This is a genomic window from Symbioplanes lichenis (assembly GCF_030709675.1).
Taxonomy (GTDB): Bacteria; Actinomycetota; Actinomycetes; order Mycobacteriales; family Micromonosporaceae; genus Actinoplanes; species Actinoplanes lichenis.
Window position 1 is genome coordinate 169963 of the sequence record NZ_JAUZQD010000010.1, and the last position, 56811, is coordinate 226773.

Genomic DNA, 56811 nt, shown 5'->3' on the forward strand with positions numbered 1-56811 from the left:
TCGCACGTGGTGCGGCGCAACACCATCCACGACTGCGGCCAGAACGGCATCGTGGGCCATCTCGGCTGCGTCTTCTCGACCATCGAGGACAACCACATCCACCACATCGCGGTGAAACGCGAGTTCTACGGGTACGAGATCGGCGGCATCAAATTGCACGCCGCGATCGACGTGACGATCCGGCACAACCGCATCCACGACTGCTCGCTCGGGACCTGGCTCGACTGGGAGACACAGGGCACCCGGATCACCCGCAACGTCTACCACGACAACAACCGGGATCTCTTCGTCGAGGTCAGCCACGGCCCGTACCTCGTGGACCACAACGTCCTCGGCTCGCGCGCGTCCTTCGAGTCGTTCAGCCAGGGCGGCGCCTTCATCGGCAACCTGGTCGCCGGCTCGGTGTGGCTGGTGCCGGTGATGGACCGGGCCACGCCCTACCACCGCCCGCACAGCACCCAGGTCGCCGGCTACGCCGTGATCCGCGGCGGCGACGACCGCTGGATCGGCAACGTCTTCCTGGGCGGGTCGCTGGCGGAGGCGTACGACAAGGACCGCCGGCAGCCGGGCACGACCGAGGCCGGGTACGGCCTGGCGGGCTACGACGCCCACCCGGCGTCCTTCGAGGAGTACCTGTCCCGCCTCGCCGCCCAGCCCCCGGGCGACCACCAGCGCTTCGCCGACGTCCTGCAGCCGGTCTGGGCCCGCGACAACGTGTACGTCGCCGGGGCCCACCCCTTCGCCGGCGAGCCGGACCCCCACATCCTCGACGCCGGCACCGTCTCGATCCTGACCGAGGGCGACCAGGTCCACCTGGTCGCCGACCTCCCCAGCGCCTTCGACAACGCCCGCGTCGGCCTGGTCGGCGGCCGTGACCTGCCCCGCGTCCGCTTCGCCGACGCCGACTTCGAGGAGCCCGACGGCACCCCGGCCGTGATCACCACCGACCTGACCGGCGCCGCACGCTCCGCCACCGAGCCGGCCGCCCCGGGCCCGATCGCCGCCCTGTCCTCCGGTTCCACCCGCACCCGCATCTGGTGAACGGCGTTTAAGGTAGATTGCATCTACGTAGATGCAATCTACCTAACGGAGGACCCGTGTTCATCGGCCGCCGGTCCGAGCTGTCGTTGCTGACCAAGCGAATCGATCATGTGACGAGAACCGGCTCGGGTCTCGCTGTGGCCCTCCGCGGTCGACGTCAGGTCGGCAAGTCTCGTCTGGTGCAGGAGCTGTGCGACCGTTCCGGCCTGCCCTACCTGTATTTCACTGCCGTCAAGGGCGCCTCGATCAGCGAATCGACGACCCAGTTCCTCGCCGCGTTGACAGAGTCGGACCTGCCGAACGACCGCGCCTTGCTGCCGGCCGTCCCGCCGGCCGGGGGGTGGGGCGACATGCTGCGCCTTCTCGCCGGTGTGCTGCCGGACCGGCCCAGCGTCGTCGTGCTCGACGAGGTGCCGTGGCTGACCGAGCAGGACGACACGTTCGACGGGCACCTGCAGGTCGTCTGGGACCGGCTGTTGTCACACCGGCCGGTTCTGCTGCTCCTGCTCGGCAGCGACCTGCACATGATGCAGCGCCTCACCGCCTACGATCGGCCCTTCTACGGCCGGGCCGACACTCTCGTCCTCGGCCCGCTGAATCTCGCCGAGAGCGCCGCGGCGACCGGCCTCACCGGCTCCGATGCCGTCGACGCCCACCTCATCACCGGCGGGCTGCCGGGCGTCTTGTTGCGCTGGCCCACCGGCACTCCGGCGGAGACACACGTGCGCGACGAGTGCGCTGACCCCTCGTCGCCCTTGTTCGTGGTGCCGGAGCAGTCCCTGGCGTCCGAGTTCCCAAACCCGGACGTCGCCCGGCGCGTCGTCGAAGCGGTCGGCGGCGATGCCCGGGCGTTCACCACGATCGCCAGTGCGGCCGGCGGCCGGGACGGCCAGGTCAGCTCGGGCACCCTGTCCCCGCTGTTGCGGCAGCTCACCGACGATAAGCAGGTGCTGGCCTCCGACCAGCCGCTGTCGATCAGCAGCGGCAAGCCGGCCCTGTACCGCGTCGCCGACAGCAACCTGCGGCTCTACCTCGCCATCCTGCGAGACGTGCACAACCTGACGCGGCGCGGGCGGCCCGACGCCGGTTTCTCGCTGTTCCGGAACAGGTGGATCAGTTGGCGCGGTCGAGCGGTCGAGCCTCTGGTTCGCGCCTCGCTCGAGGAGGCCGCGATAGCCGGCAGCCTGCCGTGGCCGGAGACGCAGGTCGTCGGCGGCTGGTGGAACAGGCAGTTCAATCCCGAGATCAATCTCGTCGGCGCCGACCGGGCGCCCGTGGCGACGCGCATCCTCTTCTGCGGCTCGCTCAAGTGGCTCGGGACGCCCTTCGACGCGCATGATCTGCAGCGGCTGCGGGAGGGGGCCCGGCAGGTTCCGGGGTTCGACCCTGCCGGCACCGGGCTCGTCGTGGTGTCGCGGTCGGGCGCGGACCTGCCGCCTGGCGCGGTGGACGCGGTCTGGGGGCCGGACGATCTCGTGGGGGTCTGGCCGGGGTGATCGTTGCGGGTTGTGGATACGGTATGGCTTTTTCGGTATAGACAAACGTGCATGTCAGGGGCCTAGTCTCGGCGGAACGGGCGCTCACCGGGCGTCCGACGGACGAGAGGATCCCCATGGCGATTCGACGACCCCGCCTCGGTGCGGCCCTGGCCGCCGGCCTCGCCGCGGCCACCGCCGCCGCCCTCACCTCGACCCCCGCGATTGCCGCTCCCACCGGTCAGATCCTGCTGGCCGGGACCGCGTCGGCCGTTCCCGGAAGCTACATCGTCGTCCTCAAGGACACCGCGGTGACCAAGGCCGCCGGTGCCGGTAAGGCAGCCGGCCAGGACAAGCTCGCCGCGAAGTACGACGGCAGCGTCGCGCGGACCTTCGGCTCGGTGCTCAACGGCTTCGAGGCGAAGCTGAGCGAGTCGGCGGCCAAGCGCCTCGCGGCCGACCCCTCCGTCGCGTACGTGGAACAGAACCAGACCGTCTCGCTCAGCGTGACCCAGTCCGGGGCGACCTGGGGGCTGGACCGGATCGACCAGGCGAACCTGCCGCTGAGCACCACCTACACCTACACGCAGACGGCGTCCAACGTGACGGCGTACATCATCGACACCGGCATTAAGTACACGCACAACGACTTCGGCGGCCGGGCCCGCTTCGGCTACGACGCGGTCGGGACCGGCGGCGTGGACTGCAACGGGCACGGGACGCACGTGGCGGGCACGGTCGGCGGGACCACGTACGGGGTCGCGAAGCAGGTCAAGCTCGTCGGGGTGCGGGTGCTGAACTGCTCCGGGTCGGGCACCAACGCCGGGGTCATCGCGGGCGTCAACTGGGTGACCACGAACGCCGTGAAGCCCGCCGTCGCCAACATGAGCCTCGGCGGCGGGGCCAGCACCGCCCTGGACAACGCGGTCGCGAACTCGATCAGCTCCGGGGTCACGTACGCCCTGGCGGCCGGCAACTCGACCGCGAACGCGTGCAACTCCTCGCCCGCCCGGGTCGCCTCGGCGATCACGGTCGGCGCGACGACCAGCACCGACGCCCGGGCGTCGTACTCGAACTACGGCACCTGCCTGGACATCTTCGCGCCGGGCTCGTCCATCACATCCGACTGGTACAGCAGCAACACCGCGACCAACACGATCAGCGGCACGTCGATGGCCTCACCGCACGTGGCGGGGGCGGCGGCGCTGGTGCTGTCGGCCAACCCGTCCTACACGCCGGCTCAGGTCCGGGACAACCTGGTGAACCGGGCGACGGCGAACAAGGTGACCAACCCGGGAACCGGTTCCCCCAACCGGCTGCTGTTCGTAGGCTGACCCATGTGGACGAACGTCGATCGGGCGCGGTCGAGGAGAGCCTCCTCCGGCAGGGCCGCAAGTACGCCCTCGGGCTGCGCCTGATCGTCGTCGGACTGTCCAGCACGGCGGCGGTGCTCTTCGGGGCGGCGCCGCCGGTCGCTCTGGCGCTCACCGGCTGGAACCTGCTCTACGCCTGGAAGGGCACCGGCCGGTGGGCGCCCGCCGACGTGGCGGTCATGGTCGCCGTCGGCCTCACCCAGCCCTGGACCGTCGAGTCGGACCCGCGCGGCGGCGGCACCTGGGTGCTCATCGCCGTGGCGATCACCCTCGTAACGTATCCGTGGCTGCTTCCGGGAATCGGTTTCATCGCCGCCGTCACGGTGGTCGTCGGCGCGCACTACGCCGGCACGATCCTCGCCGACCCGGGCGGCTGGCTGGTCAACGAGACCGTCGAAGCCTGGACGGCGGCGGAGGCGGGGCTGTCGTGGGCGCTCTACCGCTTTGTGCGCCGCAGCGCGCTGACAGCCGATGGAATCGTTTCCCGCGGTGCGCAGTTGCGCCGGACCGCGGCCATCGCCGCCGCCCGCCGCGCCGACGAGCGCGAGTATCTCGCCGCCCTGCACGACACCGCGTCCGTGACGCTGCTGATGATCGGCAACGGCGTCCTGACCAAGCGCGAGCCGTGGCTCGCCGAGCAGGCGCGCCGGGACCTGCGCGAGATCGGCCGCCCCGACGCCGACGGCGAACTCGACCTGATCGCACTCCTGCGCGACATCGCCACGCACACGCCGCTGCGGATCTCGTGGCACGCGCCGGACGAGCTGCTGCTTCCGGCCGTCGACGCGGTCGCGCTCAGCCGCGGCACGCGTGAGGCCCTGACCAATGTCGTGCGGCACGCGGGGGTCGGTCACGCCGACATCTCGGTACGCCGCGACGGCGCGACCGTGACCGTGGAGATCTGCGACGAGGGCCGGGGCTTCGACCCCGCACAGACCCCACCCCGCCGGTACGGAGTCACCCGCTCGATCCAGGACCGCATGACCCGCCGGGGCGGCGAGGCGCACGTGGTGAGCAGCCCCGGAAACGGCACCACCGTCACGCTGATCGCCCGGCTCGCCGTCCCGGAGGTGCGCGGTGACGAGGGCGTCATCGCCGCCAGTTTCCAGCGGGGGCTGCACTGGGCGGTGGTCGTCACCGTGCTGGCCGTGCTGGTGCTGCTCGACCTGCCACACCTGCTGGCGGCTCCGGAGGCGTACACGTCGCTTCCGGCGCAATATGCCGTCTGGGGCGGACTGGTCGCCGTCACCCTGATCGCCGCGTGGGCCCGGAGAATGCCGCGCTGGCCCTTGGTAGTAGCGGTTGCGGTTTGTTCCAGCGTCGCCACCGCCACCGTGCGCCCCGAGTTCCGGCTCGGCCCGGCGCACTGGTCGGAGGGCGACGCCGGCTGGCCGATCGTGCTCATTCTGCTCGACAGTCCCGTGGTGATCCTCGCCGCCGTCCTCGCCGGCCAGTACCTGCTGACGTTCGCCCAGGCCGCCGTGGACGGGCAGGCGGCGCTGAGCGTGGCGGGCGTGGTCAACGCGACGTGGGCGGTGCTGTTCTTCCAGCTCGGCATCGCGATGGTCGCCGCTGTGCTGCGGGGCCTGGCCGTGTCGTCGGGCCGGGTGCTGCGGGAGGCGGAGCGGGTGCGGACCGCCGAGGAGGTCGGCCGGCAGCTGCACCGGGACCGGGAGCGCCGGTGGGCGGAGCTCGCGCCGGCGACCGTACCGTTGCTGGGAGGTCTCGCCGCCGGGGAGCTGGACCCGGCCGATCCGCGGGTGCGGGCCCGCTGCGCGGCCGAGGCGGCCCGGATGCGCCGGCTGCTCGGGGAGGACGCGACGGTCACCGATCCGCTGGCGCGGGAGCTGCGTGCCTGCATCGAGCTGGCCGAGCGCAACGGGGTGCCGGTGTCCTTCGCCGAGTACGGCGCCCGCCCCGAACTCCCGCCCCCGGCCCGCCGCCGCCTGACCGAGCCGGCCATCGCCGCGCTGGCCACCGCCCGCGGCAAGGTGCGGCTCACGGTCGCCGGCACGCCGGACGCGGTCACGGTCAGCGTCGTCGCGCGGTGCTCAGCCCCGCCGGACCTGCCCGACGGCGACGGAGTGCGGCGCTCGACCGTGCTCGACGGCGACCGCTGGTGGATCCAGGCGGTCTGGCAGGGGGCGGCATGATCACCGTTGTCGTGGTGGACGATCATCCGGTCGTGCAGGCGGGCGTCCGTGCGTGGTGTGCCCTGGCCGATCCGCCGATCGAGGTGGTGGCGTGGGGGCCGGACGTGTCGGCCGCGTGGCTGGCGCCGGGGGCCACGGCCGACGTCGTGGTGCTCGACCTGCAGCTGGACGTGACGGGTCCCGCGTACGGGGATCTCAAAAGGCTGGTCGACGCGGGCCGGCAGGTCATCGTCTACAGCATGCGGGCCGACCGCGACACCGTGCTGACCTGCCTGGACATCGGGGCGTGCACCTATCTGACCAAGGCCGAGGGGGAGGACCACCTGGTCGCGGCGATCGCCGCCGCCGCGGCGGGGACGCCTTACACCCCGCCCGCGCTCTCCGGGGCCTTCGGCACCGACGACCGCCCGCACCGGCCCCGGCTGTCGCCGCGCGAGACCGAGGTGCTGCTGGAATGGTTCCACAGCGAGAGCAAGGAGATGGTCGCGCGCCGCCTGCACCTCACGGTGCATCGGGTGAATTCCTGTCTGGAACGGGTACGCGTGAAGTACGCGAACGTGGGCCGGGAAGCACCGACCAAGGCCGCCCTCGTCGCCCGGGCCCTCCAGGATGGACTGCTGACGACCGACGACTTGTAGATGGGGGTCGTTCGACCACCACCGGCCGGCGCCGCCGCTCGATACTTTCCGTACGTGGCTCTCTTCAAAGCGTTACGGCTGCTCGTGGCCGTCGCCGCGCTGATCGTGCTGGTGGTGACGCTGCACCGGCAGGACGACCGGATCGACCAGCTCCGGCGGCAGGCGACCGCCGACCGGCAGGCGCTCGAGCTCGCCGACGCGGCGGCCGGGCAGCGGGCGACCGCCCTCGACAAGCGGATCAAGACCCTCGAGACCGGGCTGGGCGCCCTGGACGAGCGCAGCCGGCAGGCCTTCGACCCGCAGGCGGTCGCCGCCTCCGCCCTGCCCAGCGTCTTCCAGGTCATCGCGGGCGACTTCACCGGCAGCGCCTTCGCCGTCGGCAAGCCCGCGGGCGGCCGGACCCGGGTCCTCACCGCCTATCACGTCATCGAGAGCGTCTGGACCACCGGGCGCAAGACCGTGCGGCTCGAACGCGACGCCAAGGGCTACACGGCCACGATCGCCGACGTGAGCCCGCGGCACGACCTCGCCCTGCTGACGATCCCCGGCCAGGTCACCGGGATCACCGCCGCCGCCCGGGCCCCGGCCTCCGGCGAGCAGATCCTCGTGGTCGGCGCCCCGCTCGGCCTGACCGACACCATCACGACCGGCGTGGTCAGCGCGGTCCGGGCCCGGGTCGGCGGCCCCGGCACGATGATCCAGATCGACGCGCCGGTCAACCCGGGCAACTCCGGCGGCCCGGTCGTCAACACCCGCAAGGAAGTCGTCGGCATCGCCGACGCCAAGGCGGAGGACGCGGAGGGCATCGGCCTCGCCGTCCCGATCCAGACCGCCTGCAAGGTCTTCGACGTCTGCTGAACACCTCTCGTCCGTGGAAAGGAAGAGCCGTGACCTACCCGCCGCAGGAGCAGTTCCCGTCGCCCCCGGCCCAGCCCACCGCGCCGCTCCCGGCGCCGCCGCCCTATCCGCCGGTGTCGGCCACTCCCTTCCCGGCGCCGCCCGAGCGCCGCCGCCCGGCCACCCTGGTCCTGGGCATCGCGGCCGCCCTGCTGCTCGTCTTCGGCGGCCTGATGCTCGGCCTCTACCTCAACGAGCACGGCAATCTGAACGACACCAAGGGCAACCTCCGCGACACCCGCGCCGACCTGACCGCCCAGGTCGAGGAACAAAAAGGAATCGTTTCCAGTACGCAGCAGAAGCTCGCCGACGCCGAGAAGAAGGCCGGCGACCTCACCACCCAGCTCGGCGCCACCAAGGCCGACCTCGCCGAGACCAAGGGCCAGCGCGACGTCCTCGTCCCGTGCATGCGCCGCATCCAGGACGCCTTCGACGCCGCGTCCAACGGCGACGGGGGAGGCGTCGACCGGGCCCTGCGCGGCGCCCGCACCGCCTGCGACAAGGCCGAGATCAAGGTCGACTCCTGATCGCGGAATGGCACCATACCCCCGAGACCAGTACGGATCACCGGCCCGGACACCGGCCCGCCCAGCGGCGCGGTCGTGGTCGCCGCCGCGGACGCGACCGCCCTGCTGGCCGTCTCGGCCGTCACCGTCGGCAGCGCGCTGACGCCGGCCGGAAGGACACTGCGACCATGGCGCGATGAGTCAGTACTTCGATGATGCGACGACCGGGCAGACACTGTGGAACCCGGCGACCCGGGTGGCCCAGCTGTTCTTCCGGATGACCGAGGCGCTGGTGCCGACCGCCGGCCGCCCGTGCGGGGTGGTGGACCTGCACATCGACGAGTACGCGGTCGATCCCGCCGCCTTCACCGCATTCGTCGACGAATTGGTGACGCAGTATCTCGCCGCGACTCACCCGATTCTCAAGGCGATGCTGAGGCCACAGCGGGAGGACGAAAGGGCGACGCGCCGAAAGCGCCCGTCAACCGGCGAAGCGGGAGCGTCAGCGGGCGGCGCGGTTGAGGTCGATCAGCTCGTTGAGGCTGTCGAGCGTGCGCGTGAGCCCGGCGATGTGGGCCACCAGCTTGTCGCGCTCCTCGACCAGGTGGGCGAAGGCGGCGTCGGAGGTGGCGCCGCTCGGGGACTCGAGGCACGGGAGGACTTCGAGGATCTTCTGGCTGGACAGGCCCGCGGCATAGAGACGCTGCAGGTACGCCACCCGGTCCACACCCTCCTCGGCATAGTGCCGGTGGCCGCCGGGGCTGCGGGTGCTTGCCAGCAGCCCCTGCTCCTCGTAGTACCGCAGCGAACGCACGCTCACTCCTGTCCGCGCCGCCAGGTCGCCGATCCGCATGTCGCCCCCGTCACAAAGCCTTGAATCTCACATGGATGTCAGAATCTAGCGTACTTCCATGACCTACGAGACACTGCACGTCGACGTCGAGCAGGGCGTCGCGACCGTGACCATCGACCACCCGCCGCTCAACCTGCTCGACGGCAAGCTCATTCCCGACCTCCTGAGCTTCGTGGCGCAGGTGAAGGACGACGACACCGTGCGGGTGATCGTCTTCCAGAGCGCCGATCCCGAGTTCTTCATCGCCCACGGCGACATGGGTTTCCTCACCGATCCGGGCCTGCTGACGGCGGACGGCGAATTGGTCGGCGGCACCAACCCCGTCCAGACCGTCAACGAACTTATCCGTACGCTGCCGCAGGTCACCATCGGCAAGCTGGCCGGCTTCGCCCGGGGCGGCGGCAACGAGTTCCTCATGGCGCTGGACATGCGTTTCGCGGCGATCGGGCCGGCGGGGCAGGCGCAGCCGGAGACGCTGATGGGCATCTACCCGGGCGGCGGCGGGACGAAGCTCATGCCCGAGCTGATCGGCCGCGCCCGGGCCCTGGAGCTGATCCTCGGGGGCGAGCTCGTGGGCGCCGAGCTGGCCGAGCGCTACGGGCTGATCAACCGCGCGCTGCCCGCCGCCGAGCTCGACGACTTCGTCACCACGCTGTCCCGCCGCATCGCCGCCCTGGGTCCCGCGATCATCGGCATCGTCAAGACCGCCGTCGACGCCCGGGATCTCGCCGTCGAGAGCAGCCTGGTGACCCGGCTCAACTTCCCGGACGTGGCCGCCCTGGCGACGAAACTGCTCGGCGCGGGGGTGCAGACCCGCGAAGGTGAGCGCCGGCTGGAAACGATCCTCAATGAGGTGCATCAGAGGTAACGGACGCCGGTCAGCTTCTCGGAGGCGGCCCAGAGCCGGGCGGCGACGGCCGGATCGGCGGCCTCCTTGCTCAGCCGGGCCTTGGTGACGCGCCCCCGGGTTTCGCCGAGCCCGGCCGGGCCGAAGAACTGCCCCCCGCGTACGCCGGGATCGGTCGCGGCTTTGATCTGGGGCTTCGCGCCCTGCTCGACCGATTGCGTGGCGAGCAGGCCGAGCCAGGCGACGGGCTTGCCGAGCGGGCCGAGGTGCTCCCAGGCCCGCGGCGTCAGGTTGGTGCGGGTCAGGCCGGGGTGGGCGAGCGTGCTGATCACCGGCGACCCGGCGGCGCGCAGGCGGCGGTCCAGCTCGAGGCCGAAGAGGGTCGTGGCGAGCTTCGACCGGCCGTACGCCGCCGCGGCGCGATAGTCGTGCGTACTCATCAGGTCGTCGAAGTCGAGGTGGGCGCCCTTGTGCGTGATCGAGCTGAGGCTGACGACCCGGGCCGCCGGGGCGGCCGTCAGCGCGTCGAGCAGCAGGCCGGTCAGCGCGAAGGGCCCCAGCATGTTGGTGCCCAGGTGCAGCTCGAAGCCGTCGGCGGTGGTGCGGCGCGGGCCGAGCACGACCAGGCCGGCGTTGTTGACCAGCAGGTCGATGGCCGGATGGTCGGCGACCAGCTTCGCGGCGAAGGACCGCACCGAGGCGAGCGAGGCGAGGTCCAGCTCGCGCACCTCGCCGCCGATCCGGCGGGCCACCTCCTCGCCCGCGGGAACGTTACGGACGGCCAGCACCACGTGGGCGCCACGCCGGGCCAGCTCGGTGGCGGTGACCAGGCCGAGGCCCGAGTTCGCGCCGGTGACGACGGCCGTGCGGCCGGCAAGATCGGTCATTGACTACTCCTGGAATCGGTGGGAAACGCCGACGTTAGGGGCATCGCGGCCAGGTTCCCTGGTCCTGCGGGACCTACCCTGCGGGTCCGGCCGGGCGGCACACTGGGACCATGACCCATCCGTACGCCCGGGAGCTCGGCGACTTTCTGCGCGCTCGCCGGAATCGGTTGCAGCCCGCTGACGTCGGCCTGGAACCCGGTGGCAGACGCAAAGTCACCGGGCTGCGGCGCGAGGAGCTGGCGCTGCTGGCCGGCCTGAGCACCGACTACTACCAGCGGATGGAACAGGGCCGGGAGGTGCGCCCCTCCGACGACGTGCTCGACGCGCTGGCCGGGGCGCTCGGGCTCGACGACGAGGAGCGCCGGCACCTGTTCGCCCTCGCCCAGGCGGCCCGGCGGCCGGTGCCCGCCCCGGCCGGACGTACTCCGGAATCGGTTCCCGAGAGCACCCGCCGGCTGCTGCGGCTCATGGACACCCCGGCGGTCGTCCTCGGGCGGCACCTCGACCTGCTCGACTGGAACCCGATGGCCGAGGCGCTGCTCGGCGATCCGGGCCTGGTGACGCCCGACCGGCTCAACATGTTGCTGCTGCTCTTCGACGACACGCTGACCAACCAGCGCAGCTGCACCGACTGGGAGCGGCAGGCCCTCGAGTACATCGGCATGATGCGCGCCGCCGTCGCCACCGACCCGGCCCATCCGCGCGCCACCGCGATCGTGGGCGAGCTGAGCATTCGCAGCGCCGAGTTCCGCCGTTTGTGGGCCCGGCACGACGTCCGCGAATCGGTCCGGGGCGCCAAGACGTTCCGCGTTCCCGGCATCGGTGACATCGGGCTCGATTGGGACACCTATCCGTTGCCCGGCAACCCCGGCCCGGTCATGCTGGTCTACACCGCCGCGCCCGGCACTCCCGACGCGGACCGGCTGCGCCTGCTCGCCACGATGCACGCCACGCGGAAAGCGACGGAAAGGTGACGGACCTTGCCGGCGTCACCGTGCGCCGGCGGGGACGATCGCGCCTGGCCCGGGTGTAGCCAGGGCACATCGCAGGTGAACCGCCTGCACGCGGGCCCGGCCGCTGCCAGGCTGGACGCGTGACCGAACTGCTCGTCGTCATCGTCACCGGCCTCGTGGTGATCGCCGCGGCGACCGTGGCCGGGCCGCGCCTGGGCATCGCGGCGCCGCTCGTCCTGGTCGCGATCGGCGTCGGGGCGAGCTTCCTGCCGGTGTTCGCGGCCGCGCACATCGAGCCCGAGTGGATTCTCGAGGGCGTGCTGCCGCCGCTGCTCTACTCGTCGGCGGTGTCGATGCCGGCGATGAACTTCCGCCGCGAGTTCGGCGCCATCAGCGGCCTCTCGGTGCTGCTCGTCGTGGGCAGCGCGCTCGCGCTCGGGCTCTTCTTCATGTACGCGATCCCGGGGCTCGGCTTCGCGTACGGCGTCGCCCTCGGCGCGATCGTCAGCCCGACTGACGCCGTGGCGACCTCCATCGTCAAGCAGACGTCGGTCTCCCAGCGCGTCGTGGCGATGCTCGACGGCGAGAGCCTCCTCAACGACGCGACCGCGCTCGTCCTGCTCCGCACGGCGATCGTCGCCACGGCCGCGACGTTCTCGTTCTGGGCGGCGGCCGGCACGTTCGCGTGGTCGGTCGTCGTCGCCCTCGTCGTCGGCGGGCTCGTCGGGCGCCTCAACCTCGTGGTGCGCCGGCGGGTCACCGACCCCGCTGTGAACACTGTCATCTCGTTCGCGGTGCCGTTCCTGGCGTCCGTGCCCGCGACCCTGCTCGGCGGCTCCGGCCTGGTCGCCGCGGTCGTCGCGGGACTCGTGACCGGCATCCGCGCGCCCCGGGAGCTCTCCCCGCAGAACCGGCTGTCGGACACCCAGAACTGGCGTACGGCCGAACTGGTCCTCGAAGGCGCGGTCTTCCTCACGATGGGCCTGCAGATCAAGGGGATCATCGCCGACGTCGAGCAGGACCACGCCGGGGTGGGCACCGCCGTGCTCGTGGCGGCCGGCGCGCTCGTGCTGACGGTGCTGGTGCGGGCCGCGTACGTGACCCTGCTGCTCGCCGCCCTCGCCCGCCGCGCCCGGCACGGGGCCGGCATGCGGTCGATGCTCCAGGACATGCACGACAAACTGGGCACCTCCGAGGGCAAGCAGGAAGCGTTCAAGGAAGTCAACGCCCGGCGCCGGCGCGAGCCCTCCGAGCGCGACCTCGACATGTTCTCCCAGCGCGTCATCACCGGCCTCGCGAACATCGACTATTTCCTCCGCCAGCCCCTCGGCCCACGCGAGGGCATCGCCGTGGTGTGGGCCGGCATGCGCGGCGCGGTGACCGTGGCCGCCGCCCAGACCCTGCCCGAGGACACCCCGCAACGGCCGGTGCTCGTCCTCGTCGCCTTCGCGGTCGCCGCCCTGTCCCTGCTCGTCCAGGGCGGCACGATCGGCCCGCTGCTGCGCCGCATCGCGCCGCCGGCGGACCAGGCGGCGCTCGACGCCCACCGGACCGAGGAGCGGGACAGGCTCTTCACCCTCATGCGTACGAGCGTCGAGTCCGTGCCCGCCCCGCCGGAGAACGACTTCCTCGCCGCCAAGGAGCACCGCCTCGCCGTGCTGGCCGCGCAGCGGGAGGCTCTCCTCGACGCCCGTGACCACGGCACCTTCGACGCGGAGGTGCTAAGCAACGCCCTCGCCAACCTCGACGCGTCCCAGATCGACCTGGAACTCCGCGGGAAGCTCGTGTAGCCGGCCGTTCTCATGCCGCCACTCAGCTCACGCAGGTCGGCGTCAAACGATTCTCGTTGCGGCCGCCTTCCATGGCCGCGGGCGGGGCGGCGTCGCGGCCGTGGTCGCGGGCCGTAAATAGGCGGTGCTTCGGGCCGGGACTCGGTAGCGTGCCGCATCGATGGCGACTTTCGTGCACTTGACCACGGCGCGGGCGGCTCGGGGCATCGAGCGCTAGGGCATCGCCGCGCGCAGCCACGGGCGGGCCGGCGCGCGCGGGGTCTACTGCATGCCGGTGTTGCCGTCGTTCACGCTCACCCATCAGTGGACGCGTGAGCTGCGGCGCTGGAAGCCGGGCGTGCTGGTCGCCGTGCATCTGCGGCTGCCCGACGACGAGCCGGTGACCGTCGGCCACTACGGCGCCGCGCCCGAGCTGGTCACCGCCGCCGCAGCAGCCGGCCGGATCGCGGCCCTCGACGACCCGCGCGGTCACGAAGTTTTCGTGCCCCGCGCGGTCGCCGTCGCCGAGGTCCGCCGGGTTCGGGACATTCCGCAGGGCACCGGCTGGCGCTACGTCCCGGGCGCTCACGGCAGGCGGCCGTGCGGCTGTCCGGTCTGCGTGGTCCCGGGCGCCTACAAGGGCGCCGCCATACGCCGCCGCTACGCCGCGCTCTGAGCCGCCCGCCCGGCGGATTCAGCCGCAGCAGACCTGGTTGCGGCCGGCGCGTTTGGCGGCGTAGAGGCGTTCGTCGGCTCGGGCCAGGCCCTCCGCCACGCTGGTGCCCGGCCGGATCTCCGCCAGCCCCAGGCTGATGGTCACGTTCAGGCCGGGCTGCACGTTGTCCCAGGGGTAGCCGGCGATCTGCGCCCGGAGCAGCTCGCATTGCATGCGGGCCGTGGCCACGTCCACCGCGTTGAAGGCGATCAGGAATTCCTCGCCGCCGAAGCGGGCCACCAGGTCGGTATCGCGCAGATTCTCCTGCAGGACCGCGGCCATGCGGCGCAGGACCTCGTCGCCGATCAGGTGGCCGTGTTCGTCGTTGACCTTCTTGAAGTGGTCGACGTCGGCGACGGCGACGCAGAAGGGGTGGCCGGCGGCGGCGAGTTCGGGCAGGCGCTGGTCGACCGAGCGGCGGTTGGGCAAGCCGGTCAGGGCGTCCTCGGCGGCCTGGCGCTGCCAGAGCACATTGTCGGCGGCCAATTCGGCGTTGCGAGTACGTTCGAGTTCCGCTTCCAGCCGGGCGTTCTCCGCCTCGAGCCGCGCATTATCGAGCTCGAAATGGTGCACGGCCATCCGGGCCCGCGCGGCCGCCGTGTCGTTGTGGGCCTCCCGTTCCAGCTCGTGGAAGGACCGGTAATGCGCGAGCGCGGCGCCGAAGTCGCCCGTCTCCTCGTACGCCAGAGAAAGCTCGTGATGAATCTCCATGGCCATCGGCTTCTCGCCCGCGTCGAGCGCGCATCGCAACGCCTCGGTCAGGCCCACGATGGCGTCGGCGGACTGGCCCCGCATCAGGCGTACACGGGCCAAATGGCGCAAGGCGGCCAGCTCGAGCGATCGGTAGCCGCCCGTCACCGCGATCTGCCGCGACTGCTCGATGAGTTCGGCGGCGGCATCGAGGTCGCCGGAGAGCGCCCTCAGCATGCCCAGATTGTCCAGGCTGATCGACTGCCGGAACGGGTGGTCGGCGGCCCGCGCCAGCGACAGGGCCTCGATCACACAATCAAGAGCCTTCGCCAGCGTACGGTCGGCCGCCGCGAATTCCCCGAGCGAACGCAGACGCTGCACCTCGTACACGCCGTTGTCACCGACATTGTTGAGAATGCAGAAACGGGCCTCGGCGTCCATGCCCTCGGCCATCGTCAGCGCCCGCATCAGATAGTGGGTGCTCAGCTCGTGGTCGCCCATGCTCCCGTGGACGACGCCGGTGCGGTTGTGCACCCAGAAAAGCAGTCCGTTCTCGCCGAGCCGCTGCGCGATGTCCCGCCCCCGGGCCAGTGCCTCCAGGGCCTCCTGGTGCATGCCGAGGTCGTTGAGGGACATGGCCAGGACGGTCAGCACCTCACAGATCGCATACTCGTCGCCGCGGAACTCGAGAATGGCGACCGCCTCCCGGCACGCCGCGATGGCGTCCTCCTGGCGGCCGAGGCGGAGCAACTGATTCGCGTACGACCGGAGGGCCGCGGCCTGTCCCGCGCTGTCCCCGGTCGCGCCGGCGAGGGTGGCGGCCTCCTCCGCGATGGCGCAGCCGCCACGGTAGTCGCCGGCCAACCGGCGGTCCTCAGCGCGCAGGAGCAACGTGCCGACGGCCTCGCTCACGGCTACCTCCCCTCGCCCCGGTCAGGCCGCCCCCATCGGCGTACGGCGGCCTGGTCTGAGGTTTTGTAGGGTGTGATCCGTGCGCGACGGTCAGGTCGGCCCGGGCCTGGCCCTGGCGTTGGTGTCGGCGGCGACGTTCGGGACGTCCGGGTCGTTCGCCCGGTCGCTGATCGACGCGGGATGGTCGGCGGAGGCCGCCGTGACCGTCCGGGTCGGCATCGCCGCGGTCCTCCTCGCCGTGCCCGCCCTGCTCGCCCTGCGCGCCCGCCGGCCCCGGGCGAGCGCCGCGCGCGACACGAAAAAGCACGACCGTGCGACGAACGACGGGGAAAAGCACGACCGTGCTGCCAGCGATCCGGAGAAGCACGAGCCGGCCGCCGCCGGCACGAGAAGCAGGCGCGGCACGCTCGCGGCGATCGGGCTGTTCGGCCTGCTGGCGGTGGCCGGCGCGCAGGTCGCCTACTTCAACGCCGTGCGCTACCTGCCGGTCGGCGTGGCGCTGCTGCTGGAGTACTCGGGCATCATCCTCGTCGTGCTGTGGATGTGGGTGCGCCACGGCGACCGCCCCCGCCGGCTCACCCTCGCCGGATCGGCGGCCGCGGCGGCGGGCCTGGTCCTCGTGCTCGACCTCGCCGGGGGAGCGGACCTCGACCCGGCCGGCGTGGCGTGGGGCCTGGTCGCGGCGGTCGGCCTGGCGACGTACTTCGTGGTGTCCTCGCACGTCGGCCCGGAGCTGCCCGCGGTGACCCTGGCCTGCGGCGGCATGGCTTCCGGCGCCCTGATCCTGGTGCTGCTCGGCGCGGTCGGCATCCTGCCCCTGCACGCCTCGACCGGCCCGGTGTCCTTCGCCGGTCAGCAGGTCAGCTGGCTCGTCCCGGTGGCCGGGCTGGCCGTGCTGGCGGGCGCGGTCTCGTACGTCTCGGGCATCGGCGCCGCGCGAGCCCTCGGCGCGGCGCTGGCCTCCTTCGCGGGCCTGACCGAGGTGCTGTTCGCGGTCCTCTTCGCGTGGCTGCTGCTCGGCGAACTGCCGACGCTCCTGCAGGCCGTGGGCGGCGTGTTCGTCCTGGCCGGCATCGCCCTGGTCCGCCTCGACGAGCTCCGCCGCGGCGGTGCCCCGCACAGCGATCGCGTCCCGGATGGTGGCGAGCAGCTGCTGCGGCCTGAGTAGGCCGCGGTGACCGCATCGGCCAGGCGGCCGGTCTTCAGCGGCTCGGGGCGCAATTCGTTCACCGAGCGCCGGGTCTCGGTCAGGCTCTCGCGGATCGACCGATCTCCCGGGCGGGCGGTGGAATCGGTTTCTGCGTGAGTCAGTGGAGCGACTCCACCGATCGGTGGAGCGGCTGGGCTCGTGGCGCGGCTCGCCGGGCGCGTTGCGGGGGGCCCGGCGAGCCGTACCGGAAACGGTGTCAGTTGGTGAAGACGGCCGGTGAGCCGGTCGCCGTGCTGTCCAGGACCGGCGCGTAGCGGGCGGTGAAGAAGCCGCTGCCCGGGCACGTGACCGGGCCGGAGAACTTCGTGAAGGCCTGGTCGGCGAACGAGATCGAGTTGTCGGCGTTGGCGGAGACGCCGGTGATGGCGTTGCCGACGGCGCGGTAGACGCAGGTGACCGAGCCGAGGATCGTGCCCAGGCTCAGCGTGGTCTGCACCGGGGCCGCGTCCGTGCCGGAGACGGTCACCGTGCCGGAACCGCTTTCCACCGTGGTGGCGAACGGGGTGTTGTTGACCGTCACGCTGTTCACGCGGGTGACGCCGAGGATGTTCGAGGTGCACGCGGCGAACGTGTGCGCGGTGACCGACTCCGACGCGACGCCCGGCGCCTCCGGGTTGTCGGTGACGGTCGCGGTGAAGGCGGACTGGCTGCACTTGATGCCCGTGCTGCCGCCGGCCGCGGTGGCGAAGTCGGCGGTCGTCCCGGCGGCGACCGAGGCGGTCAGCACGTCACCCACGGCGACGGCGGTGCCGCCCGGGGCCTCGACGGTCAGAACGGTGGACGCCGCGGCGGGCTCGTCGGCGGCCCACGCGGGACTGCCGGCGAAAGCGGCCGCGGTCACGACAGAGATCACAACAATGCTTCGGTACGCGCGCATGACTCTCCCTGCGGGGAAGTGGACGGAATTAGCGCTCGATACCGACGCCGACGCTCGACTCGTCGGTTTATAGACCTTCTCCGGTCGTAACGTCAAGGCAAGAAATATGTAACACCTCAGGACTTGCAATCCTGGGGTCACGCCTCTTGACCCGCTTCCTACCGAGCGGTAACTTCGCCGCACCGACATTGACGCCCGGCTATGCCACATCCGCCACTCATGTCGACTCAGGAGCGACCGATGTCCCTTGACGAATCACCACCCCCGCCGCAGTCCGCACCCGCGCCGGATTCTCCGCCCGCGCCGGAGTCCTCGTCCGCGCCGGAGTCTTCACCCGCGCGGAGCGGGGTGCGCTGGAAGCGCTTCGGCGGAATGTTCGCCCTGACCACGGCGCTGACCGCCGGTCTCGTGGCCCTGACCGCCCAGGGCGTGCTGGCCGCGAACTTCTCGATCTCCGGCATGCCGTTCACCGTCACCGCCACGCATCTGCACGGCGACGGATTCGAGCAGTTCGCCGCGCTGGACACCATGATCGAGGACAGCCCGAACGCCGGCGACACCGGCGGCCAGGTCGTCGTCATCGTCTCGGCGATCGACAAGGCGAAACTGACCAAGCTGTGCCAGAGCGTGTCCCTCGGCGGCATGTTCCTGAAGATCACCGCCGGCGACGGTGCCACGCCCGTGAGCGCCGACAGCCTGGTCGTCGACTCCGATCTGATCGCGGGCGACACCGATTTCAAGAACATCGACATCGGCCAGGATGCCAGCACCTTCGACAAGGTCAACGACCGCCGCAACGGCGGCAAGGTCAAGGGCGGTGAGGGCGTCTTCGGCCAGCAGGCGGACACCGTCGACATCGACAACCTGCGGCAGAACAACTACGCCACCACGGCGGCCAAGTTCACGCTGCCGCACCTGCGCATGACCTTCACCGGCGACGGCTGCTGACCATGAGCGGGCGGACGTCCTCCTTCACCCGATGGCGGCGCGCCCGCCCGTTCTCCGGCGGCCTGCTCGTCACCCTGGCGGGCGCGGAGATCCTGGTCACCGTCAAGGCCCCGCTGCCGGTCGTCGTGCACGTCGGCATGCAGGGCCTGGCCGGCTACCTCGTCCCGCTGCTGCTCCTGCTCTGCGGCGTGCTCCTGCTCGTCAATCCGGAGCAGCGGCTCTTCTACTCGCTCGTGGCCGCGGGCCTGTCGCTGGCCTCCTGGCTCACCTCGAACCTGGGCGGCTTCGTCGTCGGCCTGCTCCTCGGCCTGATCGGGAGCTCGCTCGCCTTTGCCTGGTCGCCCACCGCCCGCCGCCCCCGTGAGAACAGCAGCGCCTGATCACCGTCAGCGCGTCTCGGTGCCGGCTTCCGCGCCGGCGCCGGGGCCCGGCTTCCCGGGGTCGAGCGCCGGCCTCCCGGGGTCGAGCGCCGGCCTCCCGGGGTCGAGCGCCGGCTTTCCGGGGCCGGTCCGCTCGGCGGCGTGACCGTCCCCGGCCGCGTGGCCGGCCTTGCGGCGGTGGAGCGTGAATGTCATCACCACCACGACGAGCGCGCCGACGATCAGGCCGAGGATGGCGCTGGCGATCGTGTTGACGAGCCAGCCGACCAGGCCGCCGAGGGGACCCGTGGCGTCGTGGGCCGCCTCCTCCAGGTGGTGCACATTCTCGTAGAGGAAGTGCAGGCCCAGCTCGTCCGTGCCGACCAGCAGAATGTGCCCGCCGACCCAGAGCATCGCGGCGGTGCCCACCACCGTCAGGACGCTGAGGACCACGGGCATCGCCTTGACCAGGCCGCGCCCGAACGAGGCGATCGCCCCGGGCAGCTGCGACAGGCGCAGCCCCGCGTCGTCCATCTTCACGATGAGCGCGACGGCTCCGTACACAAGAATGGTCATGACCAGCGCGACGACCGCCAGGATCGCCAAGCGGGACCAGAAGGGCTCGTCGATCACCTCGTTGAGCGTGATGACCATGATCTCGCCCGACAGGATCAGGTCGGTGCGCACCGCCCCGGAGATCAGGCTCTTCTCGTCCTTGGCGCCCTCGTCGGCGCCGTGCGCGTCGTGGTGGGCGATCTTGGCCCAGACCTTCTCCGCGCCCTCGTAGCAGAGGAAGGCGCCGCCGAGCATGAGGATCGGCGTGAGCAGCCACGGCACGAACTGGCTCAGCAGCAGCACCGCGGGCAGGATGATCAGGAACTTGTTGCGCAGCGAACCCAGCGCGATGCGCTTGATGATCGGCAGCTCGCGCTCGGCGGCCAGCCCGCGCACATATTGCGGGGTCACGGCGGCGTCGTCGATCACGACTCCCGCGGCCTTGGCGCCGGCCTTCGCGGCGGCGACCCCCACGTCGTCGAGCGAGGCCGAGGCGGCGCGCGCCAGCACGGCGACGTCATCCAGCAGGGCTACGAGTCCACCGGCCAAGGAGATCCTTCCAGAGTCGAGACGGCTGCCCTATTCTCGCGGCTGTTCCTGAACGCTGCCTGGAACTTTGCTGTAACAGACAGCCTCGCTGCCGGCTGTCGGCTGTCGGCGCGACCGCGCAGCGATGGGCCCGCTGGTCGGGGGCGATGCCGGGTGACCGCGACGTCACGCAAAGAAATCCTGATCTTCCGGCAGCGGGCGGGCCGGCCCAGCGCGTTGAGGGGGAGGAGTTCCCCCCAGCTCGAGGAGTCATCGCATGGCGTTGCCCCGGAATCGCAAGCGCATCCTGACCGTGACGGCGGTGGCGGTCGCGGCCGTCGTCGCCGCCGGGGTCGGCATCGGTACCGCCGACGCCGGCATCCGGCCCTGGTCGGGCGGCAAGCATCGGCCTTCGCCGTCGGCTTCCCAGGCTCCCGTACGGACGCCGAGCGCGACCCCGGCCCGCACGGCGACCACCGCTGTCCCGTCCCCGTCGGCGACCCGGACCGCGACGGCGACCCGGACCGCGACGGCGACCCGGCCGGCGGCGACCACCGCGCCCGCGACCAGCGCCCCGGCGACGAGTCCGAGTGCCGGCCCAAGCCCGAGTGGTTCGGCGACGTGGGCGCCGCCGCCCGGCAACGCGGGCTTCGACTATCAGATCGGCAAGCCGTATGCGCCGCCCGCCGGCGTCACCGTCGTCAGCCGCGACCACGACGCCGCGCCGGCCGCCGGGCTCTACAACGTGTGTTACGTCAACGGCTTCCAGGCGCAGGCCGAGGCGCTGTCCTGGTGGCAGGCCAATCACCCCGACCTGCTGCTGCGCGACAAGAACGGCAAGGTCGTCATCGACAAGGACTGGAATGAGGCCCTCCTCGACTACTCGACCGCTACCAAGCGGACCGCGCTGACCTCGGTTGTCGGTGAGTGGATCGACCAGTGCGCGACCAAGGGCTTCCGCGGCCTGGAGATCGACAATTTGGATTCGTACACCCGTTCGAATAAGCTTCTGACCGAGTCGCAGGCGGTGGCCTACGCCGCGTCGCTGAGCGCCCATGCGCACGGCAAGGGCCTCGCCGTGGCTCAGAAGAACGCTGCCGAGCTCAGCACCGCCGACGCCCGGCAGGCCGGGTTCGACTTCGCCGTCGCCGAGGAGTGTGCCGATTGGGACGAGTGCGACAACTACACAGCGACCTACGGTGACCACGTCCTGGTGGTGGAGTACAGCGAGGCCGGTTTCGCCAAGGCCTGCGCCGCGTGGGCCAGTAGGCTCTCGATCGTGCTGCGCGATGTCGACGTGACCGGTCCGGGCTCGGGCTCCTACGTCTTCAAGAGTTGCTGAGTCCCCAGCCCCATGCCGCCGTGCCGACGAGGACTCGGGTGCCCGCTCCGGGCGCCGGGGTGCTCCGGCTCGCGCACCCCTCGGGTGTCCGGGGGTTCTGGCCCGCGTCGCCTCGCTTCCGGTCGTGGCTGGTGCCGGTGCGTCGGCAGCCGGAGGCGACGGATGGCGGGCGGGGCGTCGGCGCTGTCCTGCGAGCGGCGATGAGGGTGGGCCGGCCGGGAGCGGGCGAGTCGCCGGGTGCATCGCCGGGCGCGTTCGGGGCGAGCCACGTCGCGCATCCGGGCGGGGCCGGGGCGGACGCCCGCGAGCTGGCGGTCGCGGGGGCGGCGGGGGACGGGGAATACGCGGCCTTCGACGACTTCGTGCAGAGCCGGGGCTGGGCGTTGCTGCGGTTCGCGTACGTGCTGTCGGGCGACGCACACCTCAGCGAGGACCTGGTGCAGGAGGTCCTGGCCCGGATGCACCGGCGGTGGGACAAGATCACCGCGATGCAACATCCCGAGGCCTACGTGCGGACGGCGATCGTGCGGCAGTTCCTCTCCTGGCGCCGGCGGCGGTCGGCGGGCGAGGCGATCGTCGCCGAGGTGCCCGAGCCGGCCGGGACCGAGCCCCAGCAGCGGGTGCTCGCCCGGGACCAGATGTGGCGCCTGATGGCCGGGCTGCCCCGGAGCCAGCGGGCCGTGCTCGTGCTCCGCTTCTACTGCGACCTGCCGGACGACGAGATCGCGGCGCTGCTGGGCTGCGGCGAGTCCACCGTCCGCTCCCAGGCGTCCCGGGCGCTGGCCCGGATGCGCGGCCTGCTCACCGATCAGGAGGTGCGGGGCGATGGATGAGCTCGACCGGCTGCTCGCCGAGACGATGCACGAGGCGGCGGGGCGGGCGCCCGCGGACGACCGGTTACTGAGCACGGTGCATCGGCGGTCGGACCGCTACCGGCGGCGGCGGACAGCGGCCGGGGCGTCGGCGGTGGCGGCGGCGATCGTGGTGGGAGTTCCGGCGGTGGCCGTGGTGGTGGGGCGATCGGGGGAGTCCGCGCCTCCGGCCACCTCGACCGCCACGGTGGCGCCAACGGCTTCCGGGCGGGCGGTGCGGCTGGTGGAGGGCTACTCGGCTCCGGTGTTCCCGTACACGCTGCCGGCGACTGAGGGGATGCGGGCGCCGGTCGCGTCGGTGGAGAGCGGTTCGCTGCGGGCGTTCTTCGAGGCCACCGAGCAGCTACGGCACGCGGACACCACGGTCACCGTCTCGAGCCGGGAGCCCGTCTTCACGACGGTGGCCACGGAGACGGCGGTGCAGGTGCGGGGGCGTGCGGGCACGTTGCGTACCGTCGATGTGGAGCCGGCCCGGCAACTGACGGTGACCTGGCAAGAGGCGCCGGGGCGGTGGATCCAGCTAGCGACCGACGATACCTACACGGCGCAGCAGGTCGTGGGGCTCGCCGACTCGCTGACCGCAGCGTCGGTGGCCGTGCTGCCGCCGTTCGAGCTGGATCTGAGCCCGGCCGGGTTCGTGACGGACACGATCACCGCGTCGAGGATGACCTTCCGGCCGTCGGCCACCGCGCCCGACTCGGAGCGGATCGAGGTCGTGCTGCGCAAGCGGCGGGAGCTGAGCGGGATCAACGAGAAGGTCGGCGGGCGTCGCGCGGTGCTCAGCCACGACGGCGGCGGAGCGCTGCTGGCCGTGGACGTCACCGACTGGGACGCGACGCTCGAGGTGACGGCCGGCGCCGGGCTGGAGCTGAGCGACGACGAGCTGGTGCGGTTCGCGGCGGGCGTACACATCCTGAATCGGTCGGATCCCGAGTAGGGAACTGTTGCGGCCGGATCTTCGGGGGAGGGTGACCGGTTCTGATCACCGGACGCGGGCGCCGTCCTGGCCGCCGGGGGGCGGGCGCTGTCCTCGATCGGGTGGCCGGAGGGCCGACGGTGGTGCGAGGGCGGCCGCCGGCACCGCAGAATCGGGCGGTGACGTGGGGGCTGGGGAACGCGCGCCGGAGCAAGGCCCGATGGGCGGTCACGGAGCCGGGGCATGGGCGCCGCGAAGCCGTAAGTTCGGACACGGCCCGGCCCGCGCCCGGGCGCAACGTCGTCGGTCCGATCCGCAGTGCGGCTGTCATGGCGCGGCCGGCGACGGGGTGGCCCGGCGTGGCGCGGCGGGTGACCGTGCGGCCGGTCGTTGCCGCGGTGCTGGGGGCGGCGATGCTGGACTGCTCGGCGGCCGTCGCGGCACCCGTTCCTGGGCTTGTCGCGGCGCCTGATGCCCGGTCCGGCGCGGTGCCGGGTGCGGCGGCCGGTGCGGCGCCCGGGGATCAGGCGCCGGGGGAGACGCTGCGGATCATGCCACTCGGGGATTCCATCACCCGGGGCACGGGAACGCCGGGGCTCGGGTCGTATCGCGACGATCTGGCCATGCATTTGTCCGGCGCCGGATTGCGGATGGATTTCGTCGGATCGCAGCGCAACGGAATGAGCGCCGACCGGGATCACGAGGGGCACGGCGGGGCGGCGATCGAGGAGCTGGGGGAGAAGGTCGACGGTTGGCTCGACGAGTACGAGCCCGATGTGATTCTGCTGCACGCCGGCACGAACAATGTGACCCGGGGCGAGGACGCGGCGACCATTCTGGCCAAGCTCGATGTGCTGCTCGATCAGGTGCGGGCGGCGCGGCCGGAGGCGTACGTCTTCGTGGCTCAGATCATCCTGTCGCGCGTGCCCGAGGAGGCGGAAACGGCGCAGGTCTACAACGCGCTCATTCCGGCGCTCGTGGCGCGGCGGCAGGACAGCCGGATGTTCGTCGTCGACCAGTCGAGCGTGACGGGGATCGATCTGCACGATCTGCGCCACCCCGATCAGTTCGGGTACGAGAAAATGGCGTGGAACTGGTACCAGGCGCTGGCCCGCACGTTTCCGTTGCCGATCGAGTCGGGGCCGAACCCGTACCTGATGACCGAGACGCGCCGCTGCCTGGCCCAGAAGGTGGTCGTCGACGGCGAGGTCAAGCATCGCACCGAGTGCCGGACGTGGGTGCTGCGCGACCAACCCGACGGTTCCCGGCAGTGGCAGACGCTGCGCCGCCGCGTCGTGACGGTCGACGGCGAACCGCGCGTCGTGGAGTACTGGACCGGACCCGGCGACCTCCTCAACGTGTGACGCGCCGCTGTCGCGCGGCACCGCCTTGGCCCGCAGCCCCACCCGGGTCCGCGGATCACGGGGTCACGCCGGCGACTTCGAGGGTCTGCACCGAGGCGGCGGGGAAGGCGAGCCGCACTGTTTTGCCGGTGAGGGACACGTCGGTGCGGCGGGTGTAGCGGTCGCTGCCCGCGGGCACGGTGGTCCATCGGGTCACGCCCCCGGCGACCGTGGAAAAGGCGGACAGGTCGAAAGTCAGCGTCTGCGCGGCGCCGGTGTTGACGGCCACGATGATCAGCCGTTTCCCGGCGGCGTCATAGGCGGCGGCGGTGTTGCCGTCAGGCGTGCCGATGACGCGCATGCCCGGGCGGATGTGCCGAGTGAAATGCGCGAGGACGTGATATTTCACTTCGACTGCTCCGGGCGTACGCGATGCGGGGTCGTATTTGATCGTGCCCCACCCGGACGACGGGTCCATCACCTGCCAGTAGACCCACGCGGTGGGGTGCAGCCACGTCCAGTCGAGGCAGAGGTTCTTGGCCATGGTGAGTCCCGTGCCGTCGCTGTCGCCGGTCTCCGAGTTCCAGAGCACCTTGCCGGCGGCGCGGACGTCGGTGAAGAGCAGGTCGCGCCGGCCGCCGCTGCCCTGATAGCCGTGCACGTTGACCTGCCGTACGAGAGCGCGGGTCGTCGCGTCGAAGCTGGCGAACGTGGTCCGGGCCAGGTCGTAACTGGTCTCGTCGGAGGCGGACAGCCCGATGCCGGTGAGGCCCTGCGCGTCCAGGGCGCTGCGCGTGTTCGCCAGCACCGTGCGCTGGATGCTCGCGTCGATGTGGCAGCCCTCCTGCGTGCCGGTGTCGGTCCACCACGCCGAGGACGGCTCGTTGAAGGGGTCGACCGTCCGGAACGTCACGCCCCAGTTGTCCCGGGCGCGCCGCGCGACAGCGGCGAGGTGATAGCCGTGCTGCGCGTAGTTCCAGGACTGGAGGTTGTTGCCGCCGCCGGCTGCCCCGGACGGGTTGTGGTTGAGGCACATCCACCACATCGGGGAATTGGCGAAGAGCTCGCTGATCGCCCCGCGCTGGGTGGCCTTGACGAGGGCGGCGCGCTGGTTGGCGTCGGCGTTCCAGTTCCAGGCGCTGGAACCGGTGTCAGTGTTGTTCCAGTCCTGCCAGAAACCCTCGATCTGTTTGAACGCCGGGATGTTGGGCGACGCCACCATGCTGCTGCCGGCGACGGTGTTCCAGCTGCAGGCGCCCAGGTTGTAGCGCGCGATGGTCAGCCCGAGCCCGGGCAGCGCGGTGCCGTTGTAGGTCACCGTTTTCGTGGTGAAGAACAGGTCGGCGAAGTCGTCCCGGTTGCCGAAGACGTTGGCCCACCACGCGAGCGACGTGCCCCACCCCTCCCAGGCCCCGAAATCGTTGGCCGGGGTGAGGGTGACAGTGGCGTCCGCGAAGGCCGCGGTGCCCCCGGCGAGGGTGGTGCCGGCGGCCGCGGCTGCCGCTCCGATCACGGCTCTGCGGGTGACCATCGAGCACCTCCTGGGAACGTTTCCAGCGTGTTCCGGCAGTCTCCGCTGTCGCGCCGAGCACTGTCAATCCATTGACAAATGTCGATTAATGACGCCGGGCTCCGGCCGGAACCGGAACCCGGCGGGGACTTACGAGAGAGTGATGGCGTCCAGCTCGGCGTAGCCCGTGCCGCCGCCGTAGTTCGGGGCGCCCTTCGCGAGCCGGATCATGTTCCAGCCGGCGTTGAGGGTGACCGTCGCGTTGACCGAGGCGCCGAAGGAGCCCCACGCGCCGGTTGGCGGATAGGTCACCGTGCTGAAGGCGCCGCCGTTGCAGGCGAGCCCCTGAGTGGCGTTCGCCCCGGTGGCGTTGGCGTAGCGGATGTTCATCGTGTACGCGCGGGACTGCGGCACGTTGACGAGGAAGTCCACGAACGAGGCGTTGCGCGCGTTCGCCGACCCGTCGATCTGGCCGGCGTAGCCGCCGTTGGATGCCGACGACGACGAGAAGCGGCCGGCGTTGACGACCGTGGCGTTCTCGGCCTCGTACCGTTGCTGCCAGGTCGCCGCCCCGGAGGCGGGAGTGATCAGCAGCTGGTAGGAATCCCAGGCGTGCATGTCGTTGACCGGCACGCTGATGCTGCCGCCGGAAACGGTGTAGGTCGCCGACGACACGGCGATCGGGGCGCTCTGGTTCGTGGTGCGCCCGGTGATGCCGCTGCGGGACAGGGTCACGCGCACCTGCGAGCCGAGCGCCCCGAGCCCGTTGACGCGCACGGTGTTGTTCCCGCTGTCGCCGCCGAGGACCACGTTGACGAACTTCCGGGTCGGATCGTAGGCGGCCACGCCCTCGAGCCACGATCCTGGAATCGTTTGCACGATGTTCCCGGCCATGTCGCCGTACCACTTGTAGGTCCAGTAGGACGACGTCGGCGCGTTGTTGTGCAGCAGGCCGTTGAGTGTTCCGGCCTCGTACCAGTAGGCGCGCTCGGCGTCGCGGATGCCGTGGCGCTCGAAGACCGCCATGTAGTGCACGGCGACGCTGGGGATGTCCACCTGGCTCGGGGAGGCGTACTCGTTGATGGAGATCGGCCGGGGCGAGATGCCCAGCGACGACTCGAGGGCCCGGTAATCGGCCACGTGGGCCTGGACGTTGAGATAGCTGTCGTTGTCGAGCTCGTGCCACACGACGACGTCCGGCAGCGTGTTCGTGTTGCGGGCGTTGGTCAGGAAGTCGGTCATCCAGCCGCGGTTGTAGACGGCGTGGCTCGGCCCGACGATCGGGGTGACCGGGTCGAGCGAGCGGATCAGCCGGTAGGTGCGGGTCCAGCCGGCGGTGAACGAGCCGGCCGCTGCCGTGTTCCAGGTCCAGTCGGGCTCGTTCCAGAGCTCGTAGCCGTCGACGTTCGTGGTGCCGGTCGCGGCCAGGCGGGCCTGGACCATCGTGCGGACCTTCGCCTCCCAGTCGGCCCAGCTGACCCATCGGTACGGGAAGTTCGGGTAGATGTCCGGCAGCCGCCAGAACTGCTGGGCGCCGGCGCTGGTCACCTTTCCGGCCACGAGCGCGCCGTCGCAGCAGGGGGTGGTCGCCCCGTTGCCGAGCTGCTGGGTGCCGGGCGGCGGCTGGGTCAGGTGGTTCAGGCGCAGCGGATACATCTGCGCCAGCGGTGGCTTGGAACCGGTGTCAGTGGCGTACAGGCCGCCGGAGGCGACGTGCGTGACGGGCCGCACGACGGTGCCGACATTGACGGTGAGGGTGTTGCCGGCCGCCTGGGCGGGCTGGGGGAGCGCGACGACGGCGAGGACGGTTGCGGCCGCCGCGGCGACGGTTCTTCGGATGTGCACGGTGACACTCCTGCGCGGTTGGGGGTGTGGACGGTTACTCCTCCCGTGCGGCCAGCGGAATCCAGACCCGCATGGGCCCGGGCGCCCGGTTGGCCCACAGGAAGTAGGGGATGGCGGTGACGGTCACGCTTTTCTCCGGTACGGCCGGAGGGGCGGCCGGCGTCCGGTAGAGCTGGTGTTCCGGCGGGCGCACCCGGGCGCTCACGAGCAGGCCGTGGCCGTCCGTGATCCGGGGCGGCGCGGCCGGGTCGAGCTCGAGGTCCTCCAGGTCGTCGTCGAGGCCGGCCTGCTCCAGGCAATAGACGACCGGCCCCCGCGCGAGGGCCGCGGCGCCCCGCACGGCGTCGACGCGGGGATGGGCGGTCACCAGCCGGGGCGGCATGGGCAGCGTCAGCACCACCTGGTCACCAGCCCGCCAGGTCCTTCGCAGGCGGAGGCGTCCGGGCGCGACCGGCTCGCCGTCGACGTCGGCCGTGGTGCACCAGGCCGGGATGCGCACCGACAGCTCCCACGGCTCCGCGGTCGTCTCCGTCACGGTGATCGTGACCCGCGCGTCCCAGGGATAGGCGGTGTCGATGCGCAGCGTGCGGCCGGCGGCGTGAATGGTTCCCGGCGCATACAGATGCAGTTGCACCTCGTCGGCGTCGCCCGTGGCCACGTAACTGTGCAGCGAGGCCATCAGCCGGGCGAGGTTCGGTGGGCAGCAGGCACAGGAGTACCAGGGCAGCCGTTGCGTCGGCGCGTCCTCGTGCGATCCGTCGTGCCCGGCGCGCAACTGCAACGGATTGGAGTAGAAGAAACCGATTCCATCGACTGCGGTGCTGGCCGCGATTCCGTTGTACAGCAGGCGTTCCAGCTCGTCGGCGTACTTGCTGTCGCCGGTCGCCAGCAGCAGGCGCCACGCGAGCTGGAAGCCACCGATCGCGGCGCAGGTCTCCGCGTAGGCGCGGTCGGGCGGCAGCTCGTACGGATCGCCGAACGCCTCGTCGCGATGGCGCGACCCCTGCCCGCCGGTGACGTACGTGCGGCTGGCCAGGGCGGACTCCCACAGCCGTTCCGCCGCGGCGAGCAGCTCGTCGTCGTGGGTCTCGACGGCCACGTCCACCGCGCCGGCGAGCAGGTAGAGCTGGCGCACCACGTGCCCCGTGACCTCGGTGGCTCCGCGCAACGGCTCGTGGTCCTGGAAGTAGCGTGGCCCGAACCGGCCCTCGCCGAGCACGCCCCGGCCCCGGTTGTCGAGGAGACGAGCTGCCAGGTCCAGGTACGGCCGGTGCCCGGTCACGCGGTAGAGCTCGGCGAGCGCGGTCTCGATCTCGGGATGCCCGTCCACCTCGGGCGACTGCCCGAACCGTTGCACCAGCAGGTCCGCGAACCGGCGGGCGACGGTCATCACCTGCTCGGCCGGCGGATCGCCCGGGGCGCTGCGGACGGCGGCGACGGCGGCCTGGATCAGATGTCCCGCGGTGTACATCTCGTGGCTGAAGTGCAGCTCCGCCCACTGCTCGTCGCGATGGTCGCCCTGGTAGTAGGAGTTGAGGTAGCCGTCCGGGTCCTGCGCCTTCTCCAGCAGCTCCGCGACCTCGGCGACGAACTCCGGCAGCGCGGGTGAGGAAGCATCGCCGGCCCCCGCGCGGCCGTGTTCCCAGAACGCCGCCTCGAGGGTCTTGTGCACGTCGGTGTCGGCGAACCACATGCCGCGGAAGTCGCCCTCGGCGTCGCCGGTGATGCGGCGCAGGTTGGCCAGGTTCCCGTACGCGTCGAGCTGGGTGACGCAGTGCGGCAGGGTGGCCGCGGCGTTGCGGGCCTGCCAGCCGCCGAGCAGCCCGGCCGCGCCCAGCCGCACCGCGTTCGCGGGCAGCGGCCGGAACACGGAAACCGATTCCGGCGTGGGCACGACGGGTCCTTGAATGTCGGTCATGCGCGGTCCTCAGTCCTTCACGGCGCCGGCAATGACGCCGGCGGCCACGTAGCGCTGCGCCAGGATGAGCAGCAGCGTCGCGGGAATCGACGCGATCACGGCGGTGGCCATGATGGCGTTCCATTGCTGGTTGTTGTTGCCGATGTACTGGTAGATCCCCAGGGTGATGGGGCGCAGGCCGCCCCCGCCGTCGAGCGTGGTGGCGAAGACGAAGTCCGACCACGCCCACAGAAATGCGAAGAGGCTGACGGTGACGACGGCGTTGCGGCTGACCGGCAGGACCACCGAGACGAAGGTGCGCCACCGGGTCGCGCCGTCGATGAGCGCGGCGTGCAGGAGTTCGTCGGGGATGCCGGCCATGAAGGCTGTGAAGATCAGCACGCCGAACGGCACGGCGATCGTCGAGTCGGCCAGGATCAGTCCGGGAACCGTGTTCAGCAAGCCGGCGCGCAGATAGATGGCGTAGAAGCCCATCGCCATGATGATGCCCGGGATCATCTGCGCGACCAGGAGCACGAAACCGAGCACACCACCGCCGCGCGGGCGCAGCTTCGCCAGCGCGTAGCCGGCCGGCGCCGACAGCACCAGCGTGAGCACGACCGTGCCCAGCCCGATCAGCAGACTCGTGCCCAGATAGGGCAGCTGCTGGTCGAGCACCGCACGATAGCCCTCCAGCGTCCCGTGGAAGGGAAAGACGTGCGGTGGATCGGCGCGCATGTCCGAGTCCCGGGTGAACGAGACATTGAGCATCCAGTAGACCGGGAAGAGCATGATCGCCGTGAACAGCAGTCCCAGCACCGTCTTCCACGAGCGCGTCATGACACGCTCCGGCGCTGGATGCGGATGTAGAACAGTCCGGCGATCAGCGCCATGACGATGAGCAGGTTGCCGACCGCGGCGCCCGGCCCGAACTCCGGGAGCAGGCTGCCAAAGCTGAACTGGTAGGACCATGTGGCGAAGGTCGTCGACGCGTTCGCCGGGCCGCCCTTGGTCATGATCCAGATCAGGTCGAACACCTTGAGCGTGTAGACCAGGCCGAGCAGGAGCGTGATCGCGGAAACCGGCTTCAGCAACGGGAACGTGATGCGCCAGAAGCGTTGCACGCCCGTGGCGCCGTCCAGGGCCGCGGCCTCGTAGACCTGGGCGGGAATCGTTTGCAGCCCGCTGTAGAGCACGACCAGGTTGAAGGGCACGCCGATCCAGATGTTGGCGATGATGACGCTGACCAGCGCCCAGTCGGGCGACGTCAGCCAGTTGACCGGGCCGGCGCCGACCAGGCCCAGGGCGGCGTTCACGATGCCCGAGTCACTGTTGAGCATCCAGGACCAGGTCGAGGCCGACACGATCAAAGGCAGCAGCCACGGTACGAGGAACAGCGCGCGCAACGTCGCGGACAGCCGGAAGTTCTGGGCGAAGAACACCGCCAGCGCCATGCCGAGCGCGAACTGCACCGCGATCGAGGCGAACGTGAACACCAAGGTGTGCAACAGGGCCGGGACGAACGTCGGGTCGCCGGTGACCGTCCGATAGTTGTCCAGTCCGCTGAACGGGGCGTCGCCGCGCACGAAGGACCGCACGGTGTAGTGGCGGAGGCTCAGATCGAGGTTCCGATAGAGCGGATAGGCGTAGAAGGCCAGCAGGTAGATGACGACCGGGGCGAGAAAGGCCCACGGGGCTGTGCGTGTCTGCCACCTGGAAGTTCTCGTGGAGCGTCCCGGTGCCGCAGTCGTAACGGCGCGGGACGGTGCCGGCGGTCTGCTCCGCGCAGTGTGCTCGGGGATCTCGGGGACGGCGGTCACTTCGCGGCGGCCGACTGTGCCGTGGCGAGCGCCTGCTGCGGTGTGCTGGAACCGCTGAGCGCGGCCTGGAACGCGGTCCAGAGCGGCTGGGAGATCTTCGGGTACTTCGTACCGAGGTTGTCACTGGTCCGGCCCTTGGCGGCGCCGACCGCCTCGACCCAGACCTTCAGCTCCGGATTCTGCGCCACCTGCTTCTCCTGGACGGCCTTGGTCGCCGCGATGTACGAGAGCGTGGTGTCGGTGGTGAGCGCGTTGTCCGTACTCGTCAGGCAGGCGATGATCTTCTGGGTGACGGCGTAGCGGCCGGTGTCGTCCTGGACGGGCGCGGTGACGAACTCGCCCCCGGTGGGCGCCGGGGCGGTGCCTCCCGCGGCGGACGGGATCGGGATGATGCCGTACTCGAAGCCGGTCTTCTTGGCATTGGCGAGCTGCCAGGTGCCGTTCTCCCCGAAGGCGAAGTTCCCGGAGGCGAATTCCTGCCAGCTCGTGGTCTGCGTGTTGTTGAGGACCGAATTGGGCGCCAGGCCTTGCTTCACCCAGTCCGTCCACAGCGTCAGCGCGGCGCCGGCCTGCGGGGAGTCGAGCTGCGTCAGCTGAGCGCCGGATCCCCAGAACCACGGCAGGAACTGGAAGCTGCCCTCCTCGGTGCCGATCGCCGAGAACGTGATGCCCTTCTTGCCGGTCGCCTTCACCTTCTGCAGGGCCGCGGTCAGCGCCGTCCAGTCCTTGATCGTGGCGGGATCGACCCCGGCGGCGCCGAGAACCTTCTTGTTGTAGTAGAGGGCGAGCGTGTTGGCGCCGATCGGGACGCCGTACGTCTTGTCGCCGAGCCGGCCGGCGGCGAGCAGGTTGGGCTCGATCGCCGTGGTGTCCGCCTTGATCTCCTCGGGGGTCGTCAGCGCGCCCGCCTCGGCCAGTGTGGACACGACGGGGTTGTCGACCACGAGGACGTCGGGCGAGTTGCCCTGCTGAGCGGCGAGCAGCGCCTTGTTGGTGAGGTCGGTGGTGTCGTAGCCGGTGCGCTTCACGGTGACGCCGGCATCGGTTCCACACTTCGTCAGCAGTTGCACCCAGCCGGAGCTGCCGTCGAACTGCGGGTACGGGTCCCAGATCGCATAGCTGGAATCGCTGGAACTGGTTTCTTCCGTTCCGGAGGAGCAGGCGGGGAAGGAGACGAGCAGAGTTGTCGCAGCCGCGGCGGTGATCCAGCGCCGTACCGTCATGTCGGCATCCTTGTCCAGGCAGCAGGAAACTGAAGGAAATCGATTGCCTGCACGCTAGGGCCGGAGTTGCACGGATGTCAATGGATCGTTACCGTTCGATGACGGCAACCCGGAAAACGCGGAGGAAACCCTGAAGACCAACCCGCGCGGCGTCACGATCCGCGAGGTGGCCGCCCTCGCGGGGGTCTCCACCGGCACCGTCTCCAAGGCGCTCAACGGCCGCGGCAGCTTGCACCCCGACACCCGCCGACGCGTGCAACAGGCCGCCGAGCAGCTCGGCTTCGTGGCCAACGCGGCCGCGCGCAGCCTGCACACCGGCCGCACGTACACGGTGGGCATGATCACGACCGACACGATCGGCCGCTTCAGCATCCCGCTGCTCATCGGCGCGGAGGACGCCCTGGGCGCCGGCCGGATGTCCGTCTTCCTGTGCGACGCCCGCGACGACGTCATCCGCGAGCAGTACTACCTGCGGACGCTGCTCAGCCGCAACGTCGACGGCATCATCGTCACCGGCCGCCGCACCCAGGCCCGCGCCCCGATCGGCGCCGGCCTGCCGGTCCCGGTCGTCTACGCCTTCATCAGCTCCACCGACCCGGACGACTGCTCGGTCGTGCCCGACGAGGCCGACGGCGCCCGCCGGGCCGTCCAGCACCTCCTCGCCGCCGGCCGCCGCCGCATCGCCCACATCACCGGCCCGGAGCACCACCACTCGGCCACGGTCCGGGCCCGCGCCGCGACGGAAACGCTGGCCGCGGAGGGCTTGTCGCTCGCGGCGCCGGTCCTCTACGGCGAGTGGAGCGAGGCCTGGGGCCGCCAGGCGGCCGACATGCTGCTGTCCACGGCGACCGGTGTCGACGCGGTCTTCTGCGGCAGCGACCAGATCGCCCGGGGCGTCGCCGAGGCCCTGCGCGACGCCGGCCGGGACATCCCGCGCGACGTGGCACTGGTCGGCTTCGACAACTGGGACGTGATGGTGGACGCCAGCCGGCCCCCGCTGACCAGCATCGACATGGACCTGGAGGGCATCGGCCGCTCCGCGGCGGAGCTCCTGCTGGCCGCCATCAACGGCGACCCGGTCCACGGGCCCCAGATGCGCCCGTGCCGCCTGATTCCCCGCGCGTCGACCGCCATGGGGTGAGCGATCACGCGCCGGGAAGCCCGGGCGTAGCTCCGTGGAGGGACGCCGGGGCGGGAGCCGCTCGGTAACGTCGCACGCGTGACAGATCGGGAACAGCCGGTGCAAGCGCGCTGGTGGCTGGTGGTCGGCACCCTCGCGGGGCTGCTGCTGGTGGTCACCGCGACGATGATGACCTCGAGCTACGACGTGCCGGTGCTCGTCTCCTACGGCGCCGCGACGGCTCAATGCGTGGCCCTGCCGCTGGCCCTCCGGCACCCGTGGCTCGCCACGGGGCTGCAGCTGGGCGGGCTGGCGGTGTTCGCGTTCGTCCAGCCCCGGGGCGACGTCCTGTGGCCGGTCCCGGTTCCCGTGCTGGTCCTGCTGATCACGTACATCGGGCTCATCGGCCTGAGCCGGCCGTGGCGACCGGCGGTCATCATCTGGTGGACCAGCGTGCTGTTCAGCCTCGTCCTGGTGTCGGCCGACCCGCAGGGCCGCACGATCGACGACGCCGAGACCTCATTGATCCTGTACGCGGTCATCTCCGTGCTGGTGCTCTTCGGCGCCCTGGTGTGGACCCAGCGCGGGGCGGTGCGCCGGCAGCTGGCTGACGCGCGACGTGACATCGCGCTGGAACAGGCGCAGCGGGCCCTCGTCGAGGAACGCAACCGCATCGCGCGCGAGCTGCACGACGTGGTGGCGCACAGCATGTCGGTCATTCACATGCAGGCGACGTCGGCGGCGTACCGGATCAAGGACCTGGACCCGGAGTCCCGGGCCGAGTTCGGCCGGATCGCCGCCGGGACGCGCACCACGCTGCGGGAGATGCGTCAGCTGCTCGCCTTGCTGCGCGACGAGACCGCTGACACCACGCTGGAACCGATGCCAGACCTGCGTCAGCTGGGCGAGCTGGCCGAGTCCGCGCGCCGCGGCGGGATTCCGGTGGAGCTCGACCTCGACCTCGCCGGCGGCGCGTTGCCGGACACCGTGGGGCTGGCGGCCTACCGCATCGTGCAGGAGTCCCTGAGCAACGTCGTGCGGCACGCGCCCGGCGCCGCGACCCGGGTGCGGGTGGTCTCCGACGCGGCGCGCCTCGACGTCGAGGTGGTCAACGATCGGCCGGACCGGGCGCCGCGGCCCATCGAGGAACCGCACCGGATCAGCCACGGGCTGGTGGGCATGCGGGAACGCGCGCGCCTCGCCGGTGGAACGGTGGAAACCGGTTCCCGCCCCGGCGGCGGCTACCGGGTCGCCGCCCGCTTCGCGCTGGAACCGAAGCAGTGAAGCCCGGAACAATGACGCCTGGAGCCGCAACCGTGATTCGCATTCTTGTCGTGGACGACCAGCCGATGATCCGGGCCGGAATTCACGCGATTCTCGACTCGCAGGCTGACATGACCGTCGTCGGTGAGGCGGAGAACGGGCGGGCCGGCGTCGCGAAGAGCCGGTCGCTGCGTCCGGACGTCGTGCTCATGGACGTGCGGATGCCGGTGCTGGACGGGCTCGCTGCCACGCGTGAACTGCTGTCCGGCGACGGGCCGAATCCGCGTGTGCTGATGCTGACGACGTTTGACATCGACGACTATGTGTACGAGGCACTGCGCGCGGGGGCGAGCGGATTTCTGCTCAAGGACAGCGATCCCGAAGAGCTGATGCGGGCGGTCCGGGTGGTGGCCGGCAGTGAGGCCCTGCTCTCGCCGCGGATCACCCGGCGGCTCATCGAGAACTTCGTCGGCTCGCAGCCGGCTCCGCCCCCGGCGAGCGCAGCGCTCAACGCCCTGACCGACCGGGAGCGCGAGGTGCTGCGGCACATGGCGCTGGGCCTGAGCAACGCCGAGATCGCGAAGGCGCTCTTCGTCGCCGAGCAGACCGTCAAGACGCACGTCAGCCGAGTTCTGCACAAGCTCGGCCTGCGCGACCGGGTGCACGCGGTGGTCTTCGGCTACGAGAACGGCCTGGTGATCCCCGGGCGGCGCTGACGGTACGGTGAGCCGATGCTGGACTCCCGGTTGCACCGCGCCCGTCAGTTGACTGCCGAGCAGGGCTGGACGGCGTTGCTGGTGACGCCCGGCGCGGACTTGTTCCATCTGATCGGGCATGTGGCGGCGCCGCTGGAACGCCTGACGTGTCTCGTCCTGCCGGTCGAGGGGGAGCCGGCGCTGATCCTGCCGAGGCTCGAACGTCCCAAGGCGGAGCAGGCGCCGGTGCGGCTCATCGACTATCCCGATGGAACCGATTTCATCGCGCTGCTGGCCGACGCGTTGCCCGTACCCACCGGGGTGATCGGGGTGGTGGATGCGATGCCGGCCGCGCATCTCGTGCCGGCGCAGCGGTTGCTGCCCGGGGTGCGCTGGGAGGTGGCCGGGCGGGCGCTGGCCCCGTTGCGGGCCGTGAAATCAGCCGACGAGATCGCCGAACTGACATCCGCGGGAACCGCTGTCGATCGTGTGCACCAGCAGATGCACCGGTGGCTGCGGCCGGGGCGGACCGAGGCCGAAGTAGCCGCCGACCTCGCCGGGGCCATTCGCGACGCCGGGCACGCGCGCACCGACTTCGTCATCGTCGCCTCCGGCCCGAACGCGGCCAGCCCGCACCACAGCAGCGGCGCCCGCGTCATCGAGCCGGGCGACGCGGTGGTCGTCGACATCGGCGGCACGATGCCGAGCGGCTACTGCTCCGACTGCACGCGCACGTATGTGATCGGGCCGAAGGCGCCGCCCGGGTTCGCCGAGATGTACGCGGTGCTGCAGGAGGCGCAGCGGGCGGCGGTGGCGGCCGTGCGCCCGGGCGTGCCGGCCGAGGCGGTCGACGCGGCGGCCCGCGACCACATCACCGCCCACGGGTACGGCGACCTGTTCGTCCACCGGACCGGGCACGGCATCGGCCTCGACACGCACGAGGAGCCGTACATCGTCGCGGGCAACGCCGAGCCGCTCGTGGCCGGGACGACCTTCTCGATCGAGCCCGGCATCTACCGGCCCGGCGCGTACGGCGCCCGGATCGAGGACATCGTCGTCTGCACACCCACCGGCGCCCGGCGCCTCAACACCACCCCGACGGACCTCGTCCACCTCTGAGCCCGCTGCCCCAGCGCGGCGACAAAGTGGCACAGCACGACTGGCGACCAGGCGGATCCACAGATACAGTTCTGGGATCCAATCCGATCGAGGTTGTGTCCAGGAGGCTCGCATGACGCTGGTGAACCGTCCGGTCGAGGCTGCCGGCCTGCGGGAGTCGGTGCTGGGGCCGCCCAGTGCCGAGCCGCTCAGCGGGGAGATCGTGGTCCGCAGCCGGGTCGACTTCGCGACCGACGACCGGCGGGTGGTCTCCGGGATCTGGGAGGCGGAGCCGGGCCGGTCGCGCTGGGAGTTCGAGACCCGGGGCGAGATCGTGCACGTGCTCGCCGGGCGGATGGTCGTCACCGAGGACGGCGGCGAGCCGGTCGAGGTGACGGCGGGCTCGACGGCGTACTTCCCGATCGGCTGGCGGGGCGAGTGGGTGGTGACCGAGCGCCTGCGCAAGGTCTACGTGGTCTACAAGCCGTGACCGGCCCGCGGGAGCTCATGGTGCGCGGCCTCACGCTTGAGGCCGGCGACGTGCTGACGGTCGAGCTGGTGGATCCGGCCGGTGCCGCGCTGCCCGGCTGGGCGCCCGGGGCCCACGTCGAGCTCGTGGTCGGGGACGGGACCGTGCGTCAGTACTCGTTGTGCGGCGAGCCGTCGGCGCCCTCCCTCACGGTCGCCGTGCGGCACGAGCCGGCCGGTCGCGGCGGGTCGGCATGGGTGCACCGGATCCTGCGCCCGGGCGATCGGATCCCCGTACGCGGCGTCAGGAACCATTTCGCGCTGGAGGACGCGCCGCACGTGGTCCTCGTGGCCGGCGGGGTCGGCATCACGCCGCTGCTGCCGATGGCCGAAGAACTCGCGCGGACCGGCCGCTCCTGGCGCCTGGCCTACGTCGGGCGCGACGCGCGGCGCATGCCGTTCCTGGACCGGGTGCGCGCGCTCGGCCCGTCGGCCACCGTCCACGAGACCGCCGTCTCAGGCCGCCCGCCGGTGGCCGGGCTGCTCGGGGAGCTGACGGCGGACACCCTGGTGTACGTATGCGGGCCCGCCGAGCTGATCGGCGCCACCCGGACGGCCCTCGAAGCGCGCGGGCTGGAGTCGCAGCTGCGCGCCGAGTACTTCGCGGCGCCCGCCTCGGAGATCGCGGAGGAGCCGGGAACGTTTGTGGTGCGGCTGGAGCGTTCCGGGCTGGAGCTCGTCGTCCCGGCCGATCGCAGCGCCCTCGAGGTGGTCACCGAGGCCGGCGTCGACGTGCTCAGCGACTGCGAGGAAGGCATCTGTGGCAGCTGCGAGACCAAGGTGCTGGCGGGCGCGGTCGACCACCGTGACCACGTGCTGACGGCGACCGAGAAGGCCGAGAACTCGTGCATGATGATCTGCGTATCCCGCGCCCAGGGCCCCCGGCTCACGCTTGATCTCTGAGGATCCGATCCGCGAGCACGCCGAGCATCGGAGAACGAGCTGTCACAGGGCCGATGATGGCAGCCGTCAGGGTGCACGATGGACGGATGGCATTGCTGCGCTCGGTCAACGTCGGGCTGCCCCGCGACATCCGCTGGCGGGGGCGGACGGTGCACACCGGCATCATGAAGTCCCCGGTCGGCGGGGCGGCGACGGTGCGCCGGCTCAACATCGACGGGGACGGGCAAGGGGACCTCGGCGGGCACGGCGGGGAGCAGCGGGCCGTCTTCGTCTATCAGCTGAATTCGTACGCGTATTGGGAAAAGCTGCTCGGTCGAACCGATTTCAGTCCGGGTCAGTTCGGCGAGAACTTTCACGATCGAGGGCCTGCCGGACGACGAGGTACGCATCGGCGACCGTTACCGCGTCGGCACGGCGCTGTTCGAGGTGTCGCAGCCGCGGAGCGGATCCACACCGAGGTCTTCGGGGCGCGGGCCGGTCTGCTCGCGGGCGAGGTGACCGCGACGATCGACCCGGTCGACCCGCCCGCCGAGGGGAACGTGCTCATCTGCACGACCCGCCCGCGCGGCGATGTGGTGCTCGACCTCTGAGCCGGATTCTGTCGTACCCGGGACGTAGGTTGTGCGCATGACTCTCACCGAGGCGGGCTTCGCCGCCGCCGTCGACCGGGTGCAGGCCGCCGCGAAGTCGTACTACGACACCGGCGACGTGCTGATGACCGACGCGGAGTACGACGCGTTGCTCGACAGCGTCACCGCGGCGAAGCAGGCGCATCCCGAGTGGGACGACCGCGGGGTCACCACGCAGGTCGCGGCGGGCGTGTCGGGCGGCGGCGACGTGCGGCATCCCGAGCCGATGATGTCGCTGGCCAAGGTGACCGGCGAGGAGGAGGTGCGCGCGTTCGTGGCGAGCCTCGGCGGCGACCCGTGCCTCGTCGAGGTCAAGCTCGACGGGCTGGCGATCCGGGTGGCGTACGAGTCGGGCCGGCTCGTCCTGGCCGCGCTGCGCGGCGACGGCAGCACCGGGGAGAACGTGACCGCCCAGGTGCTGCGGGGCATCGCGGGCCTGCCCGGCCGGCTCGCCACGGCGTGGACGGGGGAGGTGCGGGGCGAGATCTACATGACGGTCGGCGACTTCGAGGCCGCGTCGGCCAACCGGGTCGCGGCCGGCGGCAAGGCGTTCATCAACTCGCGCGGGGCGGTGGCCGGGTCGATCCGCGCGGCCGATCGCGCCTACGAGGCGCCGATGACCTTCTCGGCGTACGACATCTCGGGGGATTTCGGCTCGCACCGCGAGCGCATGGCGGCCGCGACGGCGCTGGGCTTCCCCGTGGCCGGCCGGCTCGCCACCGGGGAGATCCAGGTCGCCGGGGACGCGGACGCCGCGCTGGCCGCCGTCGCCCGGATCGGGGAGCTGCGGCGCGGGCTCGACTTCCCGATCGACGGCGCCGTGCTCACCGCCGACCTCGAGTCGACGCGCCGGCGGCTCGGCTCGGGCAGCCGCACGCCCTACTGGGCGGCCGCCTTCAAATACCCCGCCGACACCGGGTCGACGGTGCTGCGCGACATCGAGGTGCGCGTCGGGCGCACCGGGCGCATCTCGCTGCGCGCCGTGCTCGACCCGGTCTTCGTCGACGGCACGACCATCACCTACGCGACGCTGCACAACCCGCACTTCGTCGAGGAGCAGGGGCTCGCCCTCGGCCAGACCGTCGCCGTGTGGCGCGCGGGCGACGTCATTCCGCGCGTCACGGCGCCCATCGGCGAGCAGCCGCACGGGCTCACGCCGTGGACGCCGCCCGAGACCTGCCCGCAGTGCGGCGAGCCGTGGGACAAGTCCAGCCTGCTCTGGCGCTGCCACACCGCCTCGTGCAGCGCGGTCAGCGCCCTCGAATACTGGTGCAGCCGCGAGGCCATGGACGTCGAGGGCGCCGGCGAGGCCCTCTGCGTCGCCCTGGTCGACGCCGGCCTCGCCACCGATGTCGCCGATCTCTATGGGCTGACCGAGGAGCAGCTCGCCGAGCTGCCGGTCGGCCACACCAAGGCGGGCGGCGTGGTCCTGCTCGGCCGGCTCAACGCGGCCAAGGTGATCGCGTCGCTCGAGCAGAGCAAGAGCCAGCCCTTCAACCGCGTCATCACCGGCCTCGGCATCCGGATGACCGGCCGCAGCGTCGGCCGCTGGCTCGCCGCCCGCTTCAAGACCATGGACGCCCTGCGCGCCGCCACGGTCGAGGAGATCGCCGAGATCGACAAGATGGGCCTGATCAAGGCCCAGCACGTCATCGACGGCCTGGCCGCCATGGCCGGCGTGATCGACCGCCTCGCCGCCGCCGGCGTCACCATGAGCGTCCCCGAGACCGCGGGCGACAAGCCCCTCGAGGGCCGGACCTACGTGGTGAGCGGCAGCGTCCCCGGCTACACCCGCACCACGGTGAGCGAGCGCATCGAGGAGCTGGGCGGGCGGGCGTCGGGCAGCGTGTCGGCCTCGACCACGGCGCTGGTCACCGCCGAGACCACCACGGCCAAGGCGGCGAAGGCGGCCAAGCTCGGCATCCCGGTGATCGACCCGGCCGAGTTCGCCCGCATGCTGGCCGGCTGACCACCCGGGGCCACCGCCGGCGACGACGCGCGGGATGCGGTCGTCGCCGGCCATCGGGATCATCCGCCGACGGCGACGTGCAGGATGCGGTCGTCGCCGGCCTTCGGGTCGGCGCCGCCCCACGTGGAGGCGTCGGTGTTGGAGGTCATGAGCCACAGCGAGCCGTCGGGGGCGGCCTCGACGGTACGGATGCGGCCGTACTCGCCCCGGTAGTGCTCGATCGCCGCGCCGGTCGCCCGGCCGCTCTCGACGGGCAGTTGCCAGAGGCGTTGCCCGCCGAGGGCGCCGATCCAGAGCGAGCCGGCGGCGTAGGCCATCCCTGAGGGCGAGGCGTCGTCCGGGTGCACGGTCCAGATCGGCGCCGTCCCGGTGCTGCCCGCCACGCCCTCGGCCTTCGGGACGACCCCGGGGACCCGCCCGACGGTCTGCGCCGGGCCGCCGTCGGCGGGAACCCGCTTGATCAGGGCGGAATCCCGCTCGGAGACCAGGGCCGAGCCGTCGGGCAGGAAGGTCAGGCCCCACGGCACGGACAGGCCGGTGGTGATCTCGGCCGGCGCGCCGAGGGTGGCGACACCCGGCGGCGGGCCGGCCGGGGACTGGGCGGAACGCGGGGGCTCCGCGGTGCAGGCGGTCAGGCTCAGCACCGCGGCCAGGCCCGCACCGAACCGGGACCGGCGAGGAGAACGTCGCATGAGGGGCCCCCGGGTCAGGAGCGGTAGCGGCCGCTGAGCACGCCCAGGACGTCGGCGTAGCGGCCCTCGGCCACGGCGTTGCGCTGCCACTTGACCCGCTCGACCAGGATCTGCTCGGCCTTCGGGTCGGCCTCGAGCAGGCTCATCACCTCGTCCAGGAACTCCTCCAGGGGCATGGCCACGTCGGAGTCCTGCTGGTTCATCAGCGTGGTCCGGGTGGCGGGCGGCACCAGCTCGATCACCTGGACGTCGCTCTTGAACAGCTGCACGCGCAGGCTCTCGGTGAAGGAGTGGATCGCCGCCTTGGTGGCGTTGTAGGTCGGGGTGGCGGGCAGCGGCACGTAGGCCAGGCCGGAGCTGACGGTGATGACGGTGGCCGACGCCCGGGCGAGCAGCCCGGGCAGGAACGCGTGGATCAGCCGGATTGGACCGAGCAGGTTGACGTCAACGGTGCGCTCGGCGACGTCGAGGGACGCCGGGTCGCGCAGGTCCTCGGGCTCCATGATGCCGGCCATGGTGATCAGGGTGTCCAGCGTCGGGTGGCGGGTGGCCAGCTCGTCGCGGGCCGCGGTGATCGACGCCGGGTCGGTGGTGTCGATGGTCACCGTGCCGAGGCCGGGGTGCTCGGCGGCGATCCGCTCGAGCAGCTCGGTGCGGCGGCCGCCGACGATGACGGTGTTGCCCTTCGCCTGCAGACGCAGGGCCAGGCCGAGGCCGATGCCGGAGGTGGCGCCGGGGATGAAGATGGTGTTGCCGCTGATGTTCACGGGATTCCTTCGATGGATCGACGGGAAAGGCGTGAGATCAGCATCGCCGCCGGCAACGGGGTTATGAAGGCCGCGTTCTGCCTAGGTCTCCCATGTCCTGGCTCGGCGAGCGGCGAGCGGCGGGGCGGCAGAATGGCCGGATGGATATTGAGGTACGGCCGGCGACCGCCGATGACAGCGCTGCCCTGGTGACATTGATCGCGGCCATGGGCTACGACGTGACAGCGGAAGAGGTGGCGCAACGGCTCGCGGAGCTGGCGGAGGGCGATGCCGTCTTCGTCGCGGTCGCCGCCGGCCGCGTACGCGGATGGTGTCACGTCTATCGCAGCCAGAGCCTGATCGCCGGGCCGCGGGCGGAGATCGCGGGGCTGGCCGTCAACCCGGACTTCCAGGGCGGCGGGGTGGGCGGTGCGCTGCTCCGGCAGGTCGAGGAGTGGGCCGCCGCGAACGGCATCCCCGTCGTGCACCTCCGCTCGGGCAGCGAGCGCGAGGCGGCGCACGAGTTCTACCGCAAGCACGGCTACAACGGGGTGAAAACCCAGCTGGCGCTGCGGAAGAGCTTGGTCTAGCGCCGGCGCAGCGCCTCGGCGACGAGCGGCAGCGGCACCTTCACCCACTGCTCGTCGCCGAAGACGGCGAGGGTGTCGACGCCCGTCCGGCGCCAGATGTCGATCAGCCGCAGCGCGTCGAAGTGCGCGGATCCCGCGGCCTCGGGCAGGTGCCGCTCGCGGGACGCCGCGCTGGCATAGCCGGGCAGCACCGGCCCCGAGCCGTCGACGCCGATGAAGACGACCGAATCGCCCGCGTCGATCGGCACGTGGAGGCCGCCCTCGACGATCGCGGCGACCAGGGCGTCGGACGCGTCGGCGGGTCCGACGCGCCCGAGGGCCGCGGCGAGGGCATCGTTGGATCCGGACATCGGCGAAGACTATCCCAGGGACGACGACAGGGCGAAGGCCGATCACCGGCGCACCGGTGATCGGCCGGGCGGACTTCTCAGGAAGCCGCGTGGGCGGGCTCGCGCGACTCCCGCGCGGTGGGGTGGCTGCGCTCGAGGGCGGCGCCCTCCACATCGACGTTGGGCAGGATGCGGTCGAGCCAGCGCGGGATCCACCAGGCCGACTTCCCGAGCAGGTGCATGATCGCGGGGATCAGCAGCATGCGGACCAGGAAGGCGTCGGCCAGCACGCCGAAGGCCAGGCCGAAGCCGAGCGACCGGATCATCGCGGTGTGGCTGAAGATGAAGCCGCCGAAGACCGAGATCATGATGATCGCGGCCGCGGTGACCACGGTGCGGCCGGCGTGCACGCCCTGGCGGACGGCCAGCCGGGCCGGGGCGCCGTGGGCGTACGCCTCGCGCATGCCCGACACCAGGAAGAGCTGATAGTCCATCGCGAGCCCGAAGAGGATGCCGATCAGGATCGTCGGCAGGAAGCTCAGGATGGGCCCCGGGTCGTGGATGCCGAACACCGCGCCGAGCCAGCCCCACTGGAAGATCGCCGTGATCGCGCCGAACGTGGCGAACAGCGACAGCACGAAGCCCAGCGTCGCCGTCAGCGGCACGAGCAGCGAGCGGAAGACGAAGATCAAAATGATCAACGACAGGCCGAGTACGACGCCCAGATAGAGCGGCAGCGCGTCGGACAGCTGCTCCGAGATGTCGATGTTGCCGCTCGCGCTGCCGGCGACGCCGAGCGTGACGCCGCCGTCGAGGGGCGACAGGTCGCGCAGATCCCGTACGAGCTGCTCGGTCGACTCCGACGTGGGCCCGCCGGTCGGGATGACCTGGAAGGCGGCGAGCGTCTTGTCCTCCGACAGCCCGATCGGGGCCACGGCGCTGACGTCGTTCTGCCGCGCCAGCTCGGACCCGATGCGTACCTGATCCGGAAGGCCGGCGGGCGCGGGCAGCTGGGCGACGACGAGCAGCGGCCCGTTGACCCCGGCGCCGAACTTCTGCTCCACGATCTTGTACGCCTGGTACTGCGTCGAGTCCTCCGACTCCGACGACCCGTCGGGCAGGCCGAGGCGCATCGACAGGGCGGGCAGCGCGATGACCAGCAGGGCGGCCAGTGCGGCGACCGCGGTCAGGACGGCGCGACCGGTGCCCATGGGCTCGGCCGGGGGCTTCATGGCGTCGACGTGCCCGACGGCCGCGCGCGCCTTGCGGCTGAGGACCCGGGCGCCCAGCAGCGACAGCAGCGCCGGGGTCAGCGTGACGGCGATGACGACGGAGACGGCGACGCAGATCGCGCCGACCGTGCCCATCATGCCGAGGAAGCCGATGCCGGTGACGTTGAGCGCCAGCAGGGCCACCAGGACCGTGGCGCCGGCGAAGACGACCGCGTTGCCGGAGGTGCCGTTGGCCAGGCCGATCGACTCGTGCAGCTCGACGCCGGTGAGCAGCTGGCGGCGGTGCCGGTTGAGGATGAACAGGCTGTAGTCGATGCCGACGGCGAGCCCGAGCATGACGCCGAGCACCGGGGTGATCGACAGCATGTCCACGACGCCGGACATCGCCAGCGACGCGGTGACGCCCACGCCGACGCCGACCAGGGCGCTGACCAAGGGGAGGGCGGCGGCGATCACGGTGCCGAGCATGACGAGCAGGGTGATGGCGGCGACGACGAGACCGGCGACCTCGCCCACGCCGAGGACCTGCGGCACGCTCTGGGTGATCTCGTTGGAGAAGTCGGCCTCCACCCCGGCCGGCACGCCGCCGGTCACGTGGTCGACGACGCCTTCCTTGGTCTCCGGCGTGACGTCCATCTGGGCCTGCTCGAACGACACGGCCGCGACCGCCGTGGTGTTGTCCTCGGCGACCAGCCGGATCTTCGAGGACAGCGCCAGCAGCTGCTGGGAGAGCTCCAGCTGCTTGCCCTGCGCCTCGAGCTCCGCCTTCTGCTTGTCGAGGGCCGCCTGCTGCGCCGCCGGGGCCCCGCCGGGGGCGGCGTCGAGCTGCTGCTGCGCCTGCTCCACCTGGACGCGGCCCTGCTTGACCTTGAGCGCGCCGGCCTCGACCTGGGCGGCCTGCTCGGCGGCCTGCGCCTGGGTGGCGAAGGGATCGGTCGTCCCGGCGACGCCGTCGAGGTCACCGGTGCTCTTGAGCAGCGCCCCGATCGCGGTCTTCTGCTCGTCGGTGAAGGCGGCGCCGTTCGCGGTGTGGAACACCACGGTGCCGCTGCCGCCGCTCGCGCTCGGGAACTTCTGCGCGAGCTGGTCGGTCACCTTCGCCGTCGCGGTGCCCGGGATGGAGACCTGCGACGACAGGGTGCCGCCGAAGGCGAAGTAGGCGCCGGCGGAGACGCCCAGGATCACGACCCAGGCGATCAGGACCGCCCACGCCCGCCGGGCCCCGAAGCGCCCGAGGCGGTACAACAACTCAGCCACTGCTTTGTCCTCTACTGATAGCCCTTGCGGATGCTTGCGACGAGCCGGTCGAGCAGGTCGTCCCAGCGGGCCCGGGCGGCCGCGCCGGTGTCTGCCCCGGTCTCGGTGAGCCAGTGGTGGGCGATGACCTCGATGCCGTGCATGAGCGAGCTGACGAGCACCTCGGCCTCGAGCGGGTCCAGGTCCGCGTTGCGTTCGGCCAGCTCGTGGGCGAGCTCTCCGGTCGTACGGGAAAAGGAGGCCTGGAAGATCTGCTGCGGGCGCGGGTCGCCGGTGCCGAACCCGCCCAGCGCCCGGTAGATGAAGCCGATGAGGCCGGGGATGTCGGTGGCGCGCAGGGCCGCGGTGACGGTCGCGAACATCGCGCTGCGGCTGCCCTGCTCGACCGGCGCGGTGGTGACCTGCGTCCGGAACGTGTCGATCACCGCGCCCAGCACCTCGGTGCAGACGGTCGTGACGACGTCGTCGATCGAGGCGAAGTGGTTGAAGACCGTGCGCCGGGAGATGTCGGCCCGCTCGGCGAGCTGGTCGACGCTGAACCGGGCGGTGCCGCCCTCGCTGATCAGCGTCTTGGCCGCGTCAAGGATCGCCCGCCGGTGCCGCGCCTTGAGCGCCGCCCGGCGATCGGGCGGAACGGCCTCGACCAGCATGATTGCTTACACTAAGTGCATCGTTGCACTCGGCGCAAATCAGTGGCGATCGGCGTGCATCTCCGCGTCGGGGGCCGCCCACGAGGCGAGCAGGGTCAGCGCGTGCGCGGTCGGGGAGCCGGGCGCCGCGGCGTAGAGGGTCATCGAGAGGCCCGGCTCCGCCACGAGCTCCATGGTCTCGTACGCGAGCTCCAGGTCCCCCACCACGTGATGGCGGAAGTGCTTGACGCCCGTGCCGTGCAGCCGCACGTTGTGCGAGCCCCACCGCCGCCGGAAGTCGTCGCTGCGGGTGGACAGCTCGCCGACGAGGTCGTGAAGCTCCTTGTTGTGCGGGTCGACGCCGGCGGCCGTGCGCAGGTTCGCCACCGTCATGTCGGCGAAGAGTTCCCAGTCGGGATAGAACCGGTGCGCGGCGCTGCTCAGGAAGGTGAACCGCGCGAAGTTGGGCGGCGTGGCCGGGTCGGCGAAGAGGTCGCTGTGCATCGCGCGGCCGAGGTGGTTGGCGGCCAGCAGGTCGGCGCGGCCGTTGACCAGGATCGCCGGGGCGGTGATGGCGTCGAGCGACCACTGCAGGCTCGGGCGTACGGTCCATTGCCGCGGCCGGCTGCCGCGCCGCAGCAGATTGCCGCTGCCGTTGGCCTCCTGGGCGAGCCGCAGGAGGTGGGCGCGCTCGGCGTCGTCGAGCTGCAGGGCGCGGGCGATCGCCTCGAGCACCCCGGCGGACACGCCGGCCAGGGCGCCGCGCTCGAGCTTCGAGTAGTACTCGACGCTCATCCCGGCCAGCGCGGCGACCTCGCCGCGGCGCAACCCCGGCACGCGGCGCTGCCCGGCGGCCGGGATCCCGGCCCGCTCCGGCGTGATCTTCGCGCGGCGCGAGGTGAGGAAGTCGTGCACTTCGGCTCGGTTGTTCACCCCTCCGACGGTACGGGTCCGCGGGGCGGCCAGGGATGTACTGTCGGTGCACCCCTCGACCTCTGGAGGCCCTTCTCGTGGCTCGCGCCGGCGTCATGCTGCCCCGGGACCTGCCCGCCGCGCAGGTGCTCACCTATGCCCGGCGGGCCGAGGAGCTCGGGTTCGGCGAGCTGTGGGTCGTGGAGGACCTGGGCTTCCGGGGCGGCGTCGCCCAGACGGGGGCCGTCCTGGCCGCCACCTCGCGGATCACGGTGGGGATCGGCATCCTCCCGGCCGGGGCCCGCAACGCCGCGTTCGCCGCGATGGAGCTGGCGACCCTGGCCCAGCTCTTCCCCGGGCGGCTGATCGCCGGGGTCGGGCACGGCATGCCGGACTGGATGCGGTCGGTGGGCGCCTGGCCGGCCAGCCCGCTCACGCTGCTGCGCGAGTACACGGTCGCCGTCCGCGCACTGCTGCGCGGCGAGCCCGGCCCGGCCGCCGGACGGTACGTCGATGTCGAGGGTGTCGTCATCGGCGAGACGCCGGCGACCCCGCCGCCGGTGGTGCTCGGCGTGCGCGGGCCGAAATCGATCACCCTGGCCGGGGAGGTGGCGGACGGGCTGCTGCTCGCCGAGCCGGCCACCCCGTCCTACATCGCCGCCTCGGCCGCGCGCCTGCCCGCCGGGCCCGAGATCATCACGTACGACGCCGCGGTCGTCGCGGACGACGGCAATGCCGCCCGCGACCTCGTGCGCCCGGGGCTGGCGTGGATCGGCGAGCCGGACTGGGCGCCGCACCTGGCCGGGCTGCCGTTCGCCGCCGAGCTGGCGGCCCATCGCGAGGCGGCGGGCAGCCCGGAGAAGTTCGCGGCGACCATGCCCGGGGCGTGGGTGCGGGAGCTGGCCCTGGCCGGCACCCCGGACGAGGTGCGCGCCGGGATCGCGGCCCGGCACGCCGCCGGGGCGACCAGCGTCGTCCTCATCCCGGCCGCGGCCGGCCCGCTCGAAGCCCTCAGTGACCTCGCGCGGGCCCTCTGAGGCTGGTCAGGCGGTAGCCGGGGGTTCGTTGCGGAGGCGCAGGCCGATCAGGCCACCGGCCAGCAGGGTGAGCCCGGCGACCAGCATCGCGCCGCCCGCCCCGAGCGAGCCGCCCGTCACGTCGTACAGGAACTCCGGGACCACGAGCGTGGCGCCCGCGACGCCGCCGGCCAGCGTGATCCAGTCGCGCCCGCGGGCGTACCCGGTGAAGCACGCCGCCGTCACCAGCGCCGTCAGCCCGTAGCTGACCGCGTTCGTCGAGAAGAGCACCAGCTGCGCCCCGGTCAGCCCGAGCGTCACCGCGATCGCGACGGCCACCCGGCGCTCGGCGATCCACGGCGTGCGGCTCAGCGCGGCGAACCCCACACCCAGAACGATCAGACCGATGCCGTACGGGGCATCGAGGTCGTCGATCACCGCGGCCCACACCCCGCAGGCCGCCGCGGCCGCCGCCAGCAGCCCGAGCGCGCTCCGGGCGAGGAGGTAGCCGGCGATCGCACCGAGGAGCACGGTCCCGGACCAGGCGAGCCCGTCGTCCAGTCCCACCCCGGCGGCAGCTCCCGCGGTCACGGCGGCGCCGGTCAGCAGTGTGCTCGCCAGGCGCCGGTGGACGTCGTGGCCCCGGCGTCGGGACAGCGCGACTCCGCAGGCGGCCAGGACGACGGCCACGGCGGCCAGGGCGATCACCCGGCCGGCCAGGCCCAGCTCGTCCCAGCGGTCGCCGAGCAGCAGGACGGTCGCGCCGAGCACCAGGGACGCGCCGAGATAACCGGCGATCTCGCCCAGGCGCCCGCGCAGCCCCTCGGGGCGGGCGGCGAGCTCGGTCCGGATGGCGGTGGCCTGGGCGTCGTCGAGGACGCCCCGCGCGACGAGGGAGTCCAGCGTGGCTTCGAGACGGGTGTCGGTCGGCATGGCCCCACTCTGGTACCCCCGGGGAGGGGCGCGCCTGAGCCCGAGTACTCAGCCGCCCCTGGGTGGGTGCGCCGGGGCCAGGCCGGCCGGCGCGGGCGCCCGTACAGTCGGAGGCATGCCGACCACGCCGCTGGGCGAGTTCCTCCGCCACCGCCGGGACGCCGTCAAGCCCGCCGACGCGGGGCTGCCCGACCGCGGCGACCGGCGCGTCGCCGGGCTGCGCCGCGAGGAGGTGGCGCAGCTGGCCGGGGTCAGCGTCGACTACTACGTGCGGCTGGAGCAGGGCCGCGAGCGCAACCCGTCGGCGCAGGTGCTGGAGACCCTCGCGGCCGCGCTGCGCCTGGACGACGACGCCCGGCTGCACCTCTTCCGCCTGGCCGGCCTGGCGCCCCGGGCCCGCGCCGCGGCGGCCGCCGAGCACGTCGATCCCGCCCTCGAGGAGTTGCTGCGGCAGTGGCCGGCGAACCCCGCGGTGATCTACGGCCGGGCGTACGACGTGCTGGCCGCCAACCCGCTCGGCGAGGCCCTGTTCGGCGGGTTCGCGGCCACGCGCAACCTCGTGCGGCTGGTCTTCACCGAGCCGGGGGCCCGCGAGTTCTATGCCGACTGGCCGGCCGTGGCGGCGGGCACGGTGGCCGGCCTGCGCATGCACCTGAGCGAGGCGCCGGACGATCCGCGCATCGGCGAGGTGCTGCGCGAGCTGCTCACCACCAGCGCCGAGTTCGCCCGGCTGTGGTCGCGCCACGACGTGCGCGGCAAGAGCGCCGACCGCAAGACCTTCCGCCACCCCGCGGTGGGGGAGCTGACATTGCGGGTGCAGACTTTCGACGTACGCGGCTCGCACGGTCAGGAGCTGGCCGTCTATCACGCCGCCCCGGGCTCGCCGAGCGCCGACGCCCTGACCTTGCTCGGCATGCTGGCCGGAGTCGCTCAGTAAAATTGCACAGAGCCCCACGCGCGGCGAAAATGCCGGATGACTTCCCGGTCAGGGAAGCATGTGACATAGTACTGGCGTGTCCAGCGAACGGGTCCTCGTCGTCGGGGCCGGCATCGTCGGCGCCGCGATCGCGCGTGTCCTCGCCCGCGCGGGCCGCGAGGTGGTCGTGCTCGACCGGGGCGCGACGGCCGGCGGCACCTCCTCGGGCGGCGAGGGCAACATCCTCGTCTCCGACAAGGGCCCCGGCGCCGAGCTGCGGCTGACCCAGCGCTCCCTGGTGGCGTGGGACCGCGTGCGGCAGGAGCTGCGCGACGAGCTGCCGGCCGGCTTCCCCGACCTGGAGCTCGACCACAAGGGCGGCCTGGTCGTGGCCACCACCGACGCGGGCGCCAAGGGGCTGCGCGAGTTCGCGGAGACGCAGCGCGCGGCGGGCATCGTCGCCGAGGAGGTGGACCGGGCCCGCGCGTTCGAGCTGGAGCCCGACCTGACCCGCGACTTCACGGCCGCCGTCTTCTACCCGCAGGACGCCCAGATCCAGCCCGTCGTCGCGACCGAGGCGCTGCTCGCGGCGGCCCGGCGGCACGGGGCCGAGGTGCGCCAGGGTGTCGAGGTGACCGGCGGCGTCCACACCGGCGGGCGGCTGACCGGCGTGCACACCACGGCCGGCACCCTGGGCGCCGATGCCGTCGTCGTGGCGAGCGGGCCGTGGTCGGCGGAGGTGGCGTCGCGGCTGGGAGTGGTGCTGCCGGTGCGGCCCCGGCGCGGCACGGTGCTGGTCACGTCGCGGATGCCGTATCGGATCCGGCGCAAGGTCTACGACGCCGACTACGTGGGCGCGGTCGGCTCCGGCTCGGCCGACCTGCAGACCTCCAGCGTCGTCGAGTCGACCGCGGCGGGAACGGTGCTGATCGGCTCGTCCCGGGAGCGGCGCGGGTTCGACGACCGGATCGAGGCGCGGGTGGTGGCCGAGCTGGCGGCCAAGGCGCTGCTGCTGTTCCCGTTCCTGGCCGACGCGCAGGTGATGCGGGCGTACGGGGGGTTCCGGCCCTTCGTCCCCGACCACCTGCCGATCATCGGGCCGGACCCGCGGCTGCCCGGGCTGTGGCACGCGACCGGGCACGAGGGGGCGGGCATCGGGCTGAGCCTGGCCACCGGCGACCTGATCGGCGAGCTGTTCGCCGGGGATCGGCCGGAGAACGAGTTCGGCCTGGACCGCCCGGGACTGGCGGCGGCGCTCGACGGACGGGGCGCGGAGGGGGAGCGGTGAGCATCCGGATCGAGGTCGACGGGCAGCCGGTCGAGGCCGAGGAGGGCCAGACCATCGCGGGCGTCCTGTTGAGTCAGGGGCGGGTCTCGTGGCGGCGCAGCGCGAAGACCGGCAAGGCGCGCGGCATCTTCTGCGGCATCGGCGTCTGCTTCGACTGCCTCGTGGTGGTCAACGGCCTGCGCGACGTCCGGGCCTGCCAGCGCCGCGCCGCCGACGGGGACCGCGTGGATTTCCAAGAAGCCGCCGCGGGGGACCGCGGGGAGTCCCAGGAAGCCGCCGCCGGTGACCAGTCCGGGAACCGATTCCAGGGGAGTGACGTGGATGCCTGAGGTCGTCGTGATCGGCGGCGGCCCGGCCGGGATGGCCGCCGCGCTCGCCGCCCACCGCCGGGGCGCCCGGGTCGTGCTGATCGAGGCCTCGGACGACGTCGGCGGCCAGTACTGGCGGCACCTGCCCGCCGCCCGCGCCACGGCGGACGAGCACGAACTGCACCACGGCTGGAACCGATTCCAGACGTTCCGGAACGCGTTGCGGGACATCGAGGTCGTGTGCGACGGGCACGTGTGGTCGGTGGACCGGCGCGACGGGCGGCCGCCGCGCGTCCACGTGCTCGTGGGCCCGGCCGACGGGCAGCGGCGCGAGGCGCGGACGTTCGAGCCGGACGCGCTGGTGATCGCCACCGGGGCGCACGAGCGCACGCTGCCGTTCCCCGGCTGGGACCTGCCCGGCGTCTACACCGCGGGCGCCGCCCAGGCCCTCGCCAAGGGCGAACGCGTCGCCGTCGGCCGCAACGTGCTGGTCGCCGGTTCCGGGCCGTTCCTGCTGCCCGTCGTCTCCAGCCTGATCCGCACCGGTGCCCGCGTCGCCGGGGTGCTCGAGGCCGCCGGCCCGGTCCAGCTGGCCCGGGGCTGGGGTTCGAAGCCGTGGCGGCTGGCGAAGGCCGGGGCCAAGGGCGCCGAGCTGGCCGGCTACGTCCGGGACCTCGCCCGGCACCGCGTCCCGTACCGGACCGGCCGGGCCGTCGTCGCCGCGCACGGCACCGACCGGGTCGAGTCGGTGACGATCTCCCGGCTGGACGGGAACTGGTCGCCGATCCCGGGAACCGATTCCCGCATCGCCGTCGACGCGGTCTGCGTGAGCCACGGCTTCGTGCCGCGCTCCGAGCTGGCGATCGCCGCGGGCTGCCGCGCGACGAACGGGATCGTGGACGTCGACGGGAACCAGCTGACATCGGTTCCAGGAGTGTTCAGCGCCGGCGAGCTGACCGGCATCGGCGGCGTGGACCTGGCGCTGGCCGAGGGCGAGATCGCCGGGGCCGCGGCGGCCGGATACGCGCCACCGCCCGCCGCCGCGCGCGCCCGGGACACGTTCCGGGAATTCGCGAAGCGGCTGGAAACAGCGCACGGCATCCGGCCGGGCTGGCAGTCCTGGGTGGACGACAGCACGCTGGTCTGCCGCTGCGAGGACGTCACCGCCGGGGAGCTGCGCGCGACCGCGGCGATGACCGGCACCCGCGGGCTGCGCTCGCTCAAGCTGACCACCCGCGCGGGCCTGGGCATCTGCCAGGGCCGCACCTGCGGGCGGGCCGTCGAGGAGCTCGCCGCGGGACCGGCCGGGCTGCTCGACGCCGGCCGCACCGCCCACCGACCCATCGCGACCCCCGTACGTCTCGGGGAGTTGGCCAGCCTGCGAGAGGACCCCTCATGAGCACCGGACCCGTCGACCTGCGCGGCGTCATCGTCGCCACCGCGCTGCCGTACAAGGAGAACGCGAAGGCCCCCGCCGGGCTGGAGGTCGACTACGACAAGTACGCCGAGCACTGCGACTGGCTGATCAGCAACGGCTGCCGGGGCGTGGGGCCGAACGGCTCGCTGGGCGAGTACTCGTCGCTGACCGACGCCGAGCGCCGCAAGGTCGTCCAGGTGGCCGTGGAGGCCGTCGCCGGGCGGGGCGTGGTCGTGGCGGGCGTACACGGGCCGGGCTGGCACCAGGCCAAGCACTGGGCCGAGCTGGCCGCCGAGGACGGCGCCGACGGTGTGCTGGCGCTGCCGCCGACCATGTACCGGGCCAGCCACGCCCAGGTCGTCGAGCACTACACGAAGATCGACGAGGTCGGGCTGCCGATCATGATCTACAACAACCCGATCGACACCAAGGTGGACCTCGTACCGTCGCTGGTGGCCGAGATCGCGCAGCTGCCGAACGTGAGTGCCATCAAGGAGTTCAGCGGCGACGTGCGCCGGCTCTTCGAGATCAGGGAACAGTGCGACATCGACGTGGTCGCCGGCGCCGACGACGTGCTCTTCGAGCTGATGGCCGACGGCGCGGTGGGCTGGTTCGCCGGGTTCCCCAACGTCTTCCCGGCCGAGTCGGTCGAGATCTACGACCACATGGTCGCCGGGCGGTTCCTCGAGGCCCGCGAGCTCTACCGGCAGCTCGTCGCCGTGTTCCGGTGGGACTCGCGCACCGAGTTCGTCCAGGCCATCAAGCTCAGCATGGACCTGGTCGGCCGGTACGGCGGCCCGTGCCGCCCGCCCCGCGGACCGCTCACGCCCGAGCACACCGCCCAGGTCACCGCGGACACCGAGCGGGCCGTGGCGGCGCTGAAGACGTACCGGGCCGTGGCGGTCTGACGTGCGTGCGTCGCGGTTGTTCTCCGCCGTCGACTCGCACACCGAGGGGATGCCGACCCGCGTCGTGACCGGCGGGTTCGGCGTCGTCCCCGGGGCGACCATGAACGAGCGGCGGCTGCACTTCATCGAGCACCTCGACCACCTGCGGCGGCTGCTGGTCACCGAGCCGCGCGGGCACTCGGCGATGAGCGGGGCGATCCTGCAGCCGCCGACCCGCCCCGACGCGGACTTCGGCGTGCTCTACATCGAGGTGTCCGGGCTGCTGCCCATGTGCGGGCACGGCACGATCGGCGTGGCCACCGTGCTCGTGGAGACCGGCATGGTCGAGGTCACCGAGCCGGTCACCACGATCCGGCTCGACACCCCGGCCGGCCTGGTCGTGGCGCAGGTGCAGGTCAAGGACGGGCACGCCGAGAGCGTCACGCTGGAGAACGTGCCGTCCTACTGCGACCGGCTGGACGTGACGGTCGAGGTGCCCGGCTACGGCACGGTCCCGTACAGCCTGGCCTTCGGCGGGAACTTCTATGCCATGGTCGAGCTGGACGCGCTCGGGTTGCCGTACGACCGGGCCCACAAGGAGGAGATCCTCAAGGCCGGCCTCGCCATCATGGACGCGATCAACGCCACCGCCCCGCCGAAGCATCCGGCCATCGACGGGGTGGACCACTGCCACCACGTCGAGTTCCTCGCCCCCGGCTCGACCGCGCGGCACTCGCGGCACGCCATGGCCATCCACCCCGGCTGGTTCGACCGGTCGCCGTGCGGCACCGGCACGTCGGCGCGCATGGCCGAGCTGCACGCGCGGGGCGAGCTGGCGATCGGGCAGGACTTCGTCAACGAGTCGTTCATCGGCGGCACGTTCACCGGGCGCCTGGTGGGGGAGACCACGATCGGCGGCATCCCCGCCGTGCTGCCGACCATCACCGGACGCGCCTGGATCACCGGGATCGGCCAGTACATGCTGGACCCGACGGATCCGTACCCGGCCGGTTTCGAGTTTTAGGAGCTTTTGCTGTGACTGTCCTGGAAGCCGCGGCCGCGGCCCGTGTCCCGATGCGCCACGCGACGCCGGAGGAGCGGGCCGGATGGCTCGAGGCGGCGGCGGACGCGCTGGACGCCGCCGCGGACGAGCTGATCGCGCTGGGTCACGCCGAGACGCACCTGCCGGTGCCCCGGCTGACCGGCGAGCTCAAGCGCACCACGTTCCAGGCCCGGCTCTTCGCGCAGGGGCTGCGCTCGGGTGAGCTGCTGCCGTCGCGCATCGACCCGGCGGACCCGGAGTGGGGCATGGGCCCGCGGCCCGACCTGCGCCGGACCGTGGTGCCGATCGGGCCGGTGCTCGTGTTCGCGGCGAGCAACTTCCCGTTCGCCTTCAGCGTCTTCGGCGGCGACACGGTGTCCGCGATCGCCGCCGGGTGTCCCGTTGTCCTCAAGGCGCATCCCGGCCACCCGCGGCTGTCCCGCCGCACCTTCGACGTGGTCGCCAAGGCCCTCCCCGAGGGCGCGATCGGGCTCATCGAGGGCGTGGAGGCGTCGCTCGAGGCGCTGCGGGATCCACGGATCAAGGCGGTCGGCTTCACGGGTTCGACCAAGGGCGGCCGGGCACTGTTCGACATCGCGGTCTCGCGGCCGGACCCGATCCCGTTCTACGGCGAGCTGGGCAGCGTCAACCCGGTCGTGGTGACGCCGGCGGCGTGGGCCGAGCGCGGCGCCGCCCTGGCCGAGGGCTGGGTGGGGTCGCTCACGCTGGGCGCCGGTCAGTTCTGCACCAACCCGGGCGTCGTGCTGGTCCCGGACGCCTCCGCCTTCGTGTCGGCGGTGGACCTCCCGCGACCCGGCCGCATGCTCACGCCGGGCATCGAGGAGGGCTTCACCGATGCCGTACGCTGGGTGGAGTCGCATCGTGGCGTCACCGTCGCGGCCACCGGACCGGCCAACGAGCAGGGTGTCCACGCCAGCGTGCTCACCGCGTCCGCCGCCGAGGTGCTGGCGGACCCGGAGGTGCTCGACATCGAGATGTTCGGCCCGGCCGGGCTGGTCGTCGGCTACTCCTCGGAGCAGGAGCTGACCGCGCTGCTGGAAGCGATGCCGGGGCAGCTCACCGCCACGATCCAGGGGCAGAGCTCGGGTGACGACCCGGTCGCCGTGGCGGTGGCCGACGTGCTCACCGACACGGCCGGGCGCATCGTGTGGAACGACTGGCCGACCGGTGTCACCGTGTCGGGGGCGCAGCAGCACGGCGGGCCGTGGCCGGCGACGACCGCGCCCACCTCGACGTCGGTGGGGCTGGCCGCCATCTCCCGGTGGCAGCGCCCGGTCGCGTTCCAGGGCGCCCCGGCGACGGTGCTCCCGGCGGAGCTGCGCGACCGCTGAGTGCCATACTTTGGTGTCCGGGGCGCGGGGACGCTGTGTGACATTGCACTAGAGGCGAGGAGGTCGCCGGTGAGCTCATCGGTCATCGGCCCGGTCGAGGTCGGCG

The 56811-nt window shown here is 72.1% G+C and carries 54 protein-coding genes and 1 pseudogene (2 of these 55 cut by a window edge); 37 read left to right on the forward strand and 18 right to left on the reverse strand.

The features are described from left to right. The 8 genes and pseudogenes from RAN62_RS24525 to RAN62_RS41240 all read left to right on the forward strand — a co-directional run. On the forward strand, window positions 1-1041 hold the 3' portion of the coding sequence (locus RAN62_RS24525; protein ID WP_305787095.1) for a right-handed parallel beta-helix repeat-containing protein. It extends 930 nt beyond the left edge of the window; only the last 1041 of its 1971 coding nucleotides appear in the window; its start codon lies beyond the left edge, outside the window; its stop codon occupies window positions 1039-1041. Window positions 1042-1097: 56 nt separating this feature from the next. After that, window positions 1098-2537, forward strand: coding sequence for an ATP-binding protein (locus RAN62_RS24530; RefSeq protein WP_305787096.1), 1440 nt, complete (start codon window positions 1098-1100; stop codon window positions 2535-2537). 116 nt (window positions 2538-2653) lie between these two features. Beyond that, window positions 2654-3850: a S8 family peptidase gene (locus RAN62_RS24535; RefSeq protein ID WP_305787097.1), complete on the forward strand. Its 1197-nt coding sequence runs from the start codon at window positions 2654-2656 to the stop codon at window positions 3848-3850. A gap of 5 nt (window positions 3851-3855) precedes the next feature. Beyond that, a complete protein-coding gene (locus RAN62_RS24540) occupies window positions 3856-6042 on the forward strand; it encodes a sensor histidine kinase (RefSeq protein ID WP_305787098.1) in 2187 nt (728 codons plus the stop codon). Then, entirely contained in the window at window positions 6039-6680 is a 642-nt protein-coding gene (locus RAN62_RS24545; protein WP_305787099.1) for a DNA-binding response regulator, read from the forward strand. Before RAN62_RS24540 ends, RAN62_RS24545 begins: the two co-directional genes overlap by 4 nt. Window positions 6681-6734: 54 nt before the next feature. Continuing rightward, window positions 6735-7538 carry a S1C family serine protease gene (locus RAN62_RS24550; RefSeq protein WP_305787100.1) on the forward strand — a complete coding sequence of 268 codons (804 nt, stop codon included), beginning with the start codon at window positions 6735-6737 and terminating at the stop codon, window positions 7536-7538. Window positions 7539-7567: 29 nt separating this feature from the next. Further along, window positions 7568-8104, forward strand: a complete 537-nt coding sequence (locus RAN62_RS24555; protein ID WP_305787101.1) for a hypothetical protein — start codon at window positions 7568-7570, stop codon at window positions 8102-8104. A gap of 175 nt (window positions 8105-8279) precedes the next feature. Next, window positions 8280-8507, forward strand: a pseudogene (locus tag RAN62_RS41240) (DUF6086 family protein); the annotation flags it as partial. Between the two features lie 78 nt (window positions 8508-8585). On the opposite strand, the gene RAN62_RS24560 reads toward RAN62_RS41240, so the two are convergent. Beyond that, on the reverse strand, window positions 8586-8936 hold the full coding sequence (locus RAN62_RS24560) for a MerR family transcriptional regulator (RefSeq protein WP_305787102.1): 351 nt from the start codon (window positions 8934-8936) through the stop codon (window positions 8586-8588). Window positions 8937-8994: 58 nt separating this feature from the next. Here RAN62_RS24560 and RAN62_RS24565 point away from each other — a divergent pair, with 58 nt between their 5' ends. Then, complete coding sequence (locus tag RAN62_RS24565; protein WP_305787103.1) at window positions 8995-9804, forward strand: enoyl-CoA hydratase/isomerase family protein; 810 nt, start codon at window positions 8995-8997, stop codon at window positions 9802-9804. On the opposite strand, the gene RAN62_RS24570 is transcribed toward RAN62_RS24565, so the two are convergent. Then, on the reverse strand, window positions 9795-10670 hold the full coding sequence (locus RAN62_RS24570) for an oxidoreductase (protein ID WP_305787104.1): 876 nt from the start codon (window positions 10668-10670) through the stop codon (window positions 9795-9797). The genes RAN62_RS24565 and RAN62_RS24570 overlap by 10 nt on opposite strands. A gap of 110 nt (window positions 10671-10780) precedes the next feature. Here RAN62_RS24570 and RAN62_RS24575 point away from each other — a divergent pair, with 110 nt between their 5' ends. The 3 genes from RAN62_RS24575 (at window position 10781) to RAN62_RS24585 (ending at window position 14068) form a co-directional block, all read left to right on the forward strand. Continuing rightward, window positions 10781-11644, forward strand: coding sequence for a helix-turn-helix transcriptional regulator (locus RAN62_RS24575; protein ID WP_305787105.1), 864 nt, complete (start codon window positions 10781-10783; stop codon window positions 11642-11644). Window positions 11645-11763: 119 nt separating this feature from the next. Further along, window positions 11764-13413, forward strand: coding sequence for a cation:proton antiporter (locus tag RAN62_RS24580; RefSeq protein WP_305787106.1), 1650 nt, complete (start codon window positions 11764-11766; stop codon window positions 13411-13413). Between the two features lie 268 nt (window positions 13414-13681). Continuing rightward, window positions 13682-14068 (forward strand): hypothetical protein, encoded by a 387-nt coding sequence (locus RAN62_RS24585; RefSeq protein ID WP_305787107.1) that lies wholly within the window; start codon window positions 13682-13684, stop codon window positions 14066-14068. Between the two features lie 18 nt (window positions 14069-14086). On the opposite strand, the gene RAN62_RS24590 is transcribed toward RAN62_RS24585, so the two are convergent. After that, window positions 14087-15709 carry a diguanylate cyclase gene (locus RAN62_RS24590; RefSeq protein WP_305787108.1) on the reverse strand — a complete coding sequence of 541 codons (1623 nt, stop codon included), beginning with the start codon at window positions 15707-15709 and terminating at the stop codon, window positions 14087-14089. Between the two features lie 79 nt (window positions 15710-15788). On the opposite strand from RAN62_RS24590, the gene RAN62_RS24595 reads away from it, so the two are divergent. Next, window positions 15789-16877: an EamA family transporter gene (locus tag RAN62_RS24595; RefSeq protein ID WP_305787109.1), complete on the forward strand. Its 1089-nt coding sequence runs from the start codon at window positions 15789-15791 to the stop codon at window positions 16875-16877. Window positions 16878-17115: 238 nt separating this feature from the next. Here the strand turns inward: RAN62_RS24595 and RAN62_RS24600 are convergent, their stop codons facing one another. Beyond that, the gene (locus RAN62_RS24600) at window positions 17116-17760 is read right to left on the reverse strand and encodes a Tat pathway signal sequence domain protein (RefSeq protein WP_305787110.1); all 645 of its coding nucleotides are present in this window, start codon (window positions 17758-17760) and stop codon (window positions 17116-17118) included. A 384-nt stretch (window positions 17761-18144) separates the two neighbouring features. On the opposite strand from RAN62_RS24600, the gene RAN62_RS24605 reads away from it, so the two are divergent. Together RAN62_RS24605 and RAN62_RS24610 are read left to right on the forward strand one after the other, a co-directional pair. Then, window positions 18145-18744 carry a DUF6230 family protein gene (locus RAN62_RS24605; protein ID WP_305787111.1) on the forward strand — a complete coding sequence of 200 codons (600 nt, stop codon included), beginning with the start codon at window positions 18145-18147 and terminating at the stop codon, window positions 18742-18744. Window positions 18745-18746: 2 nt separating this feature from the next. Further along, window positions 18747-19124, forward strand: coding sequence for a DUF6114 domain-containing protein (locus RAN62_RS24610; protein ID WP_305787112.1), 378 nt, complete (start codon window positions 18747-18749; stop codon window positions 19122-19124). Window positions 19125-19130: 6 nt separating this feature from the next. Here RAN62_RS24610 and RAN62_RS24615 read toward each other — a convergent pair whose 3' ends face one another. Then, on the reverse strand, window positions 19131-20207 hold the full coding sequence (locus tag RAN62_RS24615) for a DUF808 domain-containing protein (protein ID WP_305787113.1): 1077 nt from the start codon (window positions 20205-20207) through the stop codon (window positions 19131-19133). 256 nt (window positions 20208-20463) lie between these two features. Here RAN62_RS24615 and RAN62_RS24620 point away from each other — a divergent pair, with 256 nt between their 5' ends. From RAN62_RS24620 to RAN62_RS24635, 4 genes are all read left to right on the forward strand, one after another. Then, complete coding sequence (locus tag RAN62_RS24620) at window positions 20464-21528, forward strand: endo alpha-1,4 polygalactosaminidase (RefSeq protein WP_305787114.1); 1065 nt, start codon at window positions 20464-20466, stop codon at window positions 21526-21528. Between the two features lie 200 nt (window positions 21529-21728). Next, entirely contained in the window at window positions 21729-22361 is a 633-nt protein-coding gene (locus RAN62_RS24625) for a SigE family RNA polymerase sigma factor (protein ID WP_369077199.1), read from the forward strand. After that, window positions 22354-23337 carry a hypothetical protein gene (locus RAN62_RS24630; protein ID WP_305787115.1) on the forward strand — a complete coding sequence of 328 codons (984 nt, stop codon included), beginning with the start codon at window positions 22354-22356 and terminating at the stop codon, window positions 23335-23337. Before RAN62_RS24625 ends, RAN62_RS24630 begins: the two co-directional genes overlap by 8 nt. A 158-nt stretch (window positions 23338-23495) precedes the next feature. Beyond that, on the forward strand, window positions 23496-24680 hold the full coding sequence (locus RAN62_RS24635; RefSeq protein WP_305787116.1) for an SGNH/GDSL hydrolase family protein: 1185 nt from the start codon (window positions 23496-23498) through the stop codon (window positions 24678-24680). A 55-nt stretch (window positions 24681-24735) separates the two neighbouring features. On the opposite strand, the gene RAN62_RS24640 is transcribed toward RAN62_RS24635, so the two are convergent. The 6 genes from RAN62_RS24640 to RAN62_RS24665 form a co-directional block, all read right to left on the reverse strand. Further along, complete coding sequence (locus RAN62_RS24640) at window positions 24736-26190, reverse strand: glycoside hydrolase (RefSeq protein ID WP_305787117.1); 1455 nt, start codon at window positions 26188-26190, stop codon at window positions 24736-24738. A 129-nt stretch (window positions 26191-26319) separates the two neighbouring features. Beyond that, window positions 26320-28014 (reverse strand): carbohydrate-binding protein, encoded by a 1695-nt coding sequence (locus RAN62_RS24645; protein WP_305787118.1) that lies wholly within the window; start codon window positions 28012-28014, stop codon window positions 26320-26322. A gap of 34 nt (window positions 28015-28048) precedes the next feature. Next, complete coding sequence (locus tag RAN62_RS24650; RefSeq protein ID WP_305787119.1) at window positions 28049-29932, reverse strand: glycoside hydrolase family 127 protein; 1884 nt, start codon at window positions 29930-29932, stop codon at window positions 28049-28051. A 9-nt stretch (window positions 29933-29941) separates the two neighbouring features. Beyond that, on the reverse strand, window positions 29942-30751 hold the full coding sequence (locus RAN62_RS24655) for a carbohydrate ABC transporter permease (protein WP_305787120.1): 810 nt from the start codon (window positions 30749-30751) through the stop codon (window positions 29942-29944). After that, window positions 30748-31731, reverse strand: coding sequence for a carbohydrate ABC transporter permease (locus RAN62_RS24660; protein WP_305787121.1), 984 nt, complete (start codon window positions 31729-31731; stop codon window positions 30748-30750). Before RAN62_RS24660 ends, RAN62_RS24655 begins: the two co-directional genes overlap by 4 nt. Next, window positions 31728-32954: a sugar ABC transporter substrate-binding protein gene (locus tag RAN62_RS24665; RefSeq protein ID WP_305787122.1), complete on the reverse strand. Its 1227-nt coding sequence runs from the start codon at window positions 32952-32954 to the stop codon at window positions 31728-31730. The genes RAN62_RS24660 and RAN62_RS24665 overlap by 4 nt, the downstream gene beginning before the upstream one ends. A 166-nt stretch (window positions 32955-33120) precedes the next feature. Here RAN62_RS24665 and RAN62_RS24670 point away from each other — a divergent pair, with 166 nt between their 5' ends. The 8 genes from RAN62_RS24670 to ligA all read left to right on the forward strand — a co-directional run bounded on the left by RAN62_RS24670 (window position 33121) and on the right by ligA (window position 41159). Next, on the forward strand, window positions 33121-34095 hold the full coding sequence (locus RAN62_RS24670) for a LacI family DNA-binding transcriptional regulator (protein ID WP_305787123.1): 975 nt from the start codon (window positions 33121-33123) through the stop codon (window positions 34093-34095). Between the two features lie 78 nt (window positions 34096-34173). Beyond that, on the forward strand, window positions 34174-35358 hold the full coding sequence (locus tag RAN62_RS24675) for a sensor histidine kinase (protein ID WP_305787124.1): 1185 nt from the start codon (window positions 34174-34176) through the stop codon (window positions 35356-35358). A 32-nt stretch (window positions 35359-35390) separates the two neighbouring features. Beyond that, a complete protein-coding gene (locus RAN62_RS24680; protein WP_305787125.1) occupies window positions 35391-36053 on the forward strand; it encodes a response regulator in 663 nt (220 codons plus the stop codon). Window positions 36054-36068: 15 nt separating this feature from the next. Further along, on the forward strand, window positions 36069-37151 hold the full coding sequence (locus RAN62_RS24685; RefSeq protein WP_305787126.1) for a M24 family metallopeptidase: 1083 nt from the start codon (window positions 36069-36071) through the stop codon (window positions 37149-37151). A gap of 112 nt (window positions 37152-37263) precedes the next feature. Beyond that, window positions 37264-37620, forward strand: coding sequence for a cupin domain-containing protein (locus RAN62_RS24690; protein WP_305787127.1), 357 nt, complete (start codon window positions 37264-37266; stop codon window positions 37618-37620). Beyond that, window positions 37617-38561, forward strand: a complete 945-nt coding sequence (locus RAN62_RS24695) for a PDR/VanB family oxidoreductase (RefSeq protein ID WP_305787128.1) — start codon at window positions 37617-37619, stop codon at window positions 38559-38561. The genes RAN62_RS24690 and RAN62_RS24695 overlap by 4 nt, the downstream gene beginning before the upstream one ends. 86 nt (window positions 38562-38647) lie before the next feature. Continuing rightward, the gene (locus RAN62_RS24700) at window positions 38648-39151 is read left to right on the forward strand and encodes an MOSC domain-containing protein (RefSeq protein WP_305787129.1); all 504 of its coding nucleotides are present in this window, start codon (window positions 38648-38650) and stop codon (window positions 39149-39151) included. A gap of 37 nt (window positions 39152-39188) precedes the next feature. Further along, window positions 39189-41159 (forward strand): NAD-dependent DNA ligase LigA, encoded by a 1971-nt coding sequence (gene ligA / locus RAN62_RS24705; protein ID WP_305787130.1) that lies wholly within the window; start codon window positions 39189-39191, stop codon window positions 41157-41159. Window positions 41160-41218: 59 nt separating this feature from the next. Here the strand turns inward: ligA and RAN62_RS24710 are convergent, their stop codons facing one another. Further along, complete coding sequence (locus RAN62_RS24710; protein ID WP_305787131.1) at window positions 41219-41851, reverse strand: PQQ-dependent sugar dehydrogenase; 633 nt, start codon at window positions 41849-41851, stop codon at window positions 41219-41221. A 14-nt stretch (window positions 41852-41865) separates the two neighbouring features. Next, complete coding sequence (locus RAN62_RS24715) at window positions 41866-42618, reverse strand: SDR family oxidoreductase (protein ID WP_305787132.1); 753 nt, start codon at window positions 42616-42618, stop codon at window positions 41866-41868. A 140-nt stretch (window positions 42619-42758) separates the two neighbouring features. Between RAN62_RS24715 and RAN62_RS24720 the strand changes: the two genes are divergently transcribed. Then, on the forward strand, window positions 42759-43187 hold the full coding sequence (locus tag RAN62_RS24720) for a GNAT family N-acetyltransferase (RefSeq protein WP_305787133.1): 429 nt from the start codon (window positions 42759-42761) through the stop codon (window positions 43185-43187). Here RAN62_RS24720 and RAN62_RS24725 read toward each other — a convergent pair. The 4 genes from RAN62_RS24725 to RAN62_RS24740 all read right to left on the reverse strand — a co-directional run bounded on the left by RAN62_RS24725 (window position 43184) and on the right by RAN62_RS24740 (window position 47567). Then, on the reverse strand, window positions 43184-43537 hold the full coding sequence (locus tag RAN62_RS24725) for a hypothetical protein (RefSeq protein ID WP_305787134.1): 354 nt from the start codon (window positions 43535-43537) through the stop codon (window positions 43184-43186). The genes RAN62_RS24720 and RAN62_RS24725 overlap by 4 nt on opposite strands. A 77-nt stretch (window positions 43538-43614) precedes the next feature. After that, window positions 43615-46005, reverse strand: coding sequence for an MMPL family transporter (locus RAN62_RS24730; RefSeq protein ID WP_305787135.1), 2391 nt, complete (start codon window positions 46003-46005; stop codon window positions 43615-43617). An 11-nt stretch (window positions 46006-46016) separates the two neighbouring features. Further along, window positions 46017-46655 carry a TetR/AcrR family transcriptional regulator gene (locus RAN62_RS24735; protein ID WP_305787136.1) on the reverse strand — a complete coding sequence of 213 codons (639 nt, stop codon included), beginning with the start codon at window positions 46653-46655 and terminating at the stop codon, window positions 46017-46019. 39 nt (window positions 46656-46694) lie between these two features. Next, the gene (locus tag RAN62_RS24740; RefSeq protein WP_305787137.1) at window positions 46695-47567 is read right to left on the reverse strand and encodes a helix-turn-helix transcriptional regulator; all 873 of its coding nucleotides are present in this window, start codon (window positions 47565-47567) and stop codon (window positions 46695-46697) included. A 77-nt stretch (window positions 47568-47644) separates the two neighbouring features. Between RAN62_RS24740 and RAN62_RS24745 the strand changes: the two genes are divergently transcribed. Next, window positions 47645-48583, forward strand: a complete 939-nt coding sequence (locus tag RAN62_RS24745; protein ID WP_305787138.1) for an LLM class flavin-dependent oxidoreductase — start codon at window positions 47645-47647, stop codon at window positions 48581-48583. A 6-nt stretch (window positions 48584-48589) separates the two neighbouring features. On the opposite strand, the gene RAN62_RS24750 is transcribed toward RAN62_RS24745, so the two are convergent. Next, window positions 48590-49495 (reverse strand): DUF2157 domain-containing protein, encoded by a 906-nt coding sequence (locus RAN62_RS24750; protein WP_305787139.1) that lies wholly within the window; start codon window positions 49493-49495, stop codon window positions 48590-48592. A gap of 115 nt (window positions 49496-49610) precedes the next feature. Between RAN62_RS24750 and RAN62_RS24755 the strand changes: the two genes are divergently transcribed. The 8 genes from RAN62_RS24755 to RAN62_RS24790 form a co-directional block, all read left to right on the forward strand. After that, entirely contained in the window at window positions 49611-50432 is an 822-nt protein-coding gene (locus RAN62_RS24755) for a helix-turn-helix domain-containing protein (protein WP_305787140.1), read from the forward strand. Between the two features lie 76 nt (window positions 50433-50508). Then, window positions 50509-51699, forward strand: a complete 1191-nt coding sequence (locus RAN62_RS24760) for an NAD(P)/FAD-dependent oxidoreductase (RefSeq protein WP_305787141.1) — start codon at window positions 50509-50511, stop codon at window positions 51697-51699. Next, window positions 51696-52028: a (2Fe-2S)-binding protein gene (locus RAN62_RS24765; protein ID WP_305787142.1), complete on the forward strand. Its 333-nt coding sequence runs from the start codon at window positions 51696-51698 to the stop codon at window positions 52026-52028. The genes RAN62_RS24760 and RAN62_RS24765 overlap by 4 nt, the downstream gene beginning before the upstream one ends. Next, window positions 52021-53406: an FAD/NAD(P)-dependent oxidoreductase gene (locus RAN62_RS24770; protein WP_305787143.1), complete on the forward strand. Its 1386-nt coding sequence runs from the start codon at window positions 52021-52023 to the stop codon at window positions 53404-53406. The genes RAN62_RS24765 and RAN62_RS24770 overlap by 8 nt, the downstream gene beginning before the upstream one ends. After that, window positions 53403-54332 (forward strand): dihydrodipicolinate synthase family protein, encoded by a 930-nt coding sequence (locus RAN62_RS24775; protein WP_305787144.1) that lies wholly within the window; start codon window positions 53403-53405, stop codon window positions 54330-54332. The genes RAN62_RS24770 and RAN62_RS24775 overlap by 4 nt, the downstream gene beginning before the upstream one ends. 1 nt (window position 54333) lies before the next feature. Then, window positions 54334-55335, forward strand: a complete 1002-nt coding sequence (locus tag RAN62_RS24780; protein WP_305787145.1) for a proline racemase family protein — start codon at window positions 54334-54336, stop codon at window positions 55333-55335. Between the two features lie 11 nt (window positions 55336-55346). Continuing rightward, window positions 55347-56705 (forward strand): aldehyde dehydrogenase (NADP(+)), encoded by a 1359-nt coding sequence (locus tag RAN62_RS24785; protein ID WP_305787146.1) that lies wholly within the window; start codon window positions 55347-55349, stop codon window positions 56703-56705. 69 nt (window positions 56706-56774) lie between these two features. Further along, window positions 56775-56811 carry the beginning of a GntR family transcriptional regulator gene (locus RAN62_RS24790; RefSeq protein ID WP_305787147.1) on the forward strand. Its footprint extends 632 nt past the window's final position, so the window shows 37 of its 669 coding nt (coding positions 1-37); its start codon is at window positions 56775-56777; its stop codon lies off the right edge, out of view.

What these genes read in the sequence shown, in the direction of transcription:
- RAN62_RS24535 (WP_305787097.1), top strand. Translation starts at nt 2,654, where the DNA reads ATGGCGATTCGACGACCCCGCCTCGGTGCGGCCCTGGCCGCCGGCCTC.
- RAN62_RS24545 (WP_305787099.1), top strand. Translation starts at nt 6,039, where the DNA reads ATGATCACCGTTGTCGTGGTGGACGATCATCCGGTCGTGCAGGCGGGC.
- RAN62_RS24560 (WP_305787102.1), bottom strand. Translation starts at nt 8,936, where the DNA reads ATGCGGATCGGCGACCTGGCGGCGCGGACAGGAGTGAGCGTGCGTTCG.
- RAN62_RS24565 (WP_305787103.1), top strand. Translation starts at nt 8,995, where the DNA reads ATGACCTACGAGACACTGCACGTCGACGTCGAGCAGGGCGTCGCGACC.
- RAN62_RS24570 (WP_305787104.1), bottom strand. Translation starts at nt 10,670, where the DNA reads ATGACCGATCTTGCCGGCCGCACGGCCGTCGTCACCGGCGCGAACTCG.
- RAN62_RS24575 (WP_305787105.1), top strand. Translation starts at nt 10,781, where the DNA reads ATGACCCATCCGTACGCCCGGGAGCTCGGCGACTTTCTGCGCGCTCGC.
- RAN62_RS24585 (WP_305787107.1), top strand. Translation starts at nt 13,682, where the DNA reads ATGCCGGTGTTGCCGTCGTTCACGCTCACCCATCAGTGGACGCGTGAG.
- RAN62_RS24610 (WP_305787112.1), top strand. Translation starts at nt 18,747, where the DNA reads ATGAGCGGGCGGACGTCCTCCTTCACCCGATGGCGGCGCGCCCGCCCG.
- RAN62_RS24620 (WP_305787114.1), top strand. Translation starts at nt 20,464, where the DNA reads ATGGCGTTGCCCCGGAATCGCAAGCGCATCCTGACCGTGACGGCGGTG.
- RAN62_RS24625 (WP_369077199.1), top strand. Translation starts at nt 21,729, where the DNA reads ATGAGGGTGGGCCGGCCGGGAGCGGGCGAGTCGCCGGGTGCATCGCCG.
- RAN62_RS24630 (WP_305787115.1), top strand. Translation starts at nt 22,354, where the DNA reads ATGGATGAGCTCGACCGGCTGCTCGCCGAGACGATGCACGAGGCGGCG.
- RAN62_RS24640 (WP_305787117.1), bottom strand. Translation starts at nt 26,190, where the DNA reads ATGGTCACCCGCAGAGCCGTGATCGGAGCGGCAGCCGCGGCCGCCGGC.
- RAN62_RS24650 (WP_305787119.1), bottom strand. Translation starts at nt 29,932, where the DNA reads ATGACCGACATTCAAGGACCCGTCGTGCCCACGCCGGAATCGGTTTCC.
- RAN62_RS24655 (WP_305787120.1), bottom strand. Translation starts at nt 30,751, where the DNA reads ATGACGCGCTCGTGGAAGACGGTGCTGGGACTGCTGTTCACGGCGATC.
- RAN62_RS24665 (WP_305787122.1), bottom strand. Translation starts at nt 32,954, where the DNA reads ATGACGGTACGGCGCTGGATCACCGCCGCGGCTGCGACAACTCTGCTC.
- RAN62_RS24685 (WP_305787126.1), top strand. Translation starts at nt 36,069, where the DNA reads ATGCTGGACTCCCGGTTGCACCGCGCCCGTCAGTTGACTGCCGAGCAG.
- RAN62_RS24690 (WP_305787127.1), top strand. Translation starts at nt 37,264, where the DNA reads ATGACGCTGGTGAACCGTCCGGTCGAGGCTGCCGGCCTGCGGGAGTCG.
- RAN62_RS24700 (WP_305787129.1), top strand. Translation starts at nt 38,648, where the DNA reads ATGGCATTGCTGCGCTCGGTCAACGTCGGGCTGCCCCGCGACATCCGC.
- ligA (WP_305787130.1), top strand. Translation starts at nt 39,189, where the DNA reads ATGACTCTCACCGAGGCGGGCTTCGCCGCCGCCGTCGACCGGGTGCAG.
- RAN62_RS24710 (WP_305787131.1), bottom strand. Translation starts at nt 41,851, where the DNA reads ATGCGACGTTCTCCTCGCCGGTCCCGGTTCGGTGCGGGCCTGGCCGCG.
- RAN62_RS24720 (WP_305787133.1), top strand. Translation starts at nt 42,759, where the DNA reads ATGGATATTGAGGTACGGCCGGCGACCGCCGATGACAGCGCTGCCCTG.
- RAN62_RS24725 (WP_305787134.1), bottom strand. Translation starts at nt 43,537, where the DNA reads ATGTCCGGATCCAACGATGCCCTCGCCGCGGCCCTCGGGCGCGTCGGA.
- RAN62_RS24735 (WP_305787136.1), bottom strand. Translation starts at nt 46,655, where the DNA reads ATGCTGGTCGAGGCCGTTCCGCCCGATCGCCGGGCGGCGCTCAAGGCG.
- RAN62_RS24750 (WP_305787139.1), bottom strand. Translation starts at nt 49,495, where the DNA reads ATGCCGACCGACACCCGTCTCGAAGCCACGCTGGACTCCCTCGTCGCG.
- RAN62_RS24755 (WP_305787140.1), top strand. Translation starts at nt 49,611, where the DNA reads ATGCCGACCACGCCGCTGGGCGAGTTCCTCCGCCACCGCCGGGACGCC.
- RAN62_RS24770 (WP_305787143.1), top strand. Translation starts at nt 52,021, where the DNA reads ATGCCTGAGGTCGTCGTGATCGGCGGCGGCCCGGCCGGGATGGCCGCC.
- RAN62_RS24775 (WP_305787144.1), top strand. Translation starts at nt 53,403, where the DNA reads ATGAGCACCGGACCCGTCGACCTGCGCGGCGTCATCGTCGCCACCGCG.